Source organism: Streptomyces sp. NPDC031049 (genome assembly GCF_055571015.1).
This window is the reverse complement of sequence record NZ_JBVIGC010000003.1, coordinates 1-56805: the sequence shown is the minus strand read 5'-3', so window position 1 is coordinate 56805 and position 56805 is coordinate 1. Positions and strand designations below refer to the sequence as shown.

The window sequence follows — 56805 nt, the reverse complement described above, 5'->3', positions numbered from 1 at the left end:
GCCGGCCCATCCCTGGCCTCCAGGTGCGGATCGTCGGCCCCGACAAGCGGACCCTTCCGCCGGGCGAGACCGGCGAGATCGTCGTCCGGGGCGACACCGTGATGGCCGGGTACTGGGGCGTCCCGCTGGAGCGGCAGAGCCGGTACGTGCGCCGAGACGACGGCTCCCTGGAGCTGCACACCGGCGACCAGGGACGCCTCGATGCCGACGGCCTGCTGTACTTCGTCGGCCGCGACGACGACATGATCAAGCGGCGCGGCGTCCGGATGGCGCTGTCCGAGATCGAGTACGCCGCCGAACGCGTCCCCGGCGTGACCGCTGCCGTGGCCCCGCGCCCCGCCGTGGAGGACGCCCCGCTGCTCCTCGCCGTCCAGACGGCACTGGCCCCCGACGAGGTCCGCGAGGCCCTCGCCCGCCACCTGGACGCGGCCCGCCTGCCCGACCGCATCGTCGGGCTCGACACCGTGCCGCTGACCGCCAACGGCAAGCCCGACCGCGTGGCCGTCGCCCGGCTGCTCGCCGCCGCCGCGCAGGGCACCGACCGCTCCGCTCCTGCCGTACCTATGAGGAACCCCCATGAACCAGTCGCAATTTGACCAGCTCGTCCAGGACATCTGCGCCGTTCGGGTCACCGACTCCCACGTGCCGCTCGTGGACCTCGGTGTGGACTCGCTGCACACCGTCGCCCTGGTGATGGCCGTCGAGGAGCGGTTCGGTGTCGAGCTGGACCCCGACACCCTCGCCGACTTCTCTCTGCTGTCGCCCGCCGGTCTGCTGAGGGCCGTGCACGAGCGGCTGCCGGACGGCGCACCCGCGCCGTCGGAGGTGTGAGCGCCATGCGGGCCGACACCAGACCCGCGGCCGAGCTGCCGCGACTCTTCGAACAGGGCGGTGACCTGGTCTCGTTCGCCGGCGGCCTGCCGGACCTCGACCTGCTGCCTTTGAAGGAACTCTCCGAGCAACTGGCCCGGCTGACCCGGCTCGGCGGCCGGATCGCGCTCCAGTACAGCACCCCGCACGTGGCCGGCGCCCTCGTCCCCGCGATCACCGACCTGATGGCCCGCGAGGGCAGCACCGCGGACGCCGGGAACCTCGTACCCACCGCGGGCTCCCAGATGGGGCTGCTCGCGCTCGCCCTCGGCCTCGGCGCCCCGGGGGAGACCGTCCTGTGCCAGACCCCCGCCTACCCGGGCGCCGCCGCCGCCTTCCGCACCGCGGGACTGCGGCCGTACCCCGCCCCCGCGGACGCCGAGGGGATCGACCCGAGAGCGCTGCGTGACGCCGTGGCCCGGCTGCGTGCCGCGGGACAGCGGGTTCGGATGCTGTACTGCAACCCGACGTTCCACAACCCCACCGGGGCCACCCTGCCCGTCGGGCGCCGCCACGAGCTCGCCGCCTCCGCGCGGGAGTCGGGCCTGCTCATCGTCGAGGACAACCCGTACGGGCTGCTCGCCTTCGACGGGGGTACCGCGCCGAGCCTGCACGGCATCGACCCCGAGAACGTCGCCTACCTCGGCACCTTCTCCAAAGTCTTCGCGCCCGGACTGCGCTGCGGCTGGATCGCCGCTCCCGCGCCGCTCGCGGAGCGCCTGCGCCGCACGGTCGAGGTGATGGCGCTGTCCCCGTCGGCCTTCGCCCAGGCCGCGCTCGCCGCGTTCCACGCCCGCGGCGGGTGGGACACGCTGATCGGCTCCTACCGCGAGCGCTACCGGGAGCGATGCCACCTCATGGCCGACGCCCTCGACAGCGAACTGGGCACGGACGGGCCCTGGCGGTGGCGGCGGCCGGACGGCGGCTTCTACCTGTGGCTGCGGCACACCGGTGGTGCCGACACCCGGTTGCTCGCGGACGCCGCAGCCGGGCAGGGCGTCTCCTTCGTGCCCGGCACCCACTTCGGACTCGACGGGGAGTGCGACGACGCCCTGCGGCTCTGCTTCAGCAACGTCCGCCGCGAGCGCATCGCCGAAGGCGTCAGCCGCCTGGCGGCTGTGCTGCGCGGCGCGGAAACAGGCGCGGACGACGGCTCGGCCGGCCGGAGGCGGGTCGCGTGATCGGCACCCGCGAAGCACTGCGCGCCCACGACTGGGCCGACTTCCGGCCCCTGCGCCGCCTCGGCGACAGCGACTGGCACGTGTGGGGCGTCGGACTGCTGCGCAGCGCCGGCTTCCCCGCGTCAGGCCTGGACCTGCTCGGCGGGCCGGACGCCGCCGCCGCTGCCGACGGCGGGAACCGGGACGCTTTCGCCGCCGCCTACCGCGCCGACAGCGAGGCCGAGTCCCGCCGCCTGGCCGCGCTCGCCCGGGACGAGAAGGTCCGCACCGCCATCGTCTGGCAGAACCGGACGGTGTACCGGATCCTCGACGCGCTCGCTGCCGGAACCGGCAAGGAGTCCAAGCGCAAGCAGCGCGAACGCACCCTTGCCATGTACTGGCTGCGTTACTGCGCCAAGGCCGAGACGATCGGCTTCTTCGGGCCGGCCGCCTGGATATCCGTCGGACGCGGATCCGAGGCGCTGGCGGTGGACCACGGCAAGGAACTGGTCGCCGAGAGCCGTACCTTCTTCGAGCGCTGGGCCCTGGCCGCCCTCGCGGACTGGATGGTCGCCCAGCCGGGCGCCCGCTGGTGGTTTCCGCCGCTGCTCCGCCCCGACGTGCACCTCGACGGCGACAGACTGCTCCTGCCGGGCGGACGCGGTCTGCGGCTGCGCCCGGACGATCGCCAGGTTCTCGCATACGTGGACGGTCGGCGCAACGGCGCGGCGGTCAAGGATGCCCTGGTGCGGAAGCACGGCTGGGCGCCGGACGGGGCACGGGACCGGGTCGAGAAGGTCCTGACCCGGCTGCTCAAGCAGCGCGTGCTGACCTGGGACGCCAACATCCCGGTCGACGTGCGGGCCGAACGGATCCTGCGGCGGCGCGTGGCCGACGTCGCCGATCCCGCGCTGTTCCTCCGCTTCTTGACGGTCCTCACCGAACTGGACCGGCACCGAGCCGCCATCGACGCGGCCACCACGTCCGACGAACTCGCCCTCCGCCTGGAGGAACTGGATGCCTTCTTCGCCCGGACCACCGGGCTCGACCCCTCCCGCGACGCGGGCAAGGCCTACGCGGGCCGCACCCTGTGCTACCAGGACGCGGTGCGGGACTGCCGGGTCGAGCTGGGCACCGGCTTCCTGGACGCCGTCGCCCGACCGCTCGCCCTCGTGGCGGACGCGGGGGACTGGTTCGGCAACCGGCTGCTGGAGCTGGCCGAAACGGAGGTGGCCGCCCTCGTCCGGGCCGCAGGCGCCCGGCGCTCCCCGGTGACGCTGGCCGACGTGTGGCCGCAGGTGCTCGCCCTGTTCTGGGGCGACGACGCCGGTCCGGTGCGCACCGCGACCCGCGAACTCGCCGAGAAGTGGCGCACGGTGCTGGCCCCGGCGGGGCGGGCACCGGTGGATCTGCGGTGCGCGGACGTCGAGGAGCGGGCCCGAGAGGCCTTCGCCACCGGACCGGTGGGCTCGCCGCACCTCGCCCTGCACAGTCCGGACCTCCAGGTGGTCCGCGCGCCGGACGGCGGTCTGACCGTCGTCCTCGGCGAACTGCACGCTTGCCTGGCCACCTGCGACCTGCCGTTCCTCGACTGGACCGCCGACTCCGGCTCACTGCGCGACAAGGTGAACGCCGCGCTCGGCGCCCCGCGCCTGGTGCCGCTGCTCCCGGTCGACTGGAAGCGCAACAGCGGCCGCATGGTGCCCGCGCCGATCGGCGCCGGCGACCGGCTCATCGGCTTCACCCGGGCACCGTTCGACGACCGCACCCGGATCGACCCGGCCGTCGCCGTCATCTTGACCGAGCGGGACGGCAGGGTCACCGCCACCACGCCCGACGGGCGCGAGCGGACCCTGGCCGAACTGCTCGCCGTCCCCGTGTCCATCGTCGCGGCGGACGCCTTCAAGATCGGCCTCGGCCGGCCGCACACCCCCCGCGTCACCCTCGACGGCCTCGTGCTGTTCCGGGAGACCTGGCGGTTGCCGGCCGCGGGCGTCCCGCTCGCCGCCAAGCCCGACCGGGAGGACGACTACCTGGCCGTACGGCACTGGGTGCGCGAGAGCGGGCTGCCCGACAGGGCGTTCGTGAAGTTCCCGCAGGAGACCAAGCCCTCCCTGGTCGACTTCACGAGCCCCGTCCTCGTGCTCTCCTTCGCCAACCTCGTCCGCCGCGCCCGGCGCACAGACGCGGACGCCACCGTGACCCTCAGCGAGCCGCTGCCCCGCCCCGAGGACTCCTGGCTGACGGACGCCGACGGCGAGCGCTACGTCAGCGAACTCCGGCTGCAGATCAGCAGAAAGGTACCGGCATGACCGCGGCCTCCTCCGCTGCGGCGAACCGCACCACCTCCGCGGCCCGCCCCCGCGAACCCGACGTCATCGCGACCATCGGCGCGACCCCGCTGGTCGCACTCGACCGGCTCTTCCCGCCGGTGCGCTTCCAGGTGTACGGCAAGTGCGAGCGGTTCAACCCGGGCGGCTCCATCAAGGACCGCGCCGCACGCTCCATGATCGAGCACGCCTTGTCCACCGGGGAGCTGGTGCCCGGCGCCTCCACCGTGGTGGAGTCCTCCTCCGGGAACCTCGGTGTAGCCCTCGCCCAGCTCTGCAACTTCCACCGGCTCCGTCTGATCTGCGTCGTCGACCCCCGGACGACCCCGCAGAACGTCGCCATCATGCGTGCATACGGGGCGACGGTCGAGGTCGTGGAGCGCGATCCGGAGACCGGCGAGTACCTGCCGTCCCGGCTCAGACGGGTGCGGGAACTGCTGTGCACCGTGCCCGGCGCCTACTGGCCCGACCAGTACGGCAACGAGTACAACGCCCGCGCCCACCACGGCACCATGCGGGAGATCCACGAGGCGCTGCCGCAGGCACCCGACTACCTCTTCGTCGCCGCCGGGACCACCGGCACGCTGCGCGGCTGCGCCGAGTACATCGCCGCCGAGGGCCTGCCCACCCGGGTGGTGGCGGTGGACGCGGTGGGCAGCGTGATCTTCGGCCCGCCCGAGCCCTGGGAGGAGGGACAGCGCCGCACCATTCCCGGCCACGGCGCGGCGGTCGTCCCACCGCTGCTGCGCCCCGGCCTCGCGGACCGGATCGTGAAGGTCGGCGACCTGGACTGCGTGCGCGGCTGCCGCAGCCTCCTGGCGAAGGAGGCGATCCTGGCGGGCGGCTCCTCCGGAGCCGTCACGGCTGCTCTGCTGGACGCCGCCGACTGGATCGAGCCCGGCACCACCTGCGTCGCGATCCTCCCCGACGGAGGCGACCGCTACCTCGACACCATCTACAGCGACGCCTGGGTGGAGTCCCGTTTCGGCTGACCGCCGCCCCGCACATCCCCCCTCGTCTTCCGTTCTCTCCGCGCTCTGCGCGCTGCCCGCACGAAGGGATCGACCAGTCATGAGAATCCTCGGCCGCGAGGACGTCGACGCTGCGCTCGCCGACCTCGACGCCACCGTCCTCGAGGCGGTCCGGACCGCGTACCTGCTGCACGGCGAGGGCGACTCGGAGGTGCCGTTCTCCGGGTTCCTGCGCCCGCCCGGCGACTCCGGCTCGCGCATCATTTCCCTGCCCGCCTACCTCGGCGGGCCCCGGCCCGTCATGGGTCTGAAGTGGATCTCGTCCTTCCCCGCCAACGTCGACCAGGGCCGCCAGCGCGCCTCGTCCGTGCAGATCCTCAACGACCTCGACACCGGCTATCCGACCGCCGTGCTGGAGGCCAGCCGGATATCGGCCTCCCGTACCGCGGCATCGGCCGCGCTCGCCGCTCGCGCGCTGCACGGGGACCGCCCGGCGCGCACCCTCGGTCTGATCGGTTGCGGCACCATCAACCGGCGCGTCGTGGACTTCGTCGTCCTGACCCACCCCGAGCTGCGGACCATCGTCCTCCACGACGCGGTGCCCGGCCGCGCCGAGACCGCCGCCGCCCAGCTCGCCGCCGAACGGCCGCGGCTGCGGTTCACCGCCGGCGGCCTCGACGAGGCGCTGCGCGCCGACACGGTCTCCCTCGCCACCACCGACTCCACGTACTGGCTGGACCTCGCCGCCCACCACGACCGGCCCCCGCACCAGGTGGTGCTGCACCTGTCACTGCGGGACCTGAGCACGGCATCGGTCCTCGACGCGTACAACGTGGTCGACGACACCGATCACGTGCTGCGCGAGCAGACCTCGCTGCACCGCGCCGAACAGGACAGCGGCCATCGCCGCTTCGTGCACGCGGAGATCGCCGACCTCCTGCGCGGGGGCGAGGCCCCGGCGACCGACCGGACCGTGGTCTTCTCGCCGTTCGGCCTGGGTGTCCTCGACCTCGCCGTCGCCCAGGCGGTCCTCGACGCCGCCGGCCGAGCCGGCCTCGGCACCGACGCCGACGGGTTCGACCCCGGCCGGCACCACGTCACCGCCGCCATGGTGCGAGGCGCGGCATGACCCTGTCGTTCCCCGAGGGCACCCGCGCCCTGGTCACCGGCGCCTCCCGCGGCATCGGCGCGGCCACCGCGCTGGCGCTCGCCGAGCAGGGCTGCGACGTGGCCGTCAACTACCGCGCCGGCGCCGCGCAGGCGGAGCAGGTCGCCGAGCGCATCCGCGCCCTGGGCCGGGATGCGCTCGTCGTACAGGCCGACGTCTCCGACGAGGAGCAGGTCACCGCCATGTTCAGGAGGATCCGCACCGAGTGGGGGCCGGTCCGGGTCGCCGTCCTCAACTCGGGGGTGACCGCCGACGGTCATCTCGCCGCGATGAGCAGCGCGAAGTGGCAGGAGGTCCTCTCCACCAACCTCACCGGCGCCTTCCTCACCGCCCGTGAGGCCACCAAGCAGATGTACGCGGACGGCGGCGCCGTGGTCCTGATCGCCTCCACCAGCGGCATCGCCGGCCGTGCCGGTCAGGCCAACTACGCCGCCAGCAAGGGCGGTGCCATCGCCCTGGCCAAGACCCTCTCCCACGAGGTGGCGCCGCGCGGCATCCGCGTCAATGTCGTCGCCCCGGGGTTCATCGACACCGACATGGTCAAGAAGGTCCCGCCGGCCCGGCTGAAGGAAGCGGTCGGGGCGATCCCCCTCGGCCGCACCGGAACCCCCGACGAGGTGGCCCGCGCCGTCGTCTTCATGGCCTCGCCGGCCGCCTCGTACATCACCGGCAAGGTGCTCACCGTCGACGGCGGAATGATCCCCGACTAGCCCTGACAATCCATCAGTTCACCGGAGAAGCCCACTATGTCCACCACCGCCACCTACGACGACCTTCGCGCCCGGGCCGAGGCCCGTCTCGCCACCAATCTGAAGGTCAAGACGATGATCATCGACCGGCTCGGGCTCGACGTGGAGCCGGCCGTCGTCTCCGACAACCAGCCGCTGTTCGGCCGGGGTCTGGAGATGGACTCCCTGGACACGCTGGAGATCGTGGTCCTGGTCAACAACGAGTTCGACGTGCTGATCAGCGACGACGACTTCGAGGCGTTCGGCTCCATCAACGCCCTGGTCGACTTCGTGCAGGCCCGCGAGGCCGCCGCGTGACCACCGCCCCTGCCACCGGTGCCCCGAAGCTGAGCTACTCGTCCGACGACATCAAGCGGATGCTCCCGCACCGCTGGCCGATGCTGATGATCGACCGCGCCTACGACGTCGTACCGGGCGTCTCCGGCTGCGGCGTGAAGAGCGTCACGGTCAACGAGCCGTTCTTCGCCGGGCACTACCCCGACCACTCGGTCATGCCCGGTGTGATGATCGTCGAGGCGATGGCCCAGCTCGTCGCGGTCGTCTACGTCGCCGAGATCCTGGCGGGGAGCGCAGAGAGCCCCGGGAACCCGGAGAGCCCGGAGGACGCCTCCCGCAGCGTCGGCTACCTCGGCTCGATCAGCCGGATGAAGTTCTCCCGCCTTGTCGTCCCCGGCGACCAGCTCACCCTCGAGGCCCGGCTCGGGCAGCGGCTCGGTGGCCTGCGCCAGGTGAAGGTGCGGGCGTCCGTCGGCTCCGAATCTGCCGCGGCCGGAACCCTCGTCGTCACCACCGGCCGCAAGGGCTGAAGCCCTCCGGCGCACCACATCACAGAAGGGAGGCGCGGCCGTGGCCCTCACCATCCGCCCGTACCAGGAGGGCGACGCACACGCCATCGCGGAGCTGTACAACCGCCACCGGGACAATCCCAACCCGGTCGCCGGGGGCGTCAGCAGCGCCGAACTCGCCCAGGAACTGGCCGAGAGGGAGACCGCGGCGTTCCTGGTCGCCGAGGACGACACCCGGCTGGTCGGCACGTTCGGACTGTTCCACCACACCGGCCGGCGCTCGGCCCGGGCCGGTGAACTCATCGCGGACATGTTCTTCGTCCACCCCGCCCACCGGGGCGGCCTGGTCACCGGACGGCTGTTCACCGAGGCCGTGGAGTGGATGATGCACTCCGGCTGCCTGGTGCTGCGGCTGACCGTCAACCCGGCCAACGCCGTGGCGTTCCGGCTCTACCGCCGCGTCGGCTGCGTCTCCGTGGGCCGGGCTGTGCCCGGCGAGGACGGCAACGTCGAGCTGCACAACTATGTTCCGCTCGTCCTGCGCAGCGTCCTCGCCGACCTGGGGGAACGGGCCACCGCGGCCCTCGGGAGCCTGAGCAGCTTCGCTTCCGTCACCGAGTCCCGCGACGACGACCTGCGCTCCGACGTCCGGGTGGTGGACGGCGTCCGCACCGTCGAGTACCGCCTGGCGCTCGGTGAGTTCCGGCTCGACGCCGGCGTGGACGTGGACCGCGGAGCCGTCCGCGAGGCCCGGCTCACCGAGCCGGGCGGCCGGGTGCGCGCCCTGCGGATCGCCCGGCCCCCGTACGAGGTGCGGGCCGTGCGCGGCATCGCCCCGTACCGGTTCGCCGAGGGCGCCCTCACCTGCGAGGTGGACGGCGAGGACGGCACGGTCAGCGTGCTGGCCGACGGGCACCACGGCCCGGTCCTGGTCTCCACCTGGCCGAGCTGCCGCGCCGACCGGCCGGCCGGCTGGCGCGAGGGCGAGCCCCGCGACCTCACCCTGGAGCCGGTTCCGGGCGGGGTCCGGGTCACCGAGCGGTACGGCGACGACACGGTCTGCGGCACCGTCACCCTCGACGGGACGGTCCTGCTCCTGGAGTTCACCCGAACCGGCACCGCCACCGGTCGTGTCTTCCAGACCGTCGGCCTGCGCCAGGGCGTCTTCACCGACGCCGAGGGACAGCCGCATCCGATCGGGCTCGGCCTGGGCGTGCGCGACGCCTCCGAGGTCGTCGCCGCCTCCCGGGTCGCCCCGGCCGGCACCGTCCTGAGGTGGCGGGGGAGTGGGCTGGAGGTCTGCGCTCCCGTCGACGGGCGGGTCCGGCTCGTCCACAGCGCCCTCCTCGAACGCGGCCTGGAGCCCGGAGCGGACGGCGTGGCCCGCATCCGCACCGAGATCCGCGCCGGCCGCCAGGAGCCCGCGCGCCGGCTGGAGCTGCACGCCGACGCGGGCGGCGTCACCGCCTGGCAGGAGGGCACGACCAAGGTGCTGCGCAGCCCTTACCCCCGCACCCGCTCCTACGGGCACCATCCACGCTGGTCCGCGGGACTGTGGGCGACCCGGGAGAACAGCCGCCACTCCCGGGCCGCCGGGCTCGGCTGGGGCGTGCCGGACACCGGTGCCTGGGAGCCCGAGCACCCGCTCGGCCTGTACGCCCCGGACACCGGCCTCGGCTGGCAGATCACCGCAGCCGACGACGGCCTTCGCGTCGACGTGCGGGCATCCGGCACCGGTGGCGAGAACGTTCTGTGGCTCACTCCCCACGCCCCCCTGCGGACCACAGTCGTCCTCGAGTCGGCAGGGGAGCGCTGGGAGCTGTCCACCGGCGACTTCCGCCAGGTGTGGGCTCGGCGGGCGGCGGCACGTCTGTCGTCCGGGCGCTGGCTGCACTGCGCCCCGGCGGCCTCCCCGCACGACGAGATCGTGCTGCGCGCCACCGCGTCCGGCCTGCTGCTCGGCGCGGTCTCCGACGCTCCGAACAGCGCATGGCTGCTCTCCGTGCACGACACACCCCTTCCTTCCTGAATCCGTTCATCCGAAAGGCACCGACAGATCATGACCGCCACCGCCACCGCCACCGCCACCGCCACCGCCTCCGTCGCCCGGACCGCCGCGGACGACTACGCCACCGTGCGCTCCACCGTCGGCGCCTACCGCGTCACCGCCCCGCTGGTCCGGCTGACCGGGGACGACCGGCTGACCCTGCTCGACGCCTTCCTCGGCAAGTCCGCCGACTACGTGGAGCCGGACACCGTCCGCGAGGTGCTGGCGCTGAACGCCGACGGCACTCCGTTCGCGATCCTGCTGCACTTCGAGATCGGCGACGAGTCCTGGCTGCTGCCGCGTACCGCCGTCACCGCCGACGAACTCCGCACCTACCTGGGGCGGTTCGGCAACGGCGCCGCGGTCACGGTGGACATCTGCCCCGAGGGCTGGGGCGCGACCGCGTTCGAGGGGCCCGTCGCCTGGTCGGTCGCGGCCGGCTTCGTGGACTTCGACATCTCCGGCCTCACCCTGCACGCCGTCACCGAGGCCTCACCGGTCACCCCCGGCTCCACCGCCCACCTCGCTCGCGTCGGCACCACCGGTGAGTACGGCTATCTCCTGCTGTCCGACGCTCCCCAGGCCACGCACGAGGCGGTCCTCGCCGCCGTCGCCGAGCAGGGCGGTGCCGAGGTCGGCGACGAGGCGCTGGCCCGCGTGCAGGCCGAGGCCGGAATGGGCCTGTACGCCGCCGGGTTCGGGGCGCTGACCGTAGCCCAGGCCGACCTGGCCTGGATGATCGACTGGGAGCGCGCCGGTGCCTTCCACGGCTCGCAGACCCTGACAGCGCCGACCGGTACGGAGCCTCGTCTCACCGCCCTCGTCGCCCTTGCCGGCAGCCGCTTCACCGCTGGTGCGCCGGTCACCGCGGGCGGCCGGCGCACCGGCACCGTCCTGTACCAGGCGCCCGCCGCCAATCCGGCGGAGGAGCTGGTCCTGGCGCTGCTCGACGCCCCCTTCTGGGTGCCCGGCCTGGACCTGACCGCCACGGACCAGTCGGGCGACGCGCAGGTGCTGCGCACCGCGACCCTGCCTCGGGTCATCTCCCGCTCCCTCACCACCAAGATCGCCTGAGAGGCGGGTGCCATGACACCGCCGAGCATCGCCCTGACCGGCCTCGGACTGATCACCGGAGCCGGCGACGACGTGGAGAAGGGCTGGGCGTCCATCACCGCCGGCGCCACCGGCATCCGCGCCAACACCCTCTTCGACACCTCCGAACTGCTCACCGACTGGGCGGGAATGGTCACCGCGCAGCAGCCCGCCGGCCTGGACCGCTGCTATGCCCTCGCCGCCACCGCGATCCGCGAGGCCCTGGACGGCAGTGGCCTCGACCTCGGCGGCGTGGACCGCGATCGAGTGGCCGTCGTGGTCGGCTCCAGCCTCGGCGCCATGCCCACCCTGGAGGCCACGCACCGCGCCTACGTCCGGCACGGCACGCTGGACACCGACCGGGCGGTGGCCTCCCAGCTGCCCTGCGTGGGCGACTACATCGCCGCCGAGTTCGATCTGCGCGGCCCGCGCGTGGTCCTGTCCAACGCCTGTGCCGCCAGCGCCGTCGCCCTCGGCTACGCCGCCGAACTGCTGTGGAACGGCGACGTCGACCTCGTCGTCTGCGGTGGCGTCGATCCGCTGGCGGAGCTGTCCGCGTACGGCTTCAGCGCGCTGGGCGCCCTGGACGGCGAACCGTGCTCGCCGCTGTCCGCATCCACCGGCCTCACCCTCGGTGAGGGCGCCGGGTTCATGATCCTCGAACCGGTGGAGCGGGCCACCGCGCGCGGGGCCCGTGTCCTCGCCGAACTCGGCGGATACGGCCTGTCCTGCGACGGCTACCACCAGACCGCGCCCGACCCCAGTGGCAAGGGCGCCTGCGCCGCCATGGCCCAAGCCCTCGACACCGCGGGCCTCACCCCGGGCCATGTGGACTACCTCAACCTGCACGGCACCGGCACCCCGGCCAACGACGCCTCCGAACCCAAGGCGCTGAAGCTGCTGTTCGGTCAGGACATCCCACCGGCCAGCTCCACCAAGTCGATGCTCGGCCACACCCTCGGCGCGGCCGGTGCCGTGGAGGCCGTGGTGAGCACCCTCGCCATCGACCGGGGCACCCTGCCGCCCACCATCAACACCCGCGGCACCGCACCGCCATCCGGCCTCGACATCGTCGCGGATACCGGCCGGGAGGCGCGCCCCGACGTGGTGGTGTCGAATTCGTTCGCGTTCGGCGGCAACAACGCCTCCGTCGTCCTCCACCGCCCCGGGGTCCGCAGCACCCGGAACCCGCGCCGCGAAACCGTCCAGGAGGTCGTCGTCACCGGGATCGCGGGCCTGGCGGGGGCGGCGGGCGGCACGGAGGCGCTCGCCACCGCCCTCGCCGAAGGGCGGCCCTGCTTCGACGCGTTCGAGGAGGTGGCCGGTGCCGGCAGGGTGCCGGTCGGCCGGGCCGACCTCAAGGCCGCCGCCCGTGGCACGAACCCCAGCCGCGCCCGCCGTATGGACCCGCTGAGCCTGCTCGCCGCGTCCGCCGTGGGCGACCTGTACGCCCGGCACGGCAAGCCGTCCCGGGCCGAGGCGGAGTCCACCGGCATCGTCTTCGCGACCGGGTACGGTCCGGTCACGTCGGTGCTGCGGTTCCACGAGGGCGTGGTGCGGTCGGGCATCGCCGGGGCCAACCCGTCCTTGTTCGCCAACACCGTCGTCAACGCCGCCGCCGGCCACGTCGCGATGCTGCACCGCTACCGCGGGTACACCGCGACCATCGCGGCGGGCGGCACCAGCTCCGTGCTCGCGCTTCAGCTCGCGGCCCGGGTCATCGCCCGCGGCGCCGCCGAGCGGATCATGGTCGTCGTCGCCGACGAGTTCCCCGCCCAAGCACTTGCCACCCAGGCGGCGCTGCCCGGCTACGCCCGGTCCGCGCACATCGTCCCCGGCGGGCGCACGGGCACCGTCCTCAGCGAGGGTGCCGCGGCGGTCCTGCTGGAGAGCCGGGACGCTGCCCTGGTCCGCGGAGCCGGCGTGCTGGCCCGCGTCCGCGGCTTCGGGGCCAGTGGCGAGCCGGCGGGTATCGGCCGTATCGCCCGGGACGGCGCGGCCTGGGCCCGCTCCCTGTGCGGCGCCCTCGCCGAGGCGGGTCTCGACCCGGCCGGGGTCGGCACAGTCGTCTCGGCGGCGTCCGGCCACCCGCTCGTCGACCTCGCGGAGCGTGCCGCTCTGCGCCGGTCCGGCCTCACCCCCAGACCGCTGATCGCCCCGAAGGCCCTGATCGGCGAGACCTACGGAAGCGCCGGAGCCCTCGGCCTGGTCGCCGCCCTCACCGGCGACCCGGCCCCCGGCCCCGTGCTGCTGTCGAGCTTCGCCTACGGCGGCAGTTACGCGGCGGCCGTCCTCGACCCGGGGCCGTGATGAGAGCTCCGGCGGGACTGCTCCTCGACCCGGGCCCGACCGGGTACACGCTGGCGCCCGACGGGACCGCGGTGCCGGGGGAGGTGGTCGATGTCCTGGTCTCCCGGCACCGCAGGCTGCCCCGCGACCGGATGGGGCGACCGCTCACCGCCCCCGGCGGCTTCCTGATCACCCGGGCCCTGGCCACGACCTACGGATCCAGGGTCGCCCCTGGCCGCCTGGTCCGGGACGCCCACAAACGCTGGTCGGTGCCCGCCCTCGGACTGGCCGCGTCGGTCACCCACTGCGGCGAGTTCAGCGCCGTCGCTTTCGCCCCCCTCGTCCGCGCGGTCGGCGTGGACCTTCAGGACGAGCGCGACCGCCCGCACGCGCTGCGCTGGCTCGGCGGGCTGCTCGGCCGCGAGCAGCCCGCCACCATCAGAGACTTCGCCGAGTGCGAGGCACTCATCAAGGCATCGCACCTGACCAAGGAGACCTTCGCCGGCACCCGGCTGCCCGCCTGGCGGCCGGGCTGGCGACCCACCGGCACCGGTGCCTACCAGGTGCGTTCGATCGTCCTGAGGGCCGACGGCGCCCCGCCCCTGCATCTCGCCCTCGCCTGCAACGCACCAGCCACGGTGCGCTTCCACCACCTGGAGCAGGAATGACCCCCACCGCCGTGCGGCCCTACGTCCGCCGCATCTCCCCGATCGAACGGGGCTACCTCAACGCCGCCGCCACAGGCACCCCCCAGCTCATCCAGATGGTGATCGCGGGCGACGGCACGCTGGACCCGGACGCGCTGCGGCAGGCGGCCCGTGCCGCGACCGAGGCCAACCCCGGACTCGCCGTCCGCCGCCGCGGTGGGGTGTGGCGCGCCGACGGCCCCGCCCCGGAGGTCGTGGAACTGCCCGCCGGTACCGGCCTGGACGCCCCGTTCTTCCATCGTGACCTGCCCGTGGTGACCGGACCCGTCTGCGAACTCGGTGTGATCCCGGGCGAGCCGGCCCGGCTGGTCGTCCGGGCCAGCCATGTCGTCACCGACGGCCACGGTCTGCGGCGGTGGATCGGGGACCTCTTCCGGGCGCTGCGCGGTGAGGCCCCGGCCGGCTCACCGGACACGGTGGGTGAGGTTCACTTCCTCACGGCGGCCGGTGACGTCCCCCCGGTCCCCAAGCCCGCCCGTCTCACGGGCCTGCCCGCGATCCTCGGCCGGGGACCCGTGGGCGCGCGGCCCCTGTGGCTGCGCCGCCGGGTGCCGGCCGGCCCTTCCGGTGTCACGGCCCGCGCCGCCGCGGCGCTCTCCCGTCACCTCACCACGGACACCGGCCGCCTGATCGTTCCGGTGGACCTCCGCCGCCACGACCCGGCGGTGCGCTCCACCGCCAACCTGACGTCCCAGCTCGTGCTCGACCTACGCCGTGGCGACAGCTGGAAACGCCTGCACTCCACCCTGGTCCGCGCCCTGCTCACCAAGGCCGAGGCCGCCGCCCTCGACCGGGTCTTCCTGCGCGACAACCCGTTCGCCAACAATCTGACGGAGGCGCGAGAACTCGACGGCACCCGCTTCTCCTGCTCGGCGATCATCTCCGACCACGGCAGGATCGACCCCTCGGCGTACTCGACGTCCGCCTTCCGCGCCACCTCCTTCGCCACGCTGCCGATGCTGGTGCCGTACGCCGAGATGTTCCTCAGCGCCTGCCGCACCGACGACACCACGGACCTCACCCTGGCATGCCGGGACCGTACGGATGCCCGCGCGAAGGCCGAGGAGATCCTCGACGACATCACCGAAGCCCTGCGAGACCGGTGAGCCGAGCGCCCTGAGAGGGGCGAGGGGATCTGCGCGAGCAACCAAGGACAACCCGCCCGACCACGAAGGCCCTGGAAGTCATGTCCCTGACCCAAAAAGAAACGTCTGTCACGCCCCCCGGCCCACCGACCAGAACCGCTCTCTGCACCATCGCCGTGTCCATCGGCGGAGCCTTCCTCGCTCAGCTGGACACCACCATCGTGAACGTGTCCCTGGCCGACACGTCCACCCGGTTCGGCGCCATCACTCAGGTGCAGTGGGTCGTCACCGCCTACTTGCTGGCCCTGGTCGCCGTCATGCCGGCCGCGGGATGGCTGGCCCATCGCTTCGGTCCCCGCCGCACCTTCATCGTCTCCCTCACCGTGTTCGCCGTGGGCTCGGCCGCCTGCGCGGCAAGCCGGACACTCCCCGAACTGATCGCCGCCCGCAGTGTGTCGGGCGCCGCCGCGGGCGTGCTCACTCCGGTGGCCACGACCCTGCTCACCAGTGGGATGCCGCGCGAGCGTCTGGGCCAGGTACAGGCGCTGAACGGCAGCGTCATGCTCATCAGCCCGCTGCTCGGCCCGACCGTCGGCGGACTCCTCGTCAACGCCTGGGGCTGGTGGGCCGTCTACGCCGTCAACCTTCCGATGTGTGCCGTGCTGCTCCTGGCCGCCGTCCGCCACGTCCGCAAGGACGCTCCCCGACCGGCTGGGAGCCGTCCCCTCGACGTGCTGGGGTTGGCCGGCGCTGCCACCTGCACCGTCTGCGTCGTCCTGGCCGTGCACGCCTTCGCCGAGACCGCCCTGTCGACGCATCCCGCGTTCCTGGTGCCGCTGGTGCTGGCGGTGCTGACCGGCGCCGTGTTCGTCACACACCAGCTCCGCACCGCGGCGCCGCTGATGGATCTGCGCCTGTTCACGCACCGTGTCTACCGCATGGCCGCGACGAACATCTTCTGCCTGGGCTTCGTCCTGTTCTCGCCGATGATGCTGATTCCGCTCTACTTCGAGTCGGCACGTGGCGAGAGCGCCGTCACCACCGGCCTGCTGATGTCGGCCGGCGGCACCGGCGTCGTCGTCGCGGGCCTGGCCTGCCGCCTGATCATGACGAAGATCGGGGGCGGTACCACCGTCGTCATCGGGATCGTCCTCACCATGCTGGCGACCGTGCCACTGACGACGCTGTCGTCCACCACGTCGTACGTGCTGCTGTGCGCGGGACTCGCCGTCCGCGGCCTGGGCACGGGGCTGACCATCGTGCCGGCCATGACCCGGGCCTTCCAGTCGGTCGAACCCCGCTCCATACCGGACGCTTCGGCTCAGCTCAACCTGATCCAGCGGGTCGGCGGCACGGTCGCCCTCGCCGTGGTCACCGTCGTCCTCGCCCGGGCCGCGCAGGCTCGCCACGGTCTCGTGCCCGCCGCGTTCGCCGACTCCTTCCGCTGGCTGCTCGCGGTCTACACGCTCACCCTCGTCCCGGCCGTCGCCCTGGTGATCGCCGACCGCCGGGAACGTGCCGCTGCGAGGGCGACGCCTCAGTAACGGCGCAGCGGCCGCATGCGGTTGACCGCGTCGAGCCGGGAGGTGGCGCCCAGCTTCTCGAAGATGTTCCGCAGATGGCGCTTGACCGTGCCCTCGGTGATCCCGAGGCGTTTGCCGATCTGCCGGTTGCTCAGTCCCTGCGCGACGAGCTCCATCAGTTCCCGCTCGCGGAGGGTGAGCCCGTCACCGGGGCCGGGTTCCCGCTCCGGTCCGGAGCCGCGCGACGTACGGGGGAGGAACATCGTCGTGCCGCCCGTCATGGCGCTGCGGATGGCGGCGACCAGGACCTCCCGGTCCGCTTCCTTGTGCACGTAGCCCACGGCTCCCGCGGACAGCAACGCGTCGATGAGCCGACGGTCGTCGTGCATCGTCAGCACGATGACCCGGGCCTCGGGGGCCGCCTGCCGGATCCCGCGCAGATGGGCGAGCGGCCCCGGACCCGGCAGCTCCACGTCGAGCAGCACCACGTCCGGGTGGTGCAGTCCCGCCATGCGTACCCCGCTGGGGCCGTCGTCGGCCTGTGCGACCACGGTCAGCCCCGGATACAGATCGAGGAGTTCGCACAGCGCCTCACGCAGCAGCCGGTGATCGTCCACGGCCAGTACCCGGATGTCGGCGCCGGCGTGCGCGCCCGCGCCGCTCATCGACCGCTCCGCCCCGCCTCGTCGAGCGGGACCCGCAGCTGCACCCGCGTGCCTCTGCCGGGTTCGCTGACCAGCTCCAGCGTGCCGCCGAGCGCGGAGACCCGCTGGCGGATGGCGGTCAGCCCGGTGCCCTGACCGTCGCGTCGGCGTGGCAGCCCGACGCCGTCGTCGGTGACCGTGGCGTGCACGGCGTCGGGGAAGATGCTCACGAAGACGTCGATGCGGTCCGCCCGCGCGTGTGCGAACGCGTTGCGCATGGCTTCCCGCACCACGAGGAACAACTCCTGACGCACCTGTTCCGGCAGCCAGGACTCGTCACCGTCGATGCGGGAGCGGACCTCGGCGGGCCGTTCGCAGGCGGCGGCGCAGTAGGCGTCGATCTCCTCCTTGAGGCTGTCGTGCAGTTCGGCGACACGCAGCCCGCTGACCATGGACCGGGTGAAGGCGAACACGTCCTGGAGCGCTTGCCGTGCGTCCGCCAGCCGGTCGCGTGTCGAGGCGCCCCCGCTCGCCTGTTCCATGTCGTACAGGTCGAGGCAGCGCAGCGCCAGGCTGATGCTGCTGCCGATGTGGTCGTGCAGATCGCGGGCGATCCGGTGGCGGCGGGCGGTGCTGGCCTCTCCCACGTCGCGCAGAGTCGCCGACTCGTAGCCGATGGCGGCGGCGCCGACCCGGGTGTACGTCGCCTCGTGCAGCATGCGCACGGCCGTCGGGAACCGGGACACCGCGAGGTCGGGGGGCAGGCGCGCGGCGGCCTCGGCCATGGTTTCGACGGCCACGTCCGACAGCAGGCGGGCGGCCTGCACCGAGTCGATCGGCGGGACCCTCTCGAAGGAACGCTGCACACCGAGCGCCATCGAGGCCAGTTCGGCATCCGCGGCCACCCGCACCTCGGCGCCGTGCAGAGTGTCGATGCACTCGCCGAGGATCTGCCGGGCCTGCTTCTCGCAGGTGGCCCACAGCTCCGGGCGGGCCACGAGCGCGTTGCCGGCCTCCCGCAGGCCGTCGGCATAGCGGGCGACCGCCGCTTCGATCAGACGGGACCGGTCGGTCGCCGAGTCGGCGGAAAGTCCCACAGTGTGCTCCCCCTGTGAGGAATGGTCCAGATGGGGCGGTTCCTCACACTCATCCACCCTGCGGGATCATAACAACGAGTTTGAACGTGCTGACGAGAGCGAGTGGTGGGGCGGGGAGGCTCAGGCCCACAGGAGGGCGCCCAGCGCGGTCAGATGGACGGCGTACTGGGTGACCATCCAGCTCCGGTAGGGGCCACGCGGCCCGCCCTGGCCGCTGCCGGCCGGCAGACAGCGCCCGGCGACGCACAGGGCGCCGAGGGCGAAGACGACCGCGGCAGCCTCCAGCGGCAGTTCCCGCACCCACACGGCGCCGACCGTGAGAACCAGTGCCAGTACGCCGCCGGCCGCGGCACAGAACCGCCGCGCACAGCGTTCGCCCCGGACGACGGCCAGGGTGCGGCGCCCTGCCAGGGCGTCGCCCCGGGTGCTGCCCAGGTCCTTGGCGACGGCGGCTATCAGCCCCACGCCGAGCGAAAGCACGACGGCGAAGACGGCGGCCTCGGAGGTGAGCGCGCTGCCGGAGGCCGCGACACCGGCGAGATAGGTCGTCCCCGCGGCGGCGCAGGTGACCGCCGAGGCCGACCAGGAGCGGCACTTCGCCGCGATCGAGGGCGCGGAGTAGACGTAGCCGAGAGCGAGGAAGACGGCGGTGGACTCGGCGACCTGCCACCCCGCGGCACAGCCGAGCACCAACCCCACGACGGCGGCCACCGCAACCGCCCACCGGGCCGCGGACTCGGTCAGCTGCCCGCTGGCCAGCGGTCTTCGGGACCTGTTGGCCCGGTCCTCGCACAGGTCGCTGACCCCGTTGAAGACGTAGACGCTCACCGTCGCCGCCCACCAGGCGGCCGCGCCGAGCACGAGGTGTGGTGCGTCGGGCCGGTGATGCGCGGCGGAGGTCGTCAGCAGCGCGCCCGTGACGAAGCGCAGCACGAACATGACCTGCACGAGCGGACGCGCCTCACGCAGACAGTGGCGGACCGTCCGTGCGGCGGAGCGCGCACGGGAGCAGGGGACGGTGACGACCTCGGTGACGGGAGCGGTCGGTTGCGCGCGGTGCGGCAGAGAGGCCTGGGGCATGCCCTGAAACTAAGCTGGAACAGATGATTCCGGCGTGTGCCTTTAGAGGTACGGCATGCCCCCTCGGAAGTACGCGCGTTGAGCGCGGACAGCCGCCCGCCTAGCGTCGTCGGCATCGTCATCACGCTGCACGAATGCGTCACGTCGGGGGTGCGGGACATGGAGTTCCTGGTTCTGGGGCCGGTGGAGGTACGCGAGTCGGGGGTGCCGGTCCCGCTCAGAGGAATGCGCTGCCGGCGCCTGCTGGCCCTCCTGCTGCTGAACGTCCGTCGCGCGGTGCCGCTGGACACCCTCGTGGACGAGCTGTGGCAGGACCCGCCCGCCTCCGCCCGTCACCAGGTGCACAACGCGATCCGTGATCTGCGCGCGGCCCTGGCCGCCTGCGCGGGCGGCCACCTGGTCACCATGGACTCCGGATACCGTCTGGACGTGCCTCCCGACGCCGTGGACGCGCACCGCTTCACCGAGCAGGTCCGCGCCGCCCGTGCCGCACGGCGCGAGGGCCGTACCGCCGAGGCCGTGCGGTTGCTGCACGCGGCGTCGGAGCTGTGGCGCGGCGACGCCTTCTCGGGCATCGACTGCCCGACGGTGACCGCCGCCGCGGCGGGCCTGGACGAGCAGCGGCTCACGGCGGTCGAGGAACTGATGGAGCTGCGCCTCGCGGCGGGCGAGGCCGGCTCGCTGGTCGCCGAACTGTCCGCACTCACCGCCCGGCACCCACTGCGCGACGCGCTGCGCGGCAGCCTGATGCTCGCCCTCTACCGCAGCGGCAGGCAGGCCGACGCGCTCGCGGCCTACGACGAGGGCCGCCGTCTGCTCGCCGACGAACTCGGCCTGGAGCCCGGCCCCCGGCTGCGACGCCTGCACGCCGAGATCCTCGCGGACGACCCGCAGGCGCAGCGGGAGGTTCCCGGCCCGGCCCGGCCCGCCGTCGTCCGTCCGGGGCACCGCAACCACCTCCCGCGCGATCTGCCCGACTTCACCGGCCGCACCGCCGATCTCGCCCTGCTGGACCAGGCCGTCGACGAGCAGGGCCACGGCTCGCCGCGCACGGTCACGATCGACGGAATGGGCGGCATCGGCAAGACGGCACTCGCCGTCCACTTCGCCCACCGCCGCACCACGGACCACCCGGACGGCCAGTACTTCATCGACCTGCACGGCTTCAGTCCGGCGCGCGCACCGCTGGGCCCCGAAGAGGCGCTGGGCGTCCTGCTGCGCTCCGACGGTGCGGCGCCCGAGACCATCCCCGAGGGCCTGGCCGAGCGCAGCGCCGTCTGGCGGTCCCGCCTCGCGGGCCGCCGCGTCCTGCTGGTCCTCGACAACGCGGCCGGCGCGGCCCAGGTGGCCCCGCTCCTGCCCGGCACGGGCGACAGCCTCACACTGATCACCACCCGCCGCAGGCCGACGGCCCCGGACGGCTCCCGCTCACTGTTCCTCGGGCCGCTGTCCCCGACGGACTCGGAAACCCTGTTCCGCCGTGTCGCGGGAGACGCCTGCGCCGGCTCGTCCCTCTCCCGGACCGTCGCTCTGTGCGACCACCACCCGCTGGCCCTGCGCCTCGTGGCGAGCCGCCTGCGCGACCGCCCCGCGTGGACCGTGCGCGAGGTGACCACCCGCCTGCGCACGACCGCGGGCCGGGTCTCGCTCCTGCGCACGGCGGACCGCGACCTGATGTCCGTCCTTCGGCTCTCCTACACCCAGCTGCCCCATGACGCCCAGGCGTTCGGCCGCGCCCTGGCTCTCCACCCGGAGGTCACCTACGACATCCCGCGGGCCTGCGCCACCACCGGCGTCACCCCCTCCGTCGCCGAGCGCCTCTTCGACCTCCTGCTGGACCACAACCTCGCCCACGAGCCGGGCGCCGGTCTGCTGGCCGTCCCCACGCTTCTGCGGGACTGCGTCCACGCCTTCGCCCCGCCGGCCCAGGACACCGCCTGCCACCTGACCGCGGTGGCCTGAGACCTACGACGCCAGTCCGACGAGCCGGGACACCAGGTCCGCGAACGGCCCGTCGGGGGGCTCGTGGCGCAGGACGCGACGCAGCAGGGCGCCCATCTCCTCGTCGTAGGCGGCGCTGACGGCCAGGAGCGCGGCGAGGTCGTGGACGAGCTGGGCCTCCAGCTCGGCGCGCGGGATGCGGCGGCCGTCCAGCCAGATCAGGGCCGTCGACTCGGCCAGCGAGATCCACGAGCGGATCACCAGCTCCAGGCGCGCGGGCGGCTCGGTCACGTCCAGGTGCGACAGGATCTGGACGTAGGCGGCCTGCCGTACGGAGTCGATGAGGGCGTTGGTGGCCGAGGAGCCGACCGCCGGGCCGCCGCGCATCAGGGCCGCGAAACCGGGGCCGTGCTCGTCCACGAAGTCGAAGAAGCGGCCCATCACCTTCAGCAGCCGCGCGGCCAGCGGGCCCTCGCGCGGTTCCACGAAGCGGGTCGCCAGATCGTCCGCGGCCCGCTTCAACGCCGCTTCGTAGAGGCTGAGTTTGCCGGGGAAGTAGTGGTAGACGAGCGGGCGCGAGATGCCCGCGGCCGACGCTATCTCGTCGATGGACACCTCGTCGGGCGAGCGGCGGCTGAACAGTTCGAGGGCGACGCCGATCAACTGCTGCCGCCGCTCCTCGACTCCCATTCTGCGGCGTACCCCGGTAGTCATGCGAACACCTTACCGATCGAATCCGGCCGCGGAACGGGCCGGAGCCGGCACGGGCGTTCACATGTCCAGCACCAGGCGCTCACCCCGGCAGCGGGAGACGCAGATGAGCATCGAGTCACCGCGCTCCATGTCGGTCAGCAGCTCGTCCCGGTGCTCGATCTCGCCCTCCAGCACCCGCTGTTGGCAGGTTCCGCACCAGCCCTGTTCACAGGAGTACGGGGTGTTCGGCAGCTCCGCGCGGACCGCGGCGAGCACCGAGGTGTCCGGCGCCACGGTCAGGGTCCGTCCGCTGCGCCGCAGCTCGACCTCGAACGCGTGGTCTCCCGCGGCGTTCGCCCGTGGCGCGAACCGTTCCAGGTGCAGCGGGGTTCCCTCCGGGAGCCGCTCCTCCACGGCCGCCATCAGGGGTTCGGGTCCGCAGCAGTAGACGGCCGCGCCCTCGGGCAGACCGGTGAGGTACGCGTCGAGGTCGGGCAGCCCCGCCTCGTCCTCGGCGACGACCGTGACCCTCCCCCAGCCTTCGGCCGGGGGTACCCCCGTCCCGCTTCGCTCGCCCTGCGGGTCCAGCTTCTCGATCTCCTCCAGGAACGGCATCGACGCCCGTGTCCGGCCGCCGTACAGCAGCCGCCAGTCGGTGTCCTCCGGCAGCGCGCGCAGCATCGGCAGCAGCGGGGTGATGCCGATGCCGCCGGCGACGAAGACATAGGAGGGGGCCTCGCGCAGCGGGAAGCGGTTGCGCGGTCCGCGCACCTGAACCTCCATGCCCTCCTGAAGCTGCTCGTGCACCTCGCGCGAGCCGCCCCGGCCGTCCTCGACCAGCCGGGTGGCGACCGTGTACGACGAGGTGTCCTCCGGGTCGCCGCACAGGGAGTACTGGCGGACCAGGCCCGAGGGCAGCACGAGGTCCAGGTGGGCGCCGGGCTCCCAGCGCGGCAGGTCGTGCCCCTCCAGGCGCAGCCGGACGACGCCGTCGGCGATCCGCTCGTGCGCGGTGACCAGCAGCGTCAGCGCCCCCGGCCGGGACTGCCCGGATATCGGCGGCTCCAGCGCGGGCATCGGCCACAGCGGGGAGCCCTGGATGCGGCGGCGCAGCGCCCGCCGGGCGAGCAGCGCCGCGCCCGCGGCGAGGAACAGCGTCGCCGGCTTCGACAGGGGCGGCTTCGGCATCACGGGGTTCCCTTCTCGGCCTTCTCGGCCTGCTGGACGGGCTCGGTGGGCTGGGGGTGTTCGGTGCGCTCCGCCCGCTCGGCGGCCAGCGCGGCGGGGGAGGCGGCGAGGTAGGCGACGGCCTGCTCCGTCGACCCCTCCTGCGACGGGTGGTACGTACGGCTCAGGTAGCGCGGCACGGAGCGCAGCAGCGCACCCGTCGAGGGCAGCAGTCCGCGCCGGCCGCGCAGGTGGAAGTCCCGGAAGCGTGCGCGTCCGTCCACGAGCGTCGGGTCGTTCGCCATGAAGAACCGCGCCCCGCGCTGCCACAGGAACACCAGGGCCGCGAACGCCACCGCCCAGGTGCGCGCCCGGCGCCGGTAGCCGCCGTCCAGGTGCACGAACAGGTCGAAGGCGACCGAGCGGTGCTCGACCTCCTCGGCGCCGTGCCAGCGCAGCAGGTCCAGCATGGTCGGGTCGGCGCCGCGCCGGTCCAGTTCACCGGCGTTGAGGACCCAGTCGCCGAGGAACGCCGTGTAGTGCTCGATGGCCGCGATGAGCGCGACCCGCTCCATCAGCCACCACCGGCGCGGCCGGCCCGGCGGCAGAGTGCGGTCGCCGAGGAGCTTCTCGAAGAGCCAGTCGACCTGCGCGGTGTACGGCGTCGGGTCGAGCCCCTGGTCCTTCAGGTGCGGCAGGACCGCGTCATGGGCCTGGGAGTGCATCGCCTCCTGGCCGATGAACCCGATGACGTCCTCACGCAGCCGCTCGTCCCGGATGTACGGCAGCACCTGCTTGTAGACGTGCACGAACCACCGTTCCCCGGCGGGCAGCAGCAGGTGCAGCACATTGATGGTGTGCGTGGTGAACGGGTCCCCCGGCACCCAGTGCAGTGGTGTGTCCGCCCAGGAGAAGGACACCTTCCGTGCCTTGAGCGGTATGCGCTCGGACTCCACCGGCCGCGGCAGCCGGGCCTGCGTATTAGACATGGCGTCAATGTACTGACGCGTAAGTTCCGGGGGAACCCTTCGGACGCGACTTGTTGACGTCAGTGTCAGTAAGGGGCCCGGTGACCTACCGCAGGCCGGTGATCTCGCGCCCGTCGTCCAGCGTGCCCGTCAGCTCGGCCTGCGCGCCCTGCTCGGCGCGGGCGGTGAGCAGATGGCCGTCCGCGGAGGCGTCGATGCCGCCCGTCGCCGTGACGGAGTCCGTGTCGCGGCTGCCCGCGGCCAGCAGGTACCAGCCGCCCGACTCCGCCTTCCACAGCACCCCGGCCAGCACGTGGGGGTCCCGCGCACCGCACGCCGGCACGTTCTCCGCCTTGGCCGCGACGGCCCCCTGCCGGCCGCCCGGCGTCCGGAACTGGGCCAGCACCCGGGCTCCCTCGCCCCGCCAGGTCTCGGCCCGCGTGCACACCCAGGCGCCGGAACCCTCCGCGCCGCCGGGCAGGGGCTGCTCCGCGAACGCCCAGGCGTTCACCGACCGCACGCCCTGGCCGCGCACGGCGCCCAGTGAGCAGGCGAACGGCGCCCAGGTGCGCAGCGCCTTCGCGCCGGACGCGTCCGCGGCCGAGCCGGGGTGCCCGGCGGTGAGGCGGGCCGGGACCAGTTCGCCGAGGTCGCTCATCAGCCGCCGGTCGTCGCCGTCGGTCAGCTCCAGCACGTTCCACGACGTGCACGCGCCCGGCTTCTGCGCCGGGCTGGCCAGCGGCGAGGTCACCCCGTCGGTCAGCGTCAGCTCCATCGCCCCCGCGCCCGGCTTGGTCAGGTCGCGCTCCGCCGCCCCGGTCACCCAGGGAGCCGTCAGATACCGCACGTTGCCGTCGGTGCGGCCCAGCACCACCGCGGTCGCCTCGGCCCGCGTCGCCCCGTCGGCCCGGGCGAAGTCCAGCGCCGCCCCGGCCGTGCCGTCCTTCGGTTCGGCGTACCGGACGATCCGCAGGCCGTCGTGGAGGATCACGACGCGGGCGGCGTCGACCGTGCCCGCGTACAGCAGTTGCGGGGGCCCGGCCGGGCCTCCGGTGGGGGTGCCCGGTGTCGCCGAGACGCCGACCGTCTCGCCGGGGCGGGCCCACACGGCCAGCGCTCGGCGCAGCAGTTCCTTGTCGCCGGTGAGCTCGCCGCGGGCCGGCCACACCGAGAAGTCGGTGCGGCTGGAGGTGCGCCATGCGGTGGGGGCGGCCTTCGTCAGCCGGCCGGGGTCGAGGGCGGCCTCGGCGGCCGGGTTGCGCGCGTACGCCGGGGCGGCGGGGCCGTCCGGGCCCCAGCCGTCACCGGGCAGACCGAGCAGTGCCCCGCACACCACCAGGGCGGCCCCGGCGACCAGCGCGGCCTTGGTGTGCTGCCGCCGGCGCATCAGATCGGTCGGCCGGGCCTGGAGCGAACACGGGTCGAACTCGGGGGAGTCGAGCAGCGCGTACTGCCCGGGGACGGAGTCGGCCTCGCCCAGCGCGGCGTCCGCGTCGGCGACCCCGGCGGCGCGCAGCGCCTCGCGCACGTCGCCGTCGGGGAGCTTCTCCAGGCCGCGCAGCGCGTACGCGGCCCGGCCCGCGCCGGACAGGGCGGACAGCCGCTGGTCCAGGGCGAGTTCGTCGGCACCGCCGGAGCGCGGGAACAGCTTCAGACCCCAGACCTGGGGGAGGAGCGGCGGCAGCTGGGAGCGCCGGGGCCGGGCGAGGCGGCGCAACGGCAGCCCGGCCTCCAGCGCCGTCCGGAGGACCCGGGCCCGCACCAGCGCGTAGCCCGGGTCGCCCTCCCGGCCCGTGGACTGGGCGGGGATGGCAGGGGGAGCCGTGCGGCTGCGGGGCAGGGCCCGCTGGGTCAGGGAGTGCGCGGTCAGCACCCGGCGGCTGCGGCCCAGGCCCGGCGGGAGCACCAGGTAGGCGAGCCGGACCAGACGCGGATAGTGCTCGACGAGCGCGGCCTCGGCCTGTTCGACGTCGACGACCGGGTCGGTGGCGGACGGTGCGGGGCGCGGGACGACATCCTGTGACTGCACGTTCAGCAGAACGAGCGAATCCTCGGATGGTCACCGGCGCGGCGAGGTTGCGCGGCGCCCTTTGAGCACCGCGCCCCTGACGGCCGTATCGGTGGGGACAGGGTCCCTCGACGGGGCCCGGTGCGGCATGTCGCCGGAAGGGACCGGAGGAACACATGAGGCTGATCCGACCGAGGCTCGCGCTGGCCGGTGCGGCGGCGCTGTTCGCGCTGGCGGGCTGCGGCACCGACGGCGACGGCGCGAAGGCCGTCCCGCAGACGGCCACGGGGAGCCTGGAGAGCCTGGCCGCCAAGGCCCGGTGCGAGCCGGACATGCAGACCGACGCCGACCAGATCCGCCAGGCCATCTGCGAGAAGGGCGAGGAGAAGTACATCCTCGCCACCTTCGCGACCGACCGCGGCCAGCGCGAGTGGATCGACACCGCCAAGGACTACGGCGGCTACTACCTGGTCGGCCGCAAGTGGGTCGCCGTCGGCCACCAGGGCGTCGTGACCGAGCTGCGCGGCCGGCTCGGCGGGATGCTGGAGGAGGGCACGCGGCACGGTGGCGGCGGGCACCCGTCCGGGCACCCGGGACACGGCGGCTGACCGCGGACGAACGCGCACGAAGGGGGCCGGTGGCGGAATCCGCCACCGGCCCCCTTCGTCGGGGATGTCCGGCGGGACTACTCGCAGTCCTCACCGTTGTTGATGCACTCGACCACCTCGTTCATCAGGTCCTCGTCCATGACGTTGATGAAGTCGTTGTGGTCGGTGATCGGCTTGTGCAGCTGCTCCGGGAAGCCGTCCACGGCGTACGGGTTCTGCACCTGGCCGTTCTCGACCACCGGGGCCGGCACGTCGTACACCAGGCGGACCTGGAGCTGCGGGATGGCCTGGAAGCCGTTCGGGCAGCTGCCGTCCTCCTGGACGAAGGCGACGTGGTCGCGGTGGTTGGCGCTGTCGATGTTCTGTCCGTCCCAGCAGCTCTGGAAGTTGGACGTGCGCACCACCTGGCTGCCCTCGGGGCACAGCGGGTACTTGTCCGTCAGCTGACGGTCCTCGAAGCCCGTGCAGCTCCAGGCGGTGTTGGCGTTGGCGGTGCCGTTGGTGAAGGCCTTGGCGTCACCGGTGATGATGCGCAGGAACTTCGGCATCGCGACGACGTCGCTCCGCTTGTTGCCGACGAACGTGATCTCGGCCTGCTGGGCCTTGAGGATCCGGCCGACGTTGCCCTCGGCGCCGCCGCCCAGGTCGTCGTTGTCGAACTCCTCGGTGCCGTCCTGGAGCCGCAGCACCGGCCAGTAGTAGGTGGACTTGTCCCCCTGGTTCTGGCAGGACGTCTCCGCGCGCGCCAGGTCCTCGTCGCTGGAGAAGGCGTCGTTGTCCTGGTTGCCGACGTAGTCGTGCGTGTGGTGCGCGCCGTTGTCGACACCCGGGGCCACGATCAGGTTGTCGCTGTTGAACAGGTTGTTCTCGTTGACGCCGCACCTGGTGGTGAAGGAGCCGGTGGAGCCCCCGTCGCCGTTGGCGGCCAGACCGTTCTCCAGGTCCCGCGAATCGGGCTCGACGGTGGTGATGTCGACGAAGTCGTCCGCGACCGGGCCGTTGCCGGCCTGACCGCCGTTGTCCTGGCCGTCTCCGCCGCCGCCCTGGTCCTGCCCGTCGTCGTTGCCGTCGTTGTTGTCGTTGCCGTCGCCGTCTCCGTTCTGGCCGTCCTGCGGCTGCTCCGCGGGCCGTCCCTGGCAGCCGGCCAGCTGGTCCAGCTCCTCGCCGGCGTTGCCGCCGGCCCGGTTGATCTCCAGCTGGATGCGGTCGATGATCGCCTTCCGCCGGTCCTTGAGCGGGCCGAGGATGGCGTTCTGCACGAACCGGGGATCCTCGGACTGCGCCCGGCGCGTGGTGGCGAGGCGGGTGTAGGCGTCGGTGATCTGCTGGTCCAGCGTGGCCAGTTCGCCGTCGACCTCCCCGCGGGCCCGGTCCGGCACGTCGGAGAGCTGCTGCCCGACGTCGGGACAGTCGATCGTCGCGACCTGTGCCGCCGCGGACCTCGTCCGGCCCTGCCCCGAGTTCTCCTCATGAGCCGAGGCGTAGAAGTTGGCCCAGACCAGCCCGCCCCCGCCGAGCGCCAGGGCCGCCACCCCGGCTATGGCCTTGGTGGCCAGCGGCGTACGGCGTTTTCTTGTGTTGCGTCCCATGGAACTCCTCTGACTTCCTTGCGGGGCATCGAGGGCGCCCGTCAGGAGTGAAGCGGCTCCGTTCCATACGGAGGCCGTCTCGGAGGTGTTCAGTTCTCTCGGGAATCGCCGGGAGTCCGTGAGGACATTCCCCGCCACAACAGCCCATCGAACACCGGGAGTTGTGACGCCCTCACCGCGGGTCGCGCCGGCGGGAAGCCGCCCGCGTGGCCCTGCCTGTCCACGCGGGCGCCCCCGCCTTCACCGGTCGCCGTCGTCCGGGGCCCCGCCCGCCGCCAGCACCTTCGCCTCGACCTCCGGGTCGAGTCCCTTGCTCGTCCGGTCCGGGCGCTGGGGTGCCGTGCCGCCGATGTCCCGCAGCCAGCGCCAGGTGTCGGCCACCGTCTCCCGGACCGGCCGGCAGCGCAGGCCCGTGGCGAGGGCCCGGGAGACGTCCGCGCGGTGCAGCGCGTCGTGCAGATCGCTGCCCGGCGGCACCCACACCGGCAGCTGCGTCCACGGTTCGATGCCCGCGTCGAGGATCGCCCGCGGGTCGGTCCAGCGCAGCTCCGCCCCGCCTCCGGTCACCTCCGCGCACGCCCGGAGCAGCTCCCCCATGGTGCTGTGCCCCTGCGGGGAGATCAGGTTGTACGGCCCGCTCAGCTCCTGCTCGGCCGCCCCCAGGACCCACTCGGCGAGGTCGCGGACGTCGACGTACTGGAGCGGCAGGTCCTGCGGGCCCGGGGCCAGCACGGGGCCGCCGCGCGCCATCCGGGTCAGCCACCAGGGCAGCCGGCCCACGTTCTCGTACGGGCCGAGGATCAGCCCGGCCCGCACCAGCACCGACCGGTCCGGGCCGAAGGCGTCCACGGCGGCCAGTTCGCCGCCCAGCTTGTCGCGCGGGTAGTCGGTCGGCCCGGCGTCGGCCGAGGCGCCCTCCACGACGGGCGCCTCCTCGGTGTATCCGGCCGGCGGGGACCACCGGTACACCGAGCAGCTCGACACGTACACGTACCGTCCGGCGCGGTCCCGCAGCAGCCGCGCCGCGTCCCGCACCGCCCGGGGCCGCGCCGACCAGGTGTCCACGACCACGTCCCAGTCGCCGCCGGCGGCCAGCGCCGCGAGCCCGCCGGGCGCGGTGCGGTCGCCGTGCAGCGACCGCACGCCGGGCGGCGGGGCATGCCGCCCCCGGTGGAAGACGGTCACGTCCCAGCCGCGCCCCAGCGCCGCCTCCACGACCGCCCGTCCCGCGAATTCCGTGCCGCCCAGCATCAGTAGCCTCATGGCGGCCACTGTGCCCGGTCACCGGGCCGGAGGGAACGGGCGTCTGCCGACAGCAGAGCACGAGGGTCGTGGCGAACGCGCCAGGGGCGCCCACCGCGACGGTGGGCGCCCCTGGGGCAGTCGGTGAGCGGGTCAGACCTGGCCGGCCTTCTCCAGCGCCGTGCAGCACGTGTCGACGAGGAGACGGGTCACCACGTACGGGTCGACGTTGGCGTTGGGGCGGCGGTCCTCGATGTAGCCCTTGCCGTCCTTCTCGACCTGCCACGGGATCCGGACCGAGGCGCCGCGGTCGGAGACGCCGTAGGAGAACTTGTCCCACGGGGCGGTCTCGTGCAGGCCGGTCAGCCGGTCGTCGATGCCGGCGCCGTAGTTCTTGACGTGGTCCAGCGGCTTGGAGCCCTCGCCGAGCGACTCGCAGGCGGTGATGACGGCGTCGTAGCCCTCGCGCATCGCCTTGGTGGAGAAGTTGGTGTGCGCGCCCGCGCCGTTCCAGTCGCCCTTGACCGGCTTGGGGTCGAGCGTGGCGGCGACGCCGAAGTCCTCGGCGGTGCGGTAGAGCAGCCAGCGGGCCACCCACAGCTGGTCGGCGACCTCCAGCGGCGCCAGCGGGCCGACCTGGAACTCCCACTGGCCCGGCATGACCTCGGCGTTGATGCCGGAGATGCCCAGGCCCGCCTTGAGGCAGTTGTCCAGGTGGGCCTCGACGACGTCACGGCCGAAGATCTCGTCGGAGCCGACACCGCAGTAGTAGCCGCCCTGCGGGGCCGGGAAGCCGCCCTTGGGGAAGCCGAGCGGGTGCCCGTCCTGGAAGAAGGTGTACTCCTGCTCGATGCCGAAGACCGGCTCCTGGGCCGCGAACTTCTCGGCGACCTCGGCCAGCGCGGCGCGGGTGTTGGAGGGGTGCGGGGCCATGTCCGTGTCGAGGACCTCGCACAGCACCAGCACGTCGTCGCCGCCGCGGATCGGGTCGGGGCAGGTGAAGACCGGCTTGAGCACGCAGTCCGAGGAGCTGCCCTCGGCCTGGTTGGTGGAGGACCCGTCGAAGCCCCAGATCGGCAGGGCGTCCAGTCCGGCGGGGGCCCCGGCGATGATCTTCGTCTTGGAACGGAGCTTGGCCGTCGGCGAGGTGCCGTCGATCCAGATGTACTCAGCCTTGAAGGTCACGGGGCCACATCCTTCGGGGTGGGTCTGGGCGCACTTGCGGGTGCTGCGGCGCTGCGGCACTGGGCGCCGCGGGGCGCCCTCTACTGACCGGGAGCTTGTCAACGGGCGATTTCCCGGCCATTGCCCATGTGTGAACCCCGTGTTACCTGGTGCGCCCGTGACGCACCTCACGGCGCGGCCTTCCGCTGTCCCTCACGGCGCGGCCTTCCGCCGTCCCTCGCTGCTCTGCCCGGACGGCGGGAGGCGGCCACCGGATTCCCCTCCGTCGAACCGGTGGCCGCATCCGTCCTGGGGGTCGTCCCGGACCCCGCCGGTCTCACCCCACCTTCTCGATCACCGCCCGCCGGATCAGGAACTTGCCGGGCTCGCGGACCTGCTCGAACGCCGCGTTGTTGAGCAGTACGCAGCTCCCGGACACCGAGGTGACCTCCACGGTCGTGGACTTGTTGTTGTCCAGGTTGGTGACCTTCAGCCGCGTACCCGCGGGGAACTGGTTGCTGGACGCCGCGGGTGCGCCGCCCTCGCCGGAGAGGGTGACCGTCGAGCCGTTGCACACCTGCTCGCCGGCCACTGCCTGCCCGGCGTCACCGGCCTGGTCACCGACCTGCTCGTCGGCTTCCCCGCCGTCCTGGGCACCGTCCTGGGCGTCTTCCTGGCCGTCCTGCGGCGGCTGCGCGGCCTGGGAGCCCTGAGCCGACTCCCCCACCGTGCACCCGGACGCCTCCTGCTTGCGCTTGATCTCCTCGATGACCGCCTCGCGGTTGGCGATCCGGGCCTCCGACTGCGCGTCGGGAGCGGCCCGCTGGCCCTCGATGAACCGCTCGTTGTTGCCGAGCGCGGTGGCGAGCCCCTGACAGACGGACGAGTCCCCGGCGGACTTCGTCTGGGCGGTGGTCTGTGAGGCGTTCGAGGTGCTCGCCATCACGAAGGCCCCGCCGCCCGCCACCGTCGCGGCGCTGACCAGCAGTGCGATCTTCTTCTTCGTACCGAGAGTTCTCCTGCGCGACATGCGCGCCTCCTGAAGAGGTAGGGGAGCGTACGCCGCTATGTACGAGATGCCGAACGAGGTCACTCACCGGTCACGCGCTTTGCCCAAGTAACCTGTGTCACAGCCGCGTTGGGCTCCGCTCGGCCGCAGGGGCGACCCGGTCAGCGGGAGAGCGCGTCCCGGACCGCCTCCTCGGTGCGGGCCACGACCGCTGTGCCGTCGTCGGCGGTGATGATCGGGCGCTGGATCAGCTTGGGGTGCTCGGCGAGGGCCGTGATCCAGCGGTCGCGCGCGCCGGCGTCACGGGGCCACTCCTTCAGGCCCAGCTCCTTGGCGACCGGCTCCTGGGTGCGGGTGATGTCCCACGGTTCGAGCCCCAGCCGGTCGAGTACGGCGCGGATCTCGTCCTCGCTCGGTACGTCCTCCAGGTAGCGGCGGACGGTGTAGTCGGCGCCCTCGGCGTCGAGCAGGCCGAGCGCGCTGCGGCACTTCGAACAGGCCGGGTTGATCCAGATCTCCATGCCGCAACGGTAGCCCGCGGGGCGCGAGAACTCGTTCTCCCCGCGCGCCACAGTGCCCCCGAAAGCCCGGCTGGCCAGGGCCTTTTGTCAGTGGTGGGCCGTAAAATAGAAGCAGTGTTCGAGGGTGCCGGCCGGGTCTTCCGGCGAGACGCCCTGACCGCGACAGGAGGATGCCTGTGCCCGCTGCCGCAGTGAAGCCGAAGCCGGAATCGAAGCGCAAGCCGTTGCCCACCCAGTCGACCGCCAAGCGGCCGGTCCTGCTCGATCTGCCGTACGCACCCGTGGAGAAGCGTCCGCTGCCGGCCGGCCGCCCCCGCGAGTGGTACGTCACGCACAATCGCCGGCTGAAGGCGATGCGCCTCGCCATCGCCCTGCTCGACTCCGGCGTCCATGTGCCGAACCAGGCCCGCAACGAGACGATACGCAGCGCCGCGGAGACGATCGGGGTGCACCCGCCGTCGGACACGACGTGCCACATGGTGCGCGCGTTGATGCGGTACTCGCGGTGAGCGTGGCGCCGGGTGCCCCGTTTTCGTGACGGGGTGCCCGGCGTCGGTCTGGCCGTCGCCGGGGGCTGCCGCCCCGGACCCCGCTTCGGCCTGAACGGCCTCGTCCTCAAACGCCGGACGGGCTGAACAGTCACCGGCACCGGAAGGGCGCCGCCACCGGACAGCCCCGCGGTCGGGAACGCCACCGGTACCACCGGAAGGCCCCGCGGTCGGGAACGCCACGGGCACCGGCACGGGCACCTGCGCCGGAGTCGGGACGGTGCCTACCCCGACAACTCCCGCTCCAGCGGCGTCCGGAACCGCGGTGTCACCCGGGTTTCCCCCACCCAGCCCCGCAGCCGCTCCGCCTCCGCCGCGATCGCGGCCTCCGCCGCGCGGCCGACGCCCGCGCCGTCCAGGACCCGCCAGAGAATCTCGCCGTCGGGGCGCTGGGCCCAGCCGCCGATCACACGGCCGTTCCACCACACCGTCGGCCCGACGTTGCCGCTGCGGTCGAACAGCATCGGGCGCAGCTCCGGCGCGAGATACCAGTCCCGCCGCTGCCAGCCCATCGCCGTCGGGTCCAGGGCGGGCAGCAGCGCGGCCCAGGGCTCGGCGGGCTCCGCCACGGGCTCGGCGTCGCCGGCGACGACGTACCCCGTGCCCTCGTCCAGGGAGACCGGCTCCGCCCCGATCGCGGCCAGGGCCCGGCGGACCTGGGGGACCGGCCATCGCGTCCACCACGCCAGGTCGGCCTCGGTCGCCGGCCCGCAGACCGCGAGCCAGCGGCGCAGCAACTCCGCCTGGGCCCCGGCGGTCTCCAACTCGGGGTGGTCCGGCGCGAGCGCCCAGCGGAACTGACCGGACGTCCACGAACCCAGCGGGCGGTCCCGGGCGACCTTGCCCTCCACACCCAGCACCTTGAGCAGCCGGGTGGAGACCGTGTGCACGCCCTCGTAGCTCTTGCCGGCCGCGTACACGAACCGCTCCTTCAGGCGCGGCTCGGCGCGGGCCAGCTCGGCCGCCGTCGCCCTGCCGTGCCGGGCCAGCGCGGCCAGCGCGGACGCCTCGACCTCGGCGAGCCAGGCCGCGTCCGGCGCCCCGGCCACCGCCATGTCCCGCAGCAGCGCGGCCCGCTCCCGGGCGGCCACCGCGAGGGCCGTCGAGGCGTGCACGACCGCCGTCAGCTCCGTCGGGAAGACGAAGACCGTGTGCCGCATGGCGTGCATCCGCACCAGCGTGCGGTCCTCGTACAACGCGCGCTCGGTCTCGCTCACCGTCTTCGCCGGGTCCCTCAGCCGCGCGCCGACCGCCAGATACACCGTCGCCGGGTCCGTGCCGTGCAGCGCCACCAGCGAGGCGGCGACCTCCTCGGGGGTGCCCGCCCGGGCCGCCCCGGCCAGCCGGTGCCGCGAGGCCAGCCGCGCCCGCCGCTGAGCCGCCCCGATGTGCCGCCGCCCTGCGCCCATGCCGACCGCCTCCGCCCGTCAGGTAACCAGCACCCTCATCCTGCCGGACGCCACTGACAGCGGGCCGCCCGCCTCACAGCCCCGGCGCGCCCCACACCGGGAACCAGCGGCTCAGGTCCGGTTCCACGGGCAGGTCGTCGCCGAGCGCGGCCCGCACCCGCAGCTCCAGGGGGTTGTCGCGGCGCTCGGCCCCGCCGGGCACCGGCGCGAACGGGTAGAACGTGCCCCTCTTGTACAGGTAGACCAGCGCCAGGCGCCGCCCGTCCGGGTGCCGGAAACCGGCCAGCGAGCACAGCAGCTGCGGTCCGAAGCCGCCCGACTCCAGAGTGCTGTTCACCGCGTGCAGGTCGTTCACCAGGGCCGGCAGCTCCTCGGAGGAGCGGCGGGAGACCAGCCAGGAGTAGCCGTAGTCGTCCCGGTACGGCTCCACCCGTGAGCCGTCGCGGCCGGTGTCGGCGTCCAGCAGCGCCCGCACCTCGCCGTGCGCCCGCTCGAACGCCGCGCCCTCGACGGTGGCGAAGCACACCGCCCCGTCCCCGGTCGGCGTGAACCCGGTCGCGGCCCGGAGCGTCACCGCGGCCGACGGCAGCGCGAACAGCCGGTCGAGGTCGGGCGCGGAGGGCCTGCTGCGGCCGAGCAGGATGTCCAGCAGCCGCATGCTCACGCCCCTCCGGGTGGCAGCGGCTCACCCAGCTCGGTGGAGATCCGGCCCAGCTGGTCGAGCCGATCCTGAAGGCTCGGATGGGTGGAGAACAGCCGGGCGAGCGAGGGCCGGGAGCCGAGCGCGGGCGTGAAGTAGAAGGCGTTGAACGCCTGGGCCGTCCGCAGGTCCTTCGTCGGGATGCGGGCGATGTCGCCGGTGACCTTGGTGAGCGCCGCCGCCAGCGCCGAGGGGCGGCCGGTGAGCAGGGCCGCCGCCCGGTCGGCCGCCAGCTCCCGGTACCGGGACAGGGCCCTGATCAGCAGGAAGCTGAGCGCGTAGACGGCCGCGGAGACACCCATCACCGCGGCGAAGACGACGAACGTGTTCTGGTCCCGCCGCCCGCCGCCGAACAGCTGCGAGTAGAACGCGAACCGCACGACCAGCCCGGCGATCACCCCGAGGAAGGACGCGACCGTGATCACGGCGACGTCCTTGTGCGCCACGTGCGACATCTCGTGCGCGAGCACGCCCTCCAGCTCGGCCGGCTCCAGACGGCGCAGCAGACCGGTGGTCACGCACACCACGGCGTGGTCGGCATTCCGCCCGGTCGCGAAGGCGTTGGGCATGTCCATGTTCGACACGGCGACCGCCGGCCTGGGCATGTCGGCCATCGCGCTCAGCCGGTCGACCACGCCGTGCAGCTCGGGGAACTCCTCGCGCTCCACGACCCGCCCGCGCATCGCGTACAGGGCGATCCGGTCGGAGAACCAGTACTGCGCCCCGAGCACCGCCGCAGCGATCACCACGACCAGCACCCACGACTTCAGCAGCACGACGAGAGCGGCGACGAAGCCCACGTACAGCAGTCCGAGCAGGAACAACGTGAGCCCCATCCGCACGGTCAACCGCCGATCGCTCCGGAACCGGCTGCGCATGTGCATCACCCCGCAGTCACGCACTCGTCCCGCTGTCCAGTGTGCACCAGCCGCTGAAGACCCTCAGGTCACCCGGCCCGCACCCGGCCGACCAGCACGGCACCCGGCCGATCCGCGCCCGCCCGCCCGGCCCGCCCCCGACGGGCCCGGTACGGCACCCGCCGGCCGACTAGTACGGCGCCCGGAAGTTGAGGTACCCGAGCAGCAGGATGACCGCGGCGACGCAGCCCAGCACCACGGCGGTGGAGATCCACGAGGACCGGTGCCGGGACCGCACCGGGTCGGGGTCCGCCCGGAAGGGGACCGGCCCGGGCGGGTTCTCCTTCCAGCGCGCGGCGAGCATCCGGGCCCGCGCCGACGGCTCCTTGTGCTCGGCGCCGTCCGCCCACTTCAGGTCGAACTCCCGCTCGTCGTCCTCCCGCTCGGTCATCCTCGCCCTCTCCCCGTTCCCTCGGCGCCCTCACTCGAACAATCGTCTTACTGAACATGATTGCCGCCCGCGTCGGTACTGTGAAGCGTTTTCGGCCACACACCACGACGGCGCCCCCGCCCCTGACACAGGAGCGGGGGCGCCGTACGGGCCCGGGGGCGTCGATCACACGTCGAAGTACAGCTCGAACTCGTGCGGGTGCGGACGCAGCTGGAGCGGTGCGATCTCGTTCGTGCGCTTGAAGTCGATCCACGTCTCGATCAGGTCCGGCGTGAAGACGTCGCCCTGGAGCAGGAACTCGTGGTCGGCCTCCAGGCGGTCCAGGACCGCGCCGAGGGAGGTCGGGACCTGGGCGACGTTCGCGTGCTCCTCGGGAGCCAGCTCGTAGAGGTCCTTGTCGATCGGCTCGGCCGGCTCGATCTTGTTCTTGATGCCGTCCAGGCCGGCCAGCAGCAGCGCCGAGAAGGCCAGGTACGGGTTGCCGGAGGCGTCGGGCGCGCGGAACTCGACGCGCTTGGCCTTCGGGTTCGAGCCGGTGATCGGGATACGCATCGCGGCCGAGCGGTTGCGCTGCGAGTACACCAGGTTCACCGGCGCCTCGAAGCCCGGGACCAGGCGGTGGTACGAGTTCACCGTCGGGTTGGTGAAGGCCAGCAGCGACGGGGCGTGCTTGAGGATGCCGCCGATGTAGTAGCGGGCGGTGTCGGACAGGCCCGCGTAGCCCTGCTCGTCGTAGAACAGGGGCTCGCCGCCCATCCACAGCGACTGGTGGACGTGCATGCCCGAGCCGTTGTCGCCGAAGATCGGCTTCGGCATGAAGGTCGCCGTCTTGCCGTTCTTCCAGGCCACGTTCTTCACGATGTACTTGAAGAGCTGGAGGTCGTCGGCGGCGGCGAGCAGCGTGTTGAACTTGTAGTTGATCTCCGCCTGGCCGGCGGTGCCCACCTCGTGGTGCTGGCGCTCGACCTTCAGGCCGGCCCGCTCCAGCTCCAGGGAGATCTCGGCGCGCAGGTCGGCGAAGTGGTCGACCGGCGGGACCGGGAAGTAACCGCCCTTGTAGCGGACCTTGTACCCGCGGTTGTCCTCCAGGGCGCCGGTGTTCCAGGCGCCGGCCTCGGAGTCGATGTGGTAGAAGGACTCGTTCGCGCTGGTGGCGAAGCGGACGGAGTCGAAGACGTAGAACTCCGCCTCCGGGCCGAAGAACGCGGTGTCGGCGATCCCGGTGGAGGCGAGGTAGGCCTCGGCCTTCTTCGCCACGTTCCGCGGGTCGCGGGAGTACTGCTCGCCCGTGATCGGGTCGTGGATGAAGAAGTTGACGTTCAGCGTCTTGTCCCGGCGGAACGGGTCGACCCGGGCGGTCGACAGGTCCGCACGCAGCGCCATGTCGGACTCGTGGATGGCCTGGAAGCCGCGGATCGACGAGCCGTCGAACGCGAGCTCCTCGGCCGGGTCGAACGCCTCGGCGGGCACCGTGAAGTGCTGCATGACGCCCGGCAGGTCGCAGAACCGGACGTCGATGAACTTGACGTCCTCGTCCGCGATGAACTTCTTGGCCTCGTCGGCGTTCTGGAACATCCAGCTCCTCCTACTCCCGACCGTCCCGCCGGGGTGGTAGATCGTTCGTGCGGCCAGTGCGGGTGGCACACGCTGTCCCCGACCCTAAGGACGGGTGATTTCTCGGGCGTGACCCATTTGTTTCGCAGAAGTTAACCGGCTTCATGTCCAGGCTAGCCCTGACACACCCCGCCGTCCCCCGGTCATATACGGGCGCAGTACCGTGGACGGGTGGACAAGAGGCAAGCAATCGGATCGTGGCTCTCCGGCCCCCGCGCGGCCATGGAGGACGCGGGCGCCGACTTCGGTTACCGGGGCCGGGACCTCGGTCTCCCCGAGGAGGGGCCGGGCTCGATCGCGGGTCCCGGCCGCCGGCTGGGGGCCCTGGCCGTCGACTGGAGCCTGTGCCTGCTGATCGCATACGGCCTGATCACCGACGGCTACGGCCAGGCGACGTCCAACTGGGCGTTGCTGATCTTCCTCGTCCTGAGCGTCCTGACGGTGGGCACCCTCGGCTTCACACCGGGCAAGCGGCTCTTCGGCCTGCGGGTCGTCGAGCTGGCGACCGGCCGCGTCAACCCGCTGCGCGCCCTGCTGCGCTCGGTCCTGCTGTGCCTGGCGGTCCCCGCGCTGATCTGGGACCGCGACGGCCGGGGGCTGCACGACAGGCTGGCCCGCACCGTGGAAGTGCGGCTGTAGCGCAGAGCGTCGTGCAAGTGCGGTTGTAGCGCAGAGCGGCTTCCGCGGCCTGCCGCCGTTTCAGCGCCGTCCCGCCGTACGAGGCCGTACGACGAAGGGGGCGCCCGGAACTCTCCGGGCGCCCCCTCCTCGTACGGTGTCGTACCGCGGCGTCAGCGCGGGCGCGGGCCGCCCTTCGGCAGCCGCATGCCCTTGGGCATCGGGCCCTTCGGCAGCGGCATGTTGCTCATCAGGTCGCCCAGGGCGCGCAGCCGGTCGTTGGTCGCGGTGACCTGCGGGCCGGTCAGGACGCGCGGCAGCTTCATCATGGTCGTGCGCAGCTTCTTCAGCTCGACCTGGCCCTCGCCGGTGCCCACGACCAGGTCGTGCACCGGCACGTCGGCGACGATCCGGTTCATCTTCCGCTTCTCGGCCGCGAGCAGGGACTTCACCCGGTTCGGGTTGCCCTCGGCGACCAGCACGATGCCGGCCTTGCCGACCGCGCGGTGCACCACGTCCTGGTTGCGGTTCATCGCCACCGCGGGGGTGGTCGTCCAGCCCCGGCCGATGTTGTCCAGCACGGCCGCGGCGGCGCCCGGCTGACCCTCCATCTGGCCGAAGGCCGCCCGCTCGGCCCTGCGGCCGAACACGATCGCCGTCGCGAGGAAGGCGAGCAGCAGACCGAGGATGCCGAGATAGATCGGGTGACCGATCAGGAAGCCGATCGCGAGGAAGACACCGAAGGTGATGATGCCGACAGCCGCGAGTACAAGACCGATCTTCTTGTCGGCCTTGCGGGTCATCTTGTACGTGAGAGCGATCTGCTTCAGTCGCCCGGGGTTCGCAGTCTCCGCCGCGTTGTCCTTCCTCGCCATGGCACGAAGTCTACGTGGCCGCGCGAGTGCCTTCGAAGGCAGTGCCGGGTGGGCCGGCGCCGGGCCAGGGTCAGAGGCCGGCCCGGGGACGGCCGGAGACGGCTTGGCCGAGCACGCGCTCGGCCTCGACCCGGTCCTTGGCCCGGCGGCGGTCCTCCAGGACGGAGGTCCAGGCGTTGCGGCGGGCGGTGCGCTGGCCGCTGCTCATGAGCAGTGCCTCGACGGCGCGCAGGGCGTCGGAGAACGACGGGATCGCGGTGGCGCGGACGGGCGCGGCCGGCATCGGCATCGTGGTGGTCCCCCCTCGGGACAGTGCTGGTCAGGGGTGTACGTGCGGTGATTCCAGGGTCACTGATTGGTGTTACCAGGGCGTGACCGGACGGTCAAACACCCATGAAGCCCAAACGTGCACCGACCGAACGCCGACGCGGCCCTGACGGGCGCCCTCATCTGCGAGGACGGTCAGGACCGCGTCGAATCGGTCATTACCGGCGAGTAGTGACTTGTGCGCGAGTTCACACGCCCTGCGGGGCGTGCGGGGCGACCGCGTGGCGCTGCTCGACCGCCATCTGGTACAGCCGCCCGGCGCGGTACGAGGAACGCACCAGCGGACCGGACATCACGCCGGAGAAGCCGATCTGCTCGGCCTCCTCCTTCAGCTCCACGAACTCGTGCGGCTTCACCCAGCGCTCCACCGGGTGGTGGCGCACCGACGGGCGCAGGTACTGCGTGATGGTCACCAGCTCGCAGCCCGCGTCGTGCAGCTGCTTCAGCGCCTCGCTGACCTCCTCGCGGGTCTCGCCCATGCCGAGGATCAGGTTGGACTTGGTGACCAGGCCGAAGTCGCGGGCCTCGGTGATGACCTTCAGCGAGCGCTCGTAGCGGAAGCCCGGGCGGATGCGCTTGAAGATCCGCGGCACCGTCTCCACGTTGTGCGCGAAGACCTCGGGGCGGGATCCGAAGACCTCGGCGAGCTGCTCGGGGACCGCGTTGAAGTCCGGGGCCAGCAGCTCCACCTTGGTCCGGCCGCCCTCGCGGCCGGCCGTCTGCTGGTGGATCTGGCGGACCGTCTCCGCGTACAGCCAGGCGCCGCCGTCCTCCAGGTCGTCGCGGGCGACGCCGGTGATGGTGGCGTAGTTCAGGTCCATCGTGACCACGGACTCGCCGACGCGGCGCGGCTCGTCGCGGTCGAGCGCCTCGGGCTTGCCGGTGTCGATCTGGCAGAAGTCGCAGCGCCGGGTGCACTGGTCGCCGCCGATGAGGAAGGTCGCCTCGCGGTCCTCCCAGCACTCGTAGATGTTGGGACAGCCGGCTTCCTGGCAGACCGTGTGCAGGCCCTCGCTCTTCACGAGGTTCTGCATCTTGGAGTACTCGGGGCCCATTTTCGCCCGGGTCTTGATCCACTCGGGCTTGCGCTCGATGGGGGTCTGGCTGTTGCGGACCTCCAGGCGCAGCATCTTGCGTCCGTCGGGTGCGACTGCGGACACGACCGGCTCCTAGCGATTGATTCTTCGGCGTCGTCAAGCGTACGCCCGTTGTTTCGATGCCCGGCGAGGGCGCTGGCCTCCTGGGGGCTGCCGCCCCCAGGCCCCCGCCTCGGCCTGTGCGGCCTCGTCCTCGAACTCCCCCGGAGGGGGCACCCCCGGACGGGCTGCTTCGTGCTCTCCGTTGTCAAGTGACCGGCAGGCGGATTTATGCCGGCGCCTTCTCGATCGCCCGTGGCTTGAGGTCGGCGTTCTCCAGGACGTCGCGCAGATGGCGCTCGACCACCGGCAGGACCTCCTCGATGGTCACGTCGCGGCCCAGCTCGCCGGCGAGGGAGGCCACGCCCGCGTCGCGGATGCCACACGGGATGATCTTGTCGAACCACTTGTTGTCCGGGTTCACGTTCAGCGCGAAGCCGTGCATCGTGACGCCCTTGGCCACCCGGATGCCGATGGCCGCGATCTTGCGGTCCTCGCGGCGCTGGCCCGCGTTGGACGGGGCGTACTCCGGGCCGTTGAGCCGCGGGTCGAACTCCTCGTCGTGCAGCCGGGGGTCGAAGTCGAGGGAGAGCCCGCCGAGGGCGGGGCGCTCCTCGACGGGGTCGCCCAGGACCCAGACGCCGCTGCGGCCCTCGACCCGGGTGGTCTCCAGGCCGAACTCGGCGCAGGTGCGGATCAGGGCCTCCTCCAGCCGCCGTACGTGGGCGACGACGTCCACCGGGCGCGGGAGCTTCTGGATGGGGTAGCCCACCAGCTGGCCCGGACCGTGCCAGGTGATCTTGCCGCCGCGGTCGACGTCGACGACCGGCGTGCCGTCCAGGGGGCGCTCGCTGTCGGCCGTGCGCCGGCCGGCCGTGTAGACCGGCGGATGCTCCAGCAGCAGGACGGTGTCGGGCACCTCGTCGGCGAACCGCGCCGCGTGCACCCGGCGCTGCTCGTCCCACGCCCGCTGGTACTCGACGGCCTCGGCACCGAACCCCATGCGGACGAACCGCAGCTCACTCACGGCAAGCGCCTCCCTAGAAGCTCGTAAGGCACGAAGCGTGCCTACGCCACTGTACGTCCGCCTCCCGTACGCCGGCCGGGGGCGGTCGCCGTCAGCCAGGACGGGCAATCCTCACACGATCGGATGAATGACTGTCGAAGTGTGCGATCGGGTGCTTACTCTCCGCTACATTCGCGCCGTCCACCAGGCCATAAGGGCTGCTCACAGGCAATCCGGGCACATCGAACGCCGGAAGGCAGGAGACCGCACCGCACCATGACGGAACGACCCGCGCAGCGCACTCCCAACCGCCAGCTCGCCGCGCTCATCGCAGAAGCGGGGTTCTCCAACGCAGGTCTCGCCCGTCGCGTCGACCAGCTCGGCCTCGAACACGGGCTGGACCTCAGATACGACAAGACGTCGGTCACCCGGTGGCTGCGCGGCCAGCAGCCCCGCGGCACCACGCCCGCGCTGATCGCCGAGGTGTTCACCCGGCGCCTCGGCCGCCGCCTCACCGCCCAGGACCTCGGCCTGGACGCCTGTGCCCCCGTCTACGCCGGGCTGGAGTTCGCCGCCACGCCCGAGGAGGCCGTCGACATCGTCAGCGGGCTGTGGCGCAAGGACTCCGGCAGCCACGCCGAGCTGCGGAAGATCGCCTTCACCCCGGCCGGCCTGGTCGTGCCCAGCCGGGACTGGCTGATCGGCCGGGCCGACGAGAAGGTGGCCCGCGCCGAGGTGCCGGTCCGCATCCCGGCCCAGGGCCGCCCCGTGACGCCCAAGGGCACGGTCGCCGTCGACCCGGCGATCCGGCGGCGGGCGGCCGTCGAGCGTGGACCCGGCCAGAAGGTCACCGCCGGGGACCTGGCCGCCCTGCGATCGGTCGGCGAGCTGTTCCGCGCCCTGGACGACCGCTACGGCGGCGGCCACGCCCGCCAGGCCCTCGTGCGCTACCTCGAACACGAACTGGAGCCCATGCTGCGCGGCACCTACGGCGAGCAGACCGGCCGCCGGCTGTTCGCCGCCGCCGCCGACCTGACCCGGCTCGCGGGCTGGACCTCGTACGACATCGCCGCCCACGGCCTCGCCCAGCGGTACTTCGTCCAGGCCCTGCGGCTCGCGCAGGCGGCCGGCGACCGGGCCTACGGCTCCTACGTGCTGGTCACCATGAGCCGGCAGGCCGTCTACCTCGGGCACGGCCGGGAGGCGGTGCAGCTCGCCCGCGTCGCCCAGCAAGGGGTCGGCACGGGCGCCCCGCCGGTGGTGCAGGCGCTGCTGCACGCCGCCGAGGCGCGGGGGCACGGGGTGCTCGGCGAGGTGCGGGCCTGCACCGCGGCACTGGTCCGGGCGGAGCGGGCCATGGAGAGCGCACGTCCCGGTGACGAGGTGCCGCACTGGGCGCGCTTCTTCGACGAGGCCCAGCTCGCCGACGAGTTCGGGCACTGCCACCGGGACCTCCAGCAGTTCCGCGCCGCCGCCCAGCACGCGGAGCGCTCACTGCAACTGCGCGCCCCCGTCTACGCCCGCAGCCGGCTGTTCTGCCGGGTCGTCCTCGCCACCGCGCGGCTCGGGCTCGGGGAACTCGACCAGGCCTGCCAGCTGGGCGCCGAGGCGGCCGGGCAGGCGGCGGAGATGCGATCGGCGCGGGCGACGGAGTACGTCCGCGACTTCGAACGCCGGCTGGAGCCGTACCGGGACGCGGCGCCCGTACGCGGCTACCGCGACAAGGTGGCCGCTCTCGGGTAGCGCCGGGTGGATTGTCGGCCCGGGCGGGTGGTTGCTCCGGGCGGGCTGTCGCTCCGCTCGGGTCCCCGTCCCACCCAGGCGCTGCCCCGCCCAGGCGTGCCCGTGCGGGTCCCTGCCGGGCCCGGGCCACGGCCCCGCCCGGGCCCCTAGCCCCGCCCAGGCGCCGAGCCCCGCCAGGCCCCTGCCCTGCCGGGCCTGAGGCTCCGCCCGGGCGGGCCCGCTCGGGCTGGCGCCCGCCCTGTCTCCGAGCGCCGGGCGTGGCCCCCGGCCGGCGCGTCCCTGGCCGTCGGCTGGGCCGACGCCATGGTCCGCGCGCCGTAAGAGGCGCGCGGACCATGGCGTCGGGCGCGGTGCCGTTGCCCGTGGGGTGGTTACGCGGCGCGGGCCGTCGGCAGGGGGTCCGCCGTGTGCATCGGGCGGTTCACGCCCAGGTCCGCCAGTACCGCGGCGGCGGCCCGGTGGCCCGAGCGCAGGGCGCCCTCGACGGAGCTGGTCTCCCGGTGGTCGCCGCACACGTACAGGCCCGTCAGCAGCCGCACCGGCCGGCGCGGGTCGTGCGGCGGGCGCATGGCGGGGACCGCCTCCGGCGTGTGGTGCACCGCCAGGGTCTCCCAGCGGGCCGTCGAGACGCCGTACAACCGGGACAGATGGGCCCGCACGGCGTTGTCGACGTCCGGCGGGGGAGGGCCGAGGACCGTCGAGGAGACCAGCGCCCGCCCGGCCGGGGCGCGGGCCGGGTCGACCTCGCTGACCACCGCGGTGTGGGCGACCGGGCCGCCGCGGTCGGCGTCGAGCAGCAGGGCCGTGCCGGTGGCCGGCGGTTCGTCCGTCGTGTGGTGGACGACGGTCACCGGGTGGAAGTCCGGCACCCGCAGGCCGGGCAGCAGCTCGGCGGCGGCCCGGGCGTCGGTGGCCAGCAGGACGGCGCGGCAGCGGACGACGCCGTGGTCGGCCGTGGTCACCGCGTTGGTGGCGATCGCGGTGACCCGGACCCCGGTGCGCACCGTGCCCTGCGGCAGGGCGCTCGCCAGCAGCTCCGGCAGGGCCTCGGCGCCGCCCTCCGGCAGGCTCAGCCCCCCGCTCGCGAAGGAGCGCAGAGCGAGGTCGGCGCACCGGCTGGAGGTGGTGAGGCCGGGGTCGCTCAGCAGCGCTGCCAGCAGGGGGCGCAGGAAGCCCTCGACGGTGCGGGCGGGCAGACCGCGGGCCGCGAGGGCCTGGGCGGCGGGCAGTTCCGGGCGGGCCAGCAGCCGCTCGACCGGCGTGCCGGCGAGCCGGGCCAGGGCGGCGCCGAGCCGGGCCTGGTCGAGGGCCGTGCCGAGCGCGCCCGCCCGGTGCCGGGAGGCCGGGGCCGGGGGCGCCGCGGGAGAGCCGGGGCGCGGTTCCGGCCGTTGGCGGGAAGCCGCTCCGGGGCGCCGCCGGGAGCGCGGTACGGTGCGCGTTCCGGGGTGTGTTCCGGTGCGCGTTCCGGGACGGCCGTAGGGGCCGCCGGGGCGCTCGGTGGCCGGACGGGCCCGCTCGGCGGGGGAGCCGAGCAGCTCCCCGGGGCCGGGGCCCAGCCGCCCCGAGGCCGAGGCCAGCCGCGCGGGAATGGTCCCGAGCCGGCCCGGTAGCGAGCGGGGGGCGCTCGCGAGGGCGCGTACTGCGCCAAGTGCGCCCCTGGCGCTCCCCGCGCCCGCCGGGGCGCCCGCGTGGTGGTGGCGCCCGTCGCTGTACAGCAGCACCCCGGGTGCGAACGGCCGGAGCACGAGGCCGGCCGAGCCTGGGGTGAGCAGCAGCTCGGGACATGCCGTGGACAGCAACTGCCCGATTCTGTCGAGCCGGAAGCCGTCGACCTTCTCCGTCGCCATGCGGCCGCCCACGCCATGGGCGGCCTCCAGGATCACGGTCGACACTCCTGCGCTGGTCAGCCGATGCGCCGCGGCGAGTCCGGCGATCCCGGCTCCCACGACGACGACGTCCGCCTGGTACGCGGGCTCAAGCACGTGCCCCTCCTCGAGGTTGCGCGGCCGCTGGAGACGTCATGCCCCCAACCGGCTCCCGGGATACCCGAGTTCGGCACGAGGTTAGGCCTCCCGGCGGTCAGAGGAAGTCGCGCACGAGCAGGGCACGGTCGCACGGCGGTCGCATATGACCAGAATCGATCCGTCGGGCTCGGTGTCGGGAAGGCCACGGCCGCTGAACAGGACGGACGAGGGGCGCCGGGCGAGCACGGCAACGCACGCAGCGGGGCGGCGACGGCCGCCGCCGACGGGCAGGCACGGGCACGGCGGAGCGGGTGCGGCGGAGCCACGGCTGGGCGGGCACGGCGGAGCAGGCGCGGCGGGACCAGGGCTGGGCGGGCGCGGCGGAGCGACGGCTGGGCGGGTGCAGCGGAACCACGGCTGGGCAGGCGCGCGGCGAGGCAGGCGCGGCGGGGAGCACGGTATCCGGAACGGACCCGCCGACCGCCCCGCCGGCCGACCCGCCGGCCGTGGCGCGGAGCGTTCCCCAACCGGCACCGCCGGTCACAGCGCCGCCCGGATCGCCCCGTCGATCTCCGGGAAGGCGAACCGGAAGCCGGACTCCAGCAGTCGCGCCGGCCGCACCCGCGCGCTGCCCAGCACCTCGCCGGACATCTCCCCGAGTACCGCCCGCAGTACCGGCGCGGGCACCGCGAAGGGCGCCGGGCGGTGCAGGACGCGGCCCATCGCGGCGGTGATCTCACGGTTCGTCAGCGCCTCGGGGGCGGTCACGTTGAACGGCCCGGACAGGTCGTCCCGGTCGAGCAGATGGCGCAGAGCCGCCACCACGTCGTGCAGCGCGACGAACGACCAGTACTGCCGCCCGTCGCCCAGCCGGCCGCCCAACCCGGCCCGGAACAGGGGGAACAGCCGCCCCCAGGCGCCGCCGCCGCGGGCCACCACCAGACCCGTGCGGGGCAGCACCGTCCGGACGCCCGCCTCCCGGGCGGGAGTTGCCGCGGCCTCCCACTCCACGCACAGCGAGGGCAGGAAGCCCCGGCCCGCGGGCGCGCCCTCGTCCACGGCACGGGTGCCGGTCTCGCCGTAGTAGCCGATCGCGCTGCCGTTGACGAAGACCCGGGGGCGCGGTTCCAGTCCGGCGACCGCGTCGGCGAGCGCCGCGGTGCCGTGCACGCGGCTGCGGCGCAGCCGGGCCTTGTACGCGGCGGTCCAGCGGCGGTCGCCCACCCCCGCGCCCGCCAGATTGACCACGGCGTCGCAGCCGGCGAGCCCGGCCCGGTCCACCTGCCCGTGCTCGGGGTCCCACCGGACCTCCCCGGGCCCCCGGGGCACGCGGCGCACCAGGCGCACCACCTCGATCCCGTCGGCGGTCAGGGACCGCACCAGGGCACTGCCGATCAGACCGGACGCACCGGCCACCGCCACACGGGAAACAGCCATGCCCCCATCCTGCCCGCCGCCCGGCCGTTCCCCGCCGATCCCGCCGTCCCCGGTTCCGGCAGGTCGCGTCCGCCCGTGCGCCGGCGAGCCGCACCGGCACCGCCCGTCCGATCCGGCAAGAACCCCGGCCCGCCCAGGCGGTCCGGGCCGTACAGTGATCGCCATGTCCGTTCCGCAGATACGCCCGGCCAGGCCCGAGGACGAGGAGCCGCTGCGCCGGCTGGACCGGGAGACCTGGTCGTACCTCCACGCGGTCGCACCGCCGCCGCAGCCCGGCGACCCCTTCTTCCGGGAGCGCTGCGGCCCCGGTGACCACCTGGTCGCCGAACTCGACGGGCGGGTCGTCGGATACGTCCGCCTCGGCTTCCCCACCGACCTCGCCGCCAACGCCCACGTCCGGCAGATCCGCGGCCTCGCCGTCGCCGACGCGGCCCGCGGCCGGGGCGTCGGACGGGCCCTGGTACGCGCCGCCGTCGAGGACGCGCGCCGGAGGGGAGCCCGCCGCATCACCCTGCGCGTGCTCGGCCACAACACCGCCGCCCGGCGGCTCTACGAGTCCGAGGGCTTCGTCGTGGAGGGCGTCCAGCCGGAGGAGTTCCACCTCGACGGCAGCTACGTCGACGACGTCCTCATGGGACAGTCCCTGCGCTGACCGCCCGCCCGGCCCCGGCTCCCCGCACGGCGAGCCCCATGAGCCCTACGAGGCCACCGGCGCGCCCGTGTCCACCGCCGCCGTCGCGTCCGCGGCGCTCCGTGCCTCGTCGGCGACCTCCGCCGCCGTCAGGACGTAACCGGTGTCCGCGTCGGACGTGGAGCGGGCGAACACCACGCCGTACACCCGGCCGTCGGTGGTCAGCAGCGGTCCGCCGGAGTTGCCCGGCCGGACCGTGGAGCGTATCGAGTAGATCTCCCGGGTGACCGTCCCGTCGCTGTAGATGTTCTGGCCCGTGGCACGCAACCGGTCGGCCACCGTCGCCGCCCGCAGGTCCAGGTCGCCGTCGTTCGGATAGCCCGCGACCACCGCCGGGTCACCGCGCTCGGCGCCGTCGTCGAACCGCAGCACGGGCGCCCGCAGATCCGGCACGTACAGCACGGCCACGTCCTCGTCCGGGTCGAACAGCACCACCCGCGCCTCGTACGCCGGACCGACCCCGCCGACCCGCACCGTCGGGTCGTCGATGCCGGCCACCACGTGCGCGTTGGTCATCACGCGCTCGCGCGCGTACACGAACCCGCTGCCCTCCCGGCCCTGGGTGCCCGCGACGCCCTCCACCTTGACCGTGCTCAGCTTGGCGGCGTTGGTGGCCGCCGCCGTGACGCTGTCCCCGGACGGCTCGGCGACCCGGGCCGTCGTCTCGCTCTCGAAGGGGTTGAAGACCTGCGGGAACCCCGCCTCGGTCAGCGCCGAGGTGGCCCGGGAGAACCACGCCGGCGTGGTGTCCGGCATCGCCCGCTGCACCGCGCCCAGCAGCGCCGAGTCCCGGATCGCCGAGGTGAGCAGCGGGGAGGAGGACGCCGCCAGGACGCTCGCCGCCACCCAGGCCACGATCAGCACCGCCACCGAATTGGCCGCCGCGCCGCCGACCCCGTCGGCCACCCTGAGCGGCCCCCGGTCCAGCTCCCGGCGCAGCCGCAGCGCCAGCCGCCCCGCCAGTTCGTGCCCCACCGCCGCCGGCACCAGGACCGTCAGCACGGCGGTCACCGTCGCCGCGGTGGTCCCCGCCGTCACCAGGTCCATCACCCACGGCAGGATCCACACGCCGACGACCGCGCCGCCGACGAACCCGGCCAGCGAGACACAGCCGGCCACCAGCCCGCGCCGGTAACCGGACGCCGCGTACGCCGCGATCACCAGCAACAGCAGGATGTCGAGCAGGTCCACGCGAGCCGCCTTTCTGTCGGACACCTCGGGCCCGTCCGCCGCAGGTGCATACGCGGGACACGGGCCCCGTGATCAGCCGGATGCGCACCGGCGGCCGGTGGACGCGGCCACGCGTGCCGGTACCGGGAAAACGCCGCGGACCGGGACGATGGTTCCACCGGGTGGCACAGCACACATCGCGGACGGCGGGTTTCCGGCGGACAGTGGGTCCATGCGTGGAGTGCGAAGGCCGCCCGGGACGCGTGGCCGCGGTCCGGCGCGTCTTCCCGGCCCGGCCCTGGTGCTCCTCGGCTGTCTGCCCGGCCTCGCCGCCGTCCTCGCCCTCGCGCTGTGCGCGGCCGGCGTGGAACGGTCCGCCGCCGCCCAGGCCCGGGCGGCCGCCCGCTCCGCCCTCCCGTACGCGGCCCCCAGGCCGCCCATCGTGCCCCGGTCGGCCTGGCTGGGCGACGCCGCCCGCGACCAGCCGCCGCCGCGCTACGACGACCAGGTGGTCGCCGTCTTCGTCCACCACACCGACACGCCCAACGGCTACGACTGCGCCGACGCGCCCCGCATCATCCGCGACCTGTACACCGGCCAGACCGGCGCCCGGGACTGGGACGACCTCGGCTACAACTTCGTCGTCGACCGCTGCGGCACCGTCTACGAGGGCCGCGCCGGCGGCGTCGACCGCGCCGTGACCGGCGCCCACACCCAAGGCTTCAACCACCGCACCACCGGCATCGCCGCCCTCGGCACCTTCACCGCCGGCGTCCCCGTGCCCCGGGCGCTGACGGACGCGATCGCCGCCCTGGCCGCCTGGAAGCTGGGGCCGTCCGGCACCGACCCGCGCGGGCGGGTCCGGCTGGTCTCCAGCAACGGCCTCAGCCGGTACGCCGCCGGGGCCACGGCCACCCTCCCGGCCGTCGCCGGGCACGCCGACGGCTACCAGACCAGCTGCCCCGGCGCCGCCCTCAGCGCCCGCCTGCCGCAGATCCGCGAACAGGCCGCCCGTCTCCAGGACCGGCCCTAGAAGCCAGGGGCCCGGCCGGCGCCGTCCCGAGGCCTACCCGCCGCCGAACCGCTCCCACAGCTGGGGGAAGCGTTCGGCCAGGGCCCGGTCGTCCTCCAGGTCGATCGGGGTGCCCAGCGGTTCCGCGGGGGCGGGGGCGATGCCCAGGTCCGGGGCGACGGTGCCGGTCAGCTGCTCGTAGGCCTCGTCGGCCGCGTAGCCGAGGTCCTCGCCGTCGCCGTCCAGCTCCTCGTCGAACTCCTCCAGCAGGTCCGCCAGCGAGTCCGGGTCGTGCACGGCACCCTCGTAGACCTCGCGGCCCTGGCCGATCAGCCAGCACCGGAAGTAGTCGAACGCGTCGTCGCTCGCCCCGCCGAGCAGGATCCAGGCCGCACCCCACAGGTCCCAGGTGAAGGCGCGGTTGTAGCGGGCCTCGAAGTGACGGGCGAAGTCCAGGACCAGGTCCGGGTCGAGCCGCAGGAGCCGTTCGACGAGCAGATCGGCCTGCTCCTCGGGGTCGCCCTCGGCGGCCTCGCGGGTGGCGTCGATCAGCTCCCAGAACTCCGTCTCGTCCATCACGGGTCCAGCATCGGGCCTGGGCGTGCGAGACGCACGCGGAATGGCACGGTTCGTCCGGACGGGGGTGCCTGGTCCGCCGTCCGCCGCCGTCACCCCTCGTAGAGCGCCGCCAGCCGCCGCGCGTCCCGGGCGAAGCGTTCCCGCAGGCCCGCGGGGGCCAGCACCTCCGCCTCCGGTCCCAGGCCGGTCAGCTGGGTGTGGGCGACCTCCTCCGACTCCACCGGCAGCGTCACCGTGACCCACCCGTCCGCGTCCGGCGCGCCCGCACCGGCGAGCGCCTCCTCGGCGGACAGCGAGCCGACGGCGTGCGGCAGCGCCCGCGCCCCCTGCGCGGACAGCCGTACGACCACCTCCGCCCGCAGGATCGACCGCGCGAACTGCTCGGCCCGCTCCGCCCAGAACCCGGGCAGATCGAATCCCTCGTCCCGTTCGAACCGCTCATCGCCGGCCTCGACCGAGGTGAACCGGTCGATCCGGTAGACCCGGAAGCTCCCGCCGCCGCCCGCCCGTACCGCCCGCGCGCACACATACCAGACCCCGGCCTTCAGAACCAGCCCGTACGGCTCCAGCTCCCGGCCCACCTCCCGCTCCCCGCGCCGGTAGCGCGCCGTGATCCGCCGGTCGTCCCACACCGCGTCGGCGACCGCCGGCAGCAGCTCGGGCGTCCGCGGCTCCCGGAACCAGTTGGGGGCGTCCAGGTGGAAGCGCTGCGCCGCCGTACGCGAGGCGTCCCGCAGGGAGGGGAGCAGGGCGGCGGAGACCTTCAGGCGGGCCGCGGACGCCGCGTCCTCCAGGCCCATCTCGCGCAGGGCGCCCGGCACCCCGGACAGGAACAGCGCCTCGGCCTCGTTGCGGTGCAGCCCCGTCAGCCGGGTGCGGTAGCCGCCGATCAGCCGGTACCCGCCGGTTCGCCCCCGTTCGGCGTAGACCGGCACTCCGGCTTCCGACAGCGCCTGTGCGTCACGGGTGACGGTCCGCTCCGACACCTCCAGCTCCCGGGCCAGCTCGGCGGCGGTCATGGAGGGCCGGGACTGGAGCAACAGCACCATCTTGATCAGCCGCGCGGCACGCATGGGTGCCATTCTGCCGGGTCACTCACCTGGCTGGGCGTACACACCCCTGTGGCCGCACCCGAACCGCTGTTAACGTCGACTGAGTTCACGATCGTCACCGCATCCGGCGGTGACGTCCGTTCGGTACGAGAGGTTCGGCGCTTCACTTCAGACGTCCCTGGACGAGGACACGCATATGGCGAATCAGCCCCGCGAACAATGGGCCACCCGTACGGGATTCCTGCTGGCGGCGATTGGTTCCGCCATCGGTCTCGGCAACATCTGGCGCTTCCCGGCCGTCGCCTACGAGAACGGCGGCGGTGCCTTTCTCTTCCCCTACCTCATCGCCCTGCTCACCGCCGGCATCCCCCTGCTGATCATGGAGTACGCCATCGGGCGCAGATACCGCACCTCGCCGCCCGCGGCCCTGCGGCAGATGGCCCGCCCGGCGGAGGCGATCGGCTGGTGGCAGGTGGTGATCTCGTTCGTGATCGCCACCTACTACGCGGTCATCATCGCCTGGGCGGTCCGCTACGTCGGCTTCTCCGTCGACCAGGCCTGGGGCGACGACCCGGAGGGCTTCCTCTTCGGCAGCTTCCTCAAGGCCTCGGAGGAACCCGGCTTCGTCTCCGGCTACGTCTCCGGAGTGCTGTGGCCGCTCATCGCCGTCTGGGCGGTGGTGCTGGCCATCCTGGCGTTCGGCATCCGGCGCGGCATCGAGAAGGCCAACAAGATCTTCATCCCGCTCCTGGTGGTCTTCTTCGTCGCCCTGGTGATCCGCGCCCTCACCCTGGACGGAGCGGCGCAGGGCCTGGACGCCTTCTTCCGGCCCGACTGGTCGGAGCTGACCAACGGCAGCGTATGGGTGGCCGCCTACGGCCAGATCTTCTTCTCGCTGTCGATCGGCTTCGGCATCATGATCACCTACGCCTCCTACCTGCGCCGCCGCGCCGACCTCACCGGCTCCGCCCTGGTCGCCGGGTTCGCCAACAGCTCCTTCGAGATCCTCGCCGGCATCGGCGTCTTCGCGACGCTGGGCTTCATGGCGCAGGCCGCGGGCGTGCCGGTCGGCGACGTGGCGACCGCGGGTCTGGGCCTGGCCTTCGTGGCCTTCCCGACCGTCATCTCGGAGATGTGGCTGGGCGGCGTGTTCGGCGTGCTGTTCTTCGTGTCGCTGGTGGTCGCGGGCCTGTCCTCGCTGATCTCCATCGTCCAGGTGGTGGTCTCCGCCGTGCAGGACCGCACCGGCATGCGCCGCATGCCGGCCGTCCTCGTCGTCGGCGGCGCCGTGGCGGTGGCCTCGATCCTGCTGTTCCCCACCAACGAGGGCGTCTACCTGCTCGACGCCTCCGACCACTTCATCAACCAGTACGGCATCGCCCTGGCCGCCCTGGTCTCGGTGATCGTGGTGGCCTGGTTCATCCGCAAGCTGCCCGAGCTCCAGCGGGACGCCGACGCCACCTCCGCCATGCGGCTCGGCCACTGGTGGCGGATCTGCCTCGGCATCATCACCCCGGTCGTGCTGGGCTGGATGATGGTCGACAGCCTGCGCACCGAGTTCGACGAGAACTACGAGGGCTACTCCACCGACTTCCTGCTGGGCGCCGGCTGGAGTGTGGCGCTCGCCGCGCTGGTGGTCGGTGTCCTGCTCTCCCTCATCCCGTGGAAGTCGGCCACGGGCGGCCTGAGCGACCTCGACATGGAGAGTCCCGCGGAGGCCGAGAAGCACCGCGGGAACGGCCGGCACGGAAAGGAGGACCGCTGATGTCCGGTGGCGCCATCATCATGATGATCATCGCGATTCTCATCGTGTGGGGCGGCCTGGGACTGGCGATCGTCCAGCTCCGCCGTCACCCCGACCCGGGGCCGACCGCCGAGGAGGCGACGATTCCGCACGCCGAGTGACAGAACGGAGGCTGCCGCCGGCCCGGAACCCCGGGCCGGCGGCAGCCTCCGTCGTCCTCGCCGGCCGTCCTTACAGGCCGTAGCGCTCGCGCGCCTCCTTCACGGCCGTCGCCTTGACCTCGCCGCGCCGGGCGAGCTGCGCCAGCGCCGCGACGACGATCGACTCGGCGTCGACACCGAAGTGGCGGCGGGCGCCCTCACGGGTGTCCGACAGACCGAAGCCGTCGGCGCCCAGCGACGAGTAGTCCTGCTCCACCCACTGCGCGATCTGGTCCGGGACCTGCCGCATGTAGTCGGAGACGGCCAGCACCGGGCCCTCGGCGCCCTGGAGCGCCTGGCGGACGTACGGCACCCGCTCCTCGCCGCGCAGCAGCGCGTCGTCGGCCTCCATCGCGTCCCGGCGCAGCTCCGTCCAGGAGGTCGCGGACCACACGTCGGCGGCCACGCCCCACTCCTCGGCGAGCAGCCGCTGCGCCTTCAGCGCCCAGTGGATCGCCGTACCCGAGCCCATCAGCTGGATGCGCGGGGCGTTCGCCACCGGGGCCAGGCCGGCCGACTCCGCCGTGTTGAACCGGTACAGGCCCTTGACGATGCCCTCGTCGATGCCGGGGCCGGACGGCTTGGCGGGCTGCGGCAGCGGCTCGTTGTAGACCGTCAGGTAGTAGAAGACGTCCTGGTCCTCGCCCGGCCTGGCCTCGCCGTACATCCGGCGCAGACCCTCCTTGACGATCACGGCGATCTCGTAGGCGAACGCCGGGTCGTACGTCAGCGACGCCGGGTTGGTCGCGGCGATCACCGGGGTGTGGCCGTCGGCGTGCTGGAGGCCCTCGCCGGTCAGCGTGGTGCGGCCGGCGGTGGCGCCGATGAGGAAGCCGCGGCCGAGCTGGTCGCCGAGCTGCCACATCTGGTCGGCGGTGCGCTGCCAGCCGAACATCGAGTAGAAGATGTAGAACGGGATCATCGTCTCGCCGTGCGTCGCGTACGACGTCGCGGCGGCGATGAAGTCGGCCATGGACCCGGCCTCGGTGATCCCCTCGTTGAGGATCTGGCCGTTGGTGGCCTCCTTGTAGTACATCAGCTGGTCGCGGTCGACCGGCTCGTACGTCTGGCCCTTGGGCGAGTAGATGCCCAGGGACGGGAAGAGGCTCTCCATGCCGAAGGTGCGGGCCTCGTCGGGGACGATCGGCACCCAGCGCTTGCCGGTCTCCTTGTCCCGGACCAGGTCCTTGACCAGCCGGACGAACGCCATCGTGGTGGCCACGTTCTGCGAGCCGGAGCCCTTGTCGAACGCCGTGAACGGCTTCTCGGCGGGCGCCGGCAGCGGCGCGACCGGGTGGACGCGGCGGGCCGGGGCCGGACCGCCGAGGGCGGCGCGGCGCTCCTGGAGGTAGCGGACCTCGGGGGAGTCGGCGCCCGGGTGGCCGTAGGGGACCACGCCGTCGACGAAGTCGCTGTCCTTGATCGGCAGGCCGAGCAGGTCGCGCATGCCCTTGAACTCGTCCACCGTCAGCTTCTTCATCTGGTGGTTGGCGTTCTTGGACGCGAAGCCCTCGCCGAGGGTGTGGCCCTTGACCGTCTGGGCCAGGATCACGGTCGGCGCGCCCTTGTGGGAGAGCGCCGCCTTGTACGCGGCGTAGACCTTGCGGGCCTCGTGGCCGCCGCGCGAGGTGTGGAAGCACTCGAGGATCTTGTCGTCGCTCAGCAGCTTCGCCATCTCGACGAGCGCCGGGTCCTTGCCGAAGAAGTCCTCGCGGATGTAGGCGGCGTCGCGGGTCTGGTACGTCTGGATCTGCGCGTCGGGTACCTCGCGCAGCCGGCGTACGAGCGCGCCGGTGGTGTCGAGCTGGAACAGCTCGTCCCAGGCGGTGCCCCACAGCGTCTTGACCACGTTCCAGCCGGCGCCGCGGAACTGGGCCTCCAGCTCCTGCACGATCTTGAAGTTGGCGCGGACCGGGCCGTCCAGGCGCTGGAGGTTGCAGTTGATGACGAAGGTGAGGTTGTCCAGCTCCTCGCGGGCGGCGAGCGCGAGGGCCGCCGTCGACTCGGGCTCGTCCATCTCGCCGTCGCCGAGGAACGCCCACACGTGCGAGTCGGAGACGTCCTTGATGCCGCGGTGGGTCAGATAGCGGTTGAACCGCGCCTGGTAGATCGCGGAGAGCGGGCCGAGGCCCATCGACACCGTCGGGAACTCCCACAGCCAGGGCAGCCGGCGCGGGTGCGGGTAGGACGGCAGGCCGTTGCCGCCGGACTCGCGGCGGAAGTTGTCGAGGTGCTCCTCGGTCAGCCGGCCGTCGAGGAAGGCGCGGGCGTAGATGCCGGGGGAGGCGTGGCCCTGGATGTAGAGCTGGTCGCCGGAGCCGTCACCCTCCTTGCCGCGGAAGAAGTGGTTGAAGCCGGTCTCGTAGAGCCAGGCCGCGGAGGCGAAGGTGGCGATGTGGCCGCCGACGCCGTATTTGCTGCCGCGGGTCACCATGGCCGCCGCGTTCCAGCGGTTCCAGGCGGTGATCCGCTGCTCCATCTCCTCGTCGCCGTCCACGGCCGGCTCGGCGGAGGTGGGGATGGTGTTGACGTAGTCCGTCTCCAGGAGCTTCGGCAGGACGACGCCGGCTCCCTCGGCACGCTCCAGCGTGCGGCGCATCAGGTACGCGGCACGGTGCGGCCCGGCCGCCTTGGCAACGGCGTCCAGGGAGGCCTGCCATTCGGCGGTCTCCTCCGGGTCGCGGTCCGGGAGCTGGTCGAGCTCGCTCGGCTGGATGGCGTTGGGGTCGGTCATGTCGCCGCCTTCCTCAGTCGAAGGGGGTTCCCTCATCGGTAAGGGGTTCGGGGGTGCCCTTGGTCTTTGGCAGGACAGGGCGGGCGGCTCAGGTCGGAGCCATCGGTGACTGTAACTCCCTGATCGATGATCGATCAAAGGGTTGAGGTCGAAAACCTCTCGATACCGAGAAAGTCGGCACGGGGTGCCTTCGGCGATGGCACGGGGTGACTGCTGAGGTCGGGGATTTGTGCAGGTGAGAGGGGTGGTGCGCGGATGAGCTCGGGGGTTCGCGGGTGTGCGGCGGGTGCGGGTCGTGGGTGGTTGCCCGCGCAGTTCCCCCCCCCCCCCCCCCCCCCCCCAAAACCCCCCCCCCCCCCCCCCCCAACCCCCCCCCCCCCCCCCCCCCCCCCCCCCCCCCCCTCTCCTGCTTTCGCAAAAGGGGGGTCGGG

51 protein-coding genes (1 of these 51 only partly in view) are annotated in these 56805 nt (G+C 73.3%); 24 read left to right on the top strand and 27 right to left on the bottom strand.

Features of this window, described 5'->3' with window-relative positions; translation table 11 throughout:
- The 15 genes from ACZ45Q_RS05845 to ACZ45Q_RS05775 form a co-directional block, all read left to right on the top strand.
- A protein-coding gene (locus tag ACZ45Q_RS05845) for a class I adenylate-forming enzyme family protein (protein ID WP_468255494.1) crosses the window boundary here: on the top strand, positions 1-596 show its final stretch. 928 nt of this gene lie to the left of the window's left edge; 596 of the gene's 1524 nt are visible here — the last part of the coding sequence; its start codon lies off the left edge, out of view; its stop codon occupies positions 594-596.
- On the top strand, positions 577-831 hold the full coding sequence (locus ACZ45Q_RS05840) for an acyl carrier protein (protein WP_468255491.1): 255 nt from the start codon (positions 577-579) through the stop codon (positions 829-831). Before ACZ45Q_RS05845 ends, ACZ45Q_RS05840 begins: the two co-directional genes overlap by 20 nt.
- Positions 832-836: 5 nt before the next feature.
- Entirely contained in the window at positions 837-2051 is a 1215-nt protein-coding gene (locus ACZ45Q_RS05835) for an aminotransferase-like domain-containing protein (protein WP_468255489.1), read from the top strand.
- Positions 2048-4342: a lantibiotic dehydratase gene (locus tag ACZ45Q_RS05830; RefSeq protein WP_468255486.1), complete on the top strand. Its 2295-nt coding sequence runs from the start codon at positions 2048-2050 to the stop codon at positions 4340-4342. The genes ACZ45Q_RS05835 and ACZ45Q_RS05830 overlap by 4 nt, the downstream gene beginning before the upstream one ends.
- Positions 4339-5352, top strand: coding sequence for a 2,3-diaminopropionate biosynthesis protein SbnA (sbnA, locus tag ACZ45Q_RS05825; RefSeq protein ID WP_468255483.1), 1014 nt, complete (start codon positions 4339-4341; stop codon positions 5350-5352). The genes ACZ45Q_RS05830 and sbnA overlap by 4 nt, the downstream gene beginning before the upstream one ends.
- Positions 5353-5431: 79 nt before the next feature.
- Positions 5432-6460, top strand: coding sequence for a 2,3-diaminopropionate biosynthesis protein SbnB (gene sbnB, locus ACZ45Q_RS05820; protein ID WP_468255480.1), 1029 nt, complete (start codon positions 5432-5434; stop codon positions 6458-6460).
- Positions 6457-7209, top strand: coding sequence for a 3-oxoacyl-ACP reductase FabG (fabG, locus tag ACZ45Q_RS05815; protein ID WP_468255477.1), 753 nt, complete (start codon positions 6457-6459; stop codon positions 7207-7209). The genes sbnB and fabG overlap by 4 nt, the downstream gene beginning before the upstream one ends.
- A 36-nt stretch (positions 7210-7245) precedes the next feature.
- Positions 7246-7545 (top strand): acyl carrier protein, encoded by a 300-nt coding sequence (locus ACZ45Q_RS05810; RefSeq protein WP_468255474.1) that lies wholly within the window; start codon positions 7246-7248, stop codon positions 7543-7545.
- Positions 7542-8054 (top strand): 3-hydroxyacyl-ACP dehydratase FabZ, encoded by a 513-nt coding sequence (fabZ, locus tag ACZ45Q_RS05805; RefSeq protein ID WP_468255471.1) that lies wholly within the window; start codon positions 7542-7544, stop codon positions 8052-8054. The genes ACZ45Q_RS05810 and fabZ overlap by 4 nt, the downstream gene beginning before the upstream one ends.
- Positions 8055-8094: 40 nt before the next feature.
- Positions 8095-10062 (top strand): GNAT family N-acetyltransferase, encoded by a 1968-nt coding sequence (locus ACZ45Q_RS05800; protein WP_468255468.1) that lies wholly within the window; start codon positions 8095-8097, stop codon positions 10060-10062.
- 30 nt (positions 10063-10092) lie between these two features.
- Entirely contained in the window at positions 10093-11154 is a 1062-nt protein-coding gene (locus ACZ45Q_RS05795; RefSeq protein ID WP_468255465.1) for an aminomethyl transferase family protein, read from the top strand.
- Between the two features lie 12 nt (positions 11155-11166).
- Positions 11167-13482, top strand: a complete 2316-nt coding sequence (locus ACZ45Q_RS05790) for a beta-ketoacyl synthase N-terminal-like domain-containing protein (protein ID WP_468255462.1) — start codon at positions 11167-11169, stop codon at positions 13480-13482.
- On the top strand, positions 13482-14129 hold the full coding sequence (locus ACZ45Q_RS05785) for a hypothetical protein (protein ID WP_468255460.1): 648 nt from the start codon (positions 13482-13484) through the stop codon (positions 14127-14129). The genes ACZ45Q_RS05790 and ACZ45Q_RS05785 overlap by 1 nt, the downstream gene beginning before the upstream one ends.
- On the top strand, positions 14126-15274 hold the full coding sequence (locus ACZ45Q_RS05780; protein ID WP_468255457.1) for a hypothetical protein: 1149 nt from the start codon (positions 14126-14128) through the stop codon (positions 15272-15274). Before ACZ45Q_RS05785 ends, ACZ45Q_RS05780 begins: the two co-directional genes overlap by 4 nt.
- A 155-nt stretch (positions 15275-15429) precedes the next feature.
- Positions 15430-16797 (top strand): DHA2 family efflux MFS transporter permease subunit, encoded by a 1368-nt coding sequence (locus tag ACZ45Q_RS05775; RefSeq protein WP_468255454.1) that lies wholly within the window; start codon positions 15430-15432, stop codon positions 16795-16797.
- On the opposite strand, the gene ACZ45Q_RS05770 is transcribed toward ACZ45Q_RS05775, so the two are convergent.
- The 3 genes from ACZ45Q_RS05770 to ACZ45Q_RS05760 all read right to left on the bottom strand — a co-directional run bounded on the left by ACZ45Q_RS05770 (position 16791) and on the right by ACZ45Q_RS05760 (position 19597).
- Positions 16791-17441 (bottom strand): response regulator, encoded by a 651-nt coding sequence (locus ACZ45Q_RS05770; protein WP_468255451.1) that lies wholly within the window; start codon positions 17439-17441, stop codon positions 16791-16793. The two genes, ACZ45Q_RS05775 and ACZ45Q_RS05770, sit on opposite strands and share 7 nt — an antisense overlap.
- A complete protein-coding gene (locus ACZ45Q_RS05765; RefSeq protein WP_468255448.1) occupies positions 17438-18517 on the bottom strand; it encodes a sensor histidine kinase in 1080 nt (359 codons plus the stop codon). The genes ACZ45Q_RS05770 and ACZ45Q_RS05765 overlap by 4 nt, the downstream gene beginning before the upstream one ends.
- A gap of 120 nt (positions 18518-18637) precedes the next feature.
- Positions 18638-19597, bottom strand: a complete 960-nt coding sequence (locus tag ACZ45Q_RS05760) for a UbiA family prenyltransferase (protein WP_468255445.1) — start codon at positions 19595-19597, stop codon at positions 18638-18640.
- Positions 19598-19675: 78 nt separating this feature from the next.
- Here ACZ45Q_RS05760 and ACZ45Q_RS05755 point away from each other — a divergent pair, with 78 nt between their 5' ends.
- Positions 19676-21559 (top strand): AfsR/SARP family transcriptional regulator, encoded by a 1884-nt coding sequence (locus ACZ45Q_RS05755; RefSeq protein WP_468255442.1) that lies wholly within the window; start codon positions 19676-19678, stop codon positions 21557-21559.
- A 3-nt stretch (positions 21560-21562) separates the two neighbouring features.
- Here ACZ45Q_RS05755 and ACZ45Q_RS05750 read toward each other — a convergent pair whose 3' ends face one another.
- The 4 genes from ACZ45Q_RS05750 to ACZ45Q_RS05735 all read right to left on the bottom strand — a co-directional run bounded on the left by ACZ45Q_RS05750 (position 21563) and on the right by ACZ45Q_RS05735 (position 26395).
- Positions 21563-22252 carry a TetR/AcrR family transcriptional regulator gene (locus ACZ45Q_RS05750; RefSeq protein WP_468255439.1) on the bottom strand — a complete coding sequence of 230 codons (690 nt, stop codon included), beginning with the start codon at positions 22250-22252 and terminating at the stop codon, positions 21563-21565.
- A gap of 57 nt (positions 22253-22309) precedes the next feature.
- The gene (locus tag ACZ45Q_RS05745; RefSeq protein ID WP_468255436.1) at positions 22310-23419 is read right to left on the bottom strand and encodes a PDR/VanB family oxidoreductase; all 1110 of its coding nucleotides are present in this window, start codon (positions 23417-23419) and stop codon (positions 22310-22312) included.
- Positions 23419-24387 (bottom strand): metal-dependent hydrolase, encoded by a 969-nt coding sequence (locus tag ACZ45Q_RS05740; RefSeq protein ID WP_468255433.1) that lies wholly within the window; start codon positions 24385-24387, stop codon positions 23419-23421. The genes ACZ45Q_RS05745 and ACZ45Q_RS05740 overlap by 1 nt, the downstream gene beginning before the upstream one ends.
- Positions 24388-24472: 85 nt before the next feature.
- Positions 24473-26395 (bottom strand): hypothetical protein, encoded by a 1923-nt coding sequence (locus ACZ45Q_RS05735; protein WP_468255430.1) that lies wholly within the window; start codon positions 26393-26395, stop codon positions 24473-24475.
- A gap of 155 nt (positions 26396-26550) precedes the next feature.
- On the opposite strand from ACZ45Q_RS05735, the gene ACZ45Q_RS05730 reads away from it, so the two are divergent.
- Positions 26551-26982, top strand: coding sequence for a hypothetical protein (locus ACZ45Q_RS05730; RefSeq protein WP_468255427.1), 432 nt, complete (start codon positions 26551-26553; stop codon positions 26980-26982).
- A 77-nt stretch (positions 26983-27059) separates the two neighbouring features.
- On the opposite strand, the gene ACZ45Q_RS05725 is transcribed toward ACZ45Q_RS05730, so the two are convergent.
- The 5 genes from ACZ45Q_RS05725 to ACZ45Q_RS05705 form a co-directional block, all read right to left on the bottom strand.
- Complete coding sequence (locus ACZ45Q_RS05725) at positions 27060-28571, bottom strand: DUF1996 domain-containing protein (protein WP_468255424.1); 1512 nt, start codon at positions 28569-28571, stop codon at positions 27060-27062.
- Positions 28572-28811: 240 nt separating this feature from the next.
- Entirely contained in the window at positions 28812-29834 is a 1023-nt protein-coding gene (locus tag ACZ45Q_RS05720; protein ID WP_468255422.1) for an SDR family oxidoreductase, read from the bottom strand.
- Between the two features lie 132 nt (positions 29835-29966).
- The gene (glnII, locus tag ACZ45Q_RS05715; protein WP_468255419.1) at positions 29967-30998 is read right to left on the bottom strand and encodes a glutamine synthetase; all 1032 of its coding nucleotides are present in this window, start codon (positions 30996-30998) and stop codon (positions 29967-29969) included.
- 316 nt (positions 30999-31314) lie between these two features.
- A complete protein-coding gene (locus tag ACZ45Q_RS05710) occupies positions 31315-32007 on the bottom strand; it encodes an RlpA-like double-psi beta-barrel domain-containing protein (RefSeq protein ID WP_468255416.1) in 693 nt (230 codons plus the stop codon).
- A gap of 140 nt (positions 32008-32147) precedes the next feature.
- Positions 32148-32507 (bottom strand): arsenate reductase family protein, encoded by a 360-nt coding sequence (locus tag ACZ45Q_RS05705; protein WP_468255414.1) that lies wholly within the window; start codon positions 32505-32507, stop codon positions 32148-32150.
- 176 nt (positions 32508-32683) lie between these two features.
- Here ACZ45Q_RS05705 and ACZ45Q_RS05700 point away from each other — a divergent pair, with 176 nt between their 5' ends.
- Entirely contained in the window at positions 32684-33016 is a 333-nt protein-coding gene (locus tag ACZ45Q_RS05700; RefSeq protein WP_468255411.1) for a hypothetical protein, read from the top strand.
- Between the two features lie 263 nt (positions 33017-33279).
- Here ACZ45Q_RS05700 and ACZ45Q_RS05695 read toward each other — a convergent pair whose 3' ends face one another.
- The 5 genes from ACZ45Q_RS05695 to glnA all read right to left on the bottom strand — a co-directional run bounded on the left by ACZ45Q_RS05695 (position 33280) and on the right by glnA (position 38047).
- Complete coding sequence (locus tag ACZ45Q_RS05695; RefSeq protein WP_468255410.1) at positions 33280-34464, bottom strand: winged helix DNA-binding domain-containing protein; 1185 nt, start codon at positions 34462-34464, stop codon at positions 33280-33282.
- Between the two features lie 73 nt (positions 34465-34537).
- Positions 34538-35122, bottom strand: coding sequence for a PspA-associated protein PspAB (gene pspAB, locus ACZ45Q_RS05690; RefSeq protein ID WP_468255407.1), 585 nt, complete (start codon positions 35120-35122; stop codon positions 34538-34540).
- 2 nt (positions 35123-35124) lie between these two features.
- Positions 35125-36042 carry a zinc metalloprotease HtpX gene (htpX, locus tag ACZ45Q_RS05685; protein WP_468255404.1) on the bottom strand — a complete coding sequence of 306 codons (918 nt, stop codon included), beginning with the start codon at positions 36040-36042 and terminating at the stop codon, positions 35125-35127.
- Between the two features lie 169 nt (positions 36043-36211).
- Positions 36212-36472 carry an SCO2583/SCO2584 N-terminal domain-containing protein gene (locus ACZ45Q_RS05680; protein ID WP_468255402.1) on the bottom strand — a complete coding sequence of 87 codons (261 nt, stop codon included), beginning with the start codon at positions 36470-36472 and terminating at the stop codon, positions 36212-36214.
- Between the two features lie 165 nt (positions 36473-36637).
- A complete protein-coding gene (gene glnA, locus ACZ45Q_RS05675) occupies positions 36638-38047 on the bottom strand; it encodes a type I glutamate--ammonia ligase (protein WP_468255399.1) in 1410 nt (469 codons plus the stop codon).
- Positions 38048-38257: 210 nt separating this feature from the next.
- On the opposite strand from glnA, the gene ACZ45Q_RS05670 reads away from it, so the two are divergent.
- The gene (locus ACZ45Q_RS05670; protein WP_468255396.1) at positions 38258-38725 is read left to right on the top strand and encodes an RDD family protein; all 468 of its coding nucleotides are present in this window, start codon (positions 38258-38260) and stop codon (positions 38723-38725) included.
- Between the two features lie 152 nt (positions 38726-38877).
- On the opposite strand, the gene ACZ45Q_RS05665 is transcribed toward ACZ45Q_RS05670, so the two are convergent.
- From ACZ45Q_RS05665 to lipB, 4 genes are all read right to left on the bottom strand, one after another.
- On the bottom strand, positions 38878-39579 hold the full coding sequence (locus tag ACZ45Q_RS05665) for a DUF4191 domain-containing protein (protein WP_468255394.1): 702 nt from the start codon (positions 39577-39579) through the stop codon (positions 38878-38880).
- 70 nt (positions 39580-39649) lie between these two features.
- A complete protein-coding gene (locus tag ACZ45Q_RS05660; protein WP_468255391.1) occupies positions 39650-39862 on the bottom strand; it encodes an SCO2195 family GlnR-regulated protein in 213 nt (70 codons plus the stop codon).
- A gap of 232 nt (positions 39863-40094) precedes the next feature.
- On the bottom strand, positions 40095-41066 hold the full coding sequence (lipA, locus tag ACZ45Q_RS05655; protein WP_468255389.1) for a lipoyl synthase: 972 nt from the start codon (positions 41064-41066) through the stop codon (positions 40095-40097).
- Between the two features lie 205 nt (positions 41067-41271).
- Complete coding sequence (lipB, locus tag ACZ45Q_RS05650) at positions 41272-42177, bottom strand: lipoyl(octanoyl) transferase LipB (RefSeq protein WP_468255386.1); 906 nt, start codon at positions 42175-42177, stop codon at positions 41272-41274.
- A 147-nt stretch (positions 42178-42324) separates the two neighbouring features.
- Here lipB and ACZ45Q_RS05645 point away from each other — a divergent pair, with 147 nt between their 5' ends.
- Complete coding sequence (locus tag ACZ45Q_RS05645) at positions 42325-43791, top strand: regulator (protein ID WP_468255383.1); 1467 nt, start codon at positions 42325-42327, stop codon at positions 43789-43791.
- A 371-nt stretch (positions 43792-44162) separates the two neighbouring features.
- Here ACZ45Q_RS05645 and ACZ45Q_RS05640 read toward each other — a convergent pair whose 3' ends face one another.
- Both ACZ45Q_RS05640 and ACZ45Q_RS05635 read right to left on the bottom strand, forming a co-directional pair.
- A complete protein-coding gene (locus tag ACZ45Q_RS05640) occupies positions 44163-45773 on the bottom strand; it encodes an NAD(P)/FAD-dependent oxidoreductase (protein ID WP_468255381.1) in 1611 nt (536 codons plus the stop codon).
- Positions 45774-46295: 522 nt separating this feature from the next.
- Positions 46296-47192 carry a TIGR01777 family oxidoreductase gene (locus tag ACZ45Q_RS05635; RefSeq protein ID WP_468255378.1) on the bottom strand — a complete coding sequence of 299 codons (897 nt, stop codon included), beginning with the start codon at positions 47190-47192 and terminating at the stop codon, positions 46296-46298.
- 163 nt (positions 47193-47355) lie between these two features.
- Between ACZ45Q_RS05635 and ACZ45Q_RS05630 the strand changes: the two genes are divergently transcribed.
- Positions 47356-47844: a GNAT family N-acetyltransferase gene (locus tag ACZ45Q_RS05630; protein WP_468255375.1), complete on the top strand. Its 489-nt coding sequence runs from the start codon at positions 47356-47358 to the stop codon at positions 47842-47844.
- 45 nt (positions 47845-47889) lie between these two features.
- On the opposite strand, the gene ACZ45Q_RS05625 is transcribed toward ACZ45Q_RS05630, so the two are convergent.
- A complete protein-coding gene (locus ACZ45Q_RS05625) occupies positions 47890-49074 on the bottom strand; it encodes a MarP family serine protease (protein ID WP_468255373.1) in 1185 nt (394 codons plus the stop codon).
- Positions 49075-49285: 211 nt separating this feature from the next.
- Between ACZ45Q_RS05625 and ACZ45Q_RS05620 the strand changes: the two genes are divergently transcribed.
- Complete coding sequence (locus tag ACZ45Q_RS05620; RefSeq protein ID WP_468255370.1) at positions 49286-50086, top strand: peptidoglycan recognition protein family protein; 801 nt, start codon at positions 49286-49288, stop codon at positions 50084-50086.
- Between the two features lie 33 nt (positions 50087-50119).
- Here the strand turns inward: ACZ45Q_RS05620 and ACZ45Q_RS05615 are convergent, their stop codons facing one another.
- Entirely contained in the window at positions 50120-50641 is a 522-nt protein-coding gene (locus ACZ45Q_RS05615) for a DUF4240 domain-containing protein (RefSeq protein ID WP_468256447.1), read from the bottom strand.
- Positions 50642-50733: 92 nt separating this feature from the next.
- Positions 50734-51717, bottom strand: a complete 984-nt coding sequence (locus ACZ45Q_RS05610; RefSeq protein ID WP_468255368.1) for a helix-turn-helix transcriptional regulator — start codon at positions 51715-51717, stop codon at positions 50734-50736.
- 175 nt (positions 51718-51892) lie between these two features.
- On the opposite strand from ACZ45Q_RS05610, the gene ACZ45Q_RS05605 reads away from it, so the two are divergent.
- Positions 51893-53461, top strand: a complete 1569-nt coding sequence (locus ACZ45Q_RS05605) for a sodium-dependent transporter (RefSeq protein WP_468255366.1) — start codon at positions 51893-51895, stop codon at positions 53459-53461.
- Entirely contained in the window at positions 53461-53601 is a 141-nt protein-coding gene (locus ACZ45Q_RS05600) for a methionine/alanine import family NSS transporter small subunit (RefSeq protein ID WP_468255363.1), read from the top strand. Before ACZ45Q_RS05605 ends, ACZ45Q_RS05600 begins: the two co-directional genes overlap by 1 nt.
- A gap of 70 nt (positions 53602-53671) precedes the next feature.
- Here the strand turns inward: ACZ45Q_RS05600 and aceE are convergent, their stop codons facing one another.
- Positions 53672-56374, bottom strand: coding sequence for a pyruvate dehydrogenase (acetyl-transferring), homodimeric type (aceE, locus tag ACZ45Q_RS05595; protein ID WP_468255361.1), 2703 nt, complete (start codon positions 56372-56374; stop codon positions 53672-53674).
- Positions 56375-56805 lie beyond the last annotated feature (431 nt).

Bases quoted from the DNA above. Each gene is read 5' to 3' on its own strand.
- ACZ45Q_RS05840 (WP_468255491.1), top strand. From the start codon at position 577: ATGAACCAGTCGCAATTTGACCAGCTCGTCCAGGACATCTGCGCCGTT.
- ACZ45Q_RS05835 (WP_468255489.1), top strand. From the start codon at position 837: ATGCGGGCCGACACCAGACCCGCGGCCGAGCTGCCGCGACTCTTCGAA.
- sbnA (WP_468255483.1), top strand. From the start codon at position 4,339: ATGACCGCGGCCTCCTCCGCTGCGGCGAACCGCACCACCTCCGCGGCC.
- sbnB (WP_468255480.1), top strand. From the start codon at position 5,432: ATGAGAATCCTCGGCCGCGAGGACGTCGACGCTGCGCTCGCCGACCTC.
- fabG (WP_468255477.1), top strand. From the start codon at position 6,457: ATGACCCTGTCGTTCCCCGAGGGCACCCGCGCCCTGGTCACCGGCGCC.
- ACZ45Q_RS05810 (WP_468255474.1), top strand. From the start codon at position 7,246: ATGTCCACCACCGCCACCTACGACGACCTTCGCGCCCGGGCCGAGGCC.
- ACZ45Q_RS05795 (WP_468255465.1), top strand. From the start codon at position 10,093: ATGACCGCCACCGCCACCGCCACCGCCACCGCCACCGCCTCCGTCGCC.
- ACZ45Q_RS05790 (WP_468255462.1), top strand. From the start codon at position 11,167: ATGACACCGCCGAGCATCGCCCTGACCGGCCTCGGACTGATCACCGGA.
- ACZ45Q_RS05785 (WP_468255460.1), top strand. From the start codon at position 13,482: ATGAGAGCTCCGGCGGGACTGCTCCTCGACCCGGGCCCGACCGGGTAC.
- ACZ45Q_RS05780 (WP_468255457.1), top strand. From the start codon at position 14,126: ATGACCCCCACCGCCGTGCGGCCCTACGTCCGCCGCATCTCCCCGATC.
- ACZ45Q_RS05770 (WP_468255451.1), bottom strand. From the start codon at position 17,441: ATGAGCGGCGCGGGCGCGCACGCCGGCGCCGACATCCGGGTACTGGCC.
- ACZ45Q_RS05760 (WP_468255445.1), bottom strand. From the start codon at position 19,597: ATGCCCCAGGCCTCTCTGCCGCACCGCGCGCAACCGACCGCTCCCGTC.
- ACZ45Q_RS05750 (WP_468255439.1), bottom strand. From the start codon at position 22,252: ATGACTACCGGGGTACGCCGCAGAATGGGAGTCGAGGAGCGGCGGCAG.
- ACZ45Q_RS05745 (WP_468255436.1), bottom strand. From the start codon at position 23,419: ATGCCGAAGCCGCCCCTGTCGAAGCCGGCGACGCTGTTCCTCGCCGCG.
- ACZ45Q_RS05740 (WP_468255433.1), bottom strand. From the start codon at position 24,387: ATGTCTAATACGCAGGCCCGGCTGCCGCGGCCGGTGGAGTCCGAGCGC.
- ACZ45Q_RS05730 (WP_468255427.1), top strand. From the start codon at position 26,551: ATGAGGCTGATCCGACCGAGGCTCGCGCTGGCCGGTGCGGCGGCGCTG.
- ACZ45Q_RS05725 (WP_468255424.1), bottom strand. From the start codon at position 28,571: ATGGGACGCAACACAAGAAAACGCCGTACGCCGCTGGCCACCAAGGCC.
- ACZ45Q_RS05720 (WP_468255422.1), bottom strand. From the start codon at position 29,834: ATGAGGCTACTGATGCTGGGCGGCACGGAATTCGCGGGACGGGCGGTC.
- ACZ45Q_RS05710 (WP_468255416.1), bottom strand. From the start codon at position 32,007: ATGTCGCGCAGGAGAACTCTCGGTACGAAGAAGAAGATCGCACTGCTG.
- ACZ45Q_RS05705 (WP_468255414.1), bottom strand. From the start codon at position 32,507: ATGGAGATCTGGATCAACCCGGCCTGTTCGAAGTGCCGCAGCGCGCTC.
- ACZ45Q_RS05695 (WP_468255410.1), bottom strand. From the start codon at position 34,464: ATGGGCGCAGGGCGGCGGCACATCGGGGCGGCTCAGCGGCGGGCGCGG.
- pspAB (WP_468255407.1), bottom strand. From the start codon at position 35,122: ATGCGGCTGCTGGACATCCTGCTCGGCCGCAGCAGGCCCTCCGCGCCC.
- htpX (WP_468255404.1), bottom strand. From the start codon at position 36,042: ATGCGCAGCCGGTTCCGGAGCGATCGGCGGTTGACCGTGCGGATGGGG.
- ACZ45Q_RS05680 (WP_468255402.1), bottom strand. From the start codon at position 36,472: ATGACCGAGCGGGAGGACGACGAGCGGGAGTTCGACCTGAAGTGGGCG.
- glnA (WP_468255399.1), bottom strand. From the start codon at position 38,047: ATGTTCCAGAACGCCGACGAGGCCAAGAAGTTCATCGCGGACGAGGAC.
- ACZ45Q_RS05665 (WP_468255394.1), bottom strand. From the start codon at position 39,579: ATGGCGAGGAAGGACAACGCGGCGGAGACTGCGAACCCCGGGCGACTG.
- ACZ45Q_RS05660 (WP_468255391.1), bottom strand. From the start codon at position 39,862: ATGCCGGCCGCGCCCGTCCGCGCCACCGCGATCCCGTCGTTCTCCGAC.
- ACZ45Q_RS05645 (WP_468255383.1), top strand. From the start codon at position 42,325: ATGACGGAACGACCCGCGCAGCGCACTCCCAACCGCCAGCTCGCCGCG.
- ACZ45Q_RS05635 (WP_468255378.1), bottom strand. From the start codon at position 47,192: ATGGCTGTTTCCCGTGTGGCGGTGGCCGGTGCGTCCGGTCTGATCGGC.
- ACZ45Q_RS05630 (WP_468255375.1), top strand. From the start codon at position 47,356: ATGTCCGTTCCGCAGATACGCCCGGCCAGGCCCGAGGACGAGGAGCCG.
- ACZ45Q_RS05620 (WP_468255370.1), top strand. From the start codon at position 49,286: ATGCGTGGAGTGCGAAGGCCGCCCGGGACGCGTGGCCGCGGTCCGGCG.
- ACZ45Q_RS05615 (WP_468256447.1), bottom strand. From the start codon at position 50,641: ATGGACGAGACGGAGTTCTGGGAGCTGATCGACGCCACCCGCGAGGCC.
- ACZ45Q_RS05610 (WP_468255368.1), bottom strand. From the start codon at position 51,717: ATGCGTGCCGCGCGGCTGATCAAGATGGTGCTGTTGCTCCAGTCCCGG.
- ACZ45Q_RS05605 (WP_468255366.1), top strand. From the start codon at position 51,893: ATGGCGAATCAGCCCCGCGAACAATGGGCCACCCGTACGGGATTCCTG.
- ACZ45Q_RS05600 (WP_468255363.1), top strand. From the start codon at position 53,461: ATGTCCGGTGGCGCCATCATCATGATGATCATCGCGATTCTCATCGTG.
- aceE (WP_468255361.1), bottom strand. From the start codon at position 56,374: ATGACCGACCCCAACGCCATCCAGCCGAGCGAGCTCGACCAGCTCCCG.